45 protein-coding genes and 2 tRNA genes (1 of these 47 only partly in view) are annotated in these 57,671 nt (G+C 60.9%); 44 read left to right on the forward strand and 3 right to left on the reverse strand.

Annotated elements, in window-relative coordinates; all coding sequences use genetic code 11:
• Window positions 1–149 precede the first annotated feature (149 nt).
• The 6 genes from HMPREF2712_RS01495 (at window position 150) to HMPREF2712_RS01520 (ending at window position 7,082) form a co-directional block, all read left to right on the forward strand.
• Window positions 150–222: transfer RNA gene (locus HMPREF2712_RS01495), tRNA-Asn, on the forward strand.
• A gap of 693 nt (window positions 223–915) precedes the next feature.
• The gene (locus tag HMPREF2712_RS01500) at window positions 916–1,788 is read left to right on the forward strand and encodes a phage holin family protein (protein WP_070507758.1); all 873 of its coding nucleotides are present in this window, start codon (window positions 916–918) and stop codon (window positions 1,786–1,788) included.
• Window positions 1,789–2,097: 309 nt separating this feature from the next.
• Window positions 2,098–3,303, forward strand: a complete 1,206-nt coding sequence (locus HMPREF2712_RS01505) for a glycosyltransferase (RefSeq protein ID WP_070819083.1) — start codon at window positions 2,098–2,100, stop codon at window positions 3,301–3,303.
• 129 nt (window positions 3,304–3,432) lie between these two features.
• Window positions 3,433–3,506: transfer RNA gene (locus HMPREF2712_RS01510), tRNA-Ile, on the forward strand.
• 272 nt (window positions 3,507–3,778) lie between these two features.
• Complete coding sequence (locus HMPREF2712_RS01515; protein ID WP_070819084.1) at window positions 3,779–4,837, forward strand: hypothetical protein; 1,059 nt, start codon at window positions 3,779–3,781, stop codon at window positions 4,835–4,837.
• A gap of 10 nt (window positions 4,838–4,847) precedes the next feature.
• Window positions 4,848–7,082, forward strand: a complete 2,235-nt coding sequence (locus HMPREF2712_RS01520) for a flagellar motor protein (RefSeq protein WP_246828650.1) — start codon at window positions 4,848–4,850, stop codon at window positions 7,080–7,082.
• Window positions 7,083–7,208: 126 nt separating this feature from the next.
• On the opposite strand, the gene HMPREF2712_RS01525 is transcribed toward HMPREF2712_RS01520, so the two are convergent.
• Window positions 7,209–7,649 carry a M23 family metallopeptidase gene (locus tag HMPREF2712_RS01525; RefSeq protein WP_049353289.1) on the reverse strand — a complete coding sequence of 147 codons (441 nt, stop codon included), beginning with the start codon at window positions 7,647–7,649 and terminating at the stop codon, window positions 7,209–7,211.
• A gap of 745 nt (window positions 7,650–8,394) precedes the next feature.
• Between HMPREF2712_RS01525 and rpsB the strand changes: the two genes are divergently transcribed.
• From rpsB to HMPREF2712_RS01660, 27 genes are all read left to right on the forward strand, one after another.
• Window positions 8,395–9,192, forward strand: a complete 798-nt coding sequence (gene rpsB / locus HMPREF2712_RS01530; protein WP_005508818.1) for a 30S ribosomal protein S2 — start codon at window positions 8,395–8,397, stop codon at window positions 9,190–9,192.
• A 153-nt stretch (window positions 9,193–9,345) separates the two neighbouring features.
• Window positions 9,346–10,176 carry a translation elongation factor Ts gene (tsf, locus tag HMPREF2712_RS01535; RefSeq protein WP_005508816.1) on the forward strand — a complete coding sequence of 277 codons (831 nt, stop codon included), beginning with the start codon at window positions 9,346–9,348 and terminating at the stop codon, window positions 10,174–10,176.
• 195 nt (window positions 10,177–10,371) lie between these two features.
• Window positions 10,372–11,115 (forward strand): UMP kinase, encoded by a 744-nt coding sequence (pyrH, locus tag HMPREF2712_RS01540; RefSeq protein WP_005507067.1) that lies wholly within the window; start codon window positions 10,372–10,374, stop codon window positions 11,113–11,115.
• A gap of 295 nt (window positions 11,116–11,410) precedes the next feature.
• Entirely contained in the window at window positions 11,411–11,968 is a 558-nt protein-coding gene (frr, locus tag HMPREF2712_RS01545) for a ribosome recycling factor (RefSeq protein WP_049350195.1), read from the forward strand.
• Between the two features lie 87 nt (window positions 11,969–12,055).
• Window positions 12,056–12,883, forward strand: a complete 828-nt coding sequence (locus tag HMPREF2712_RS01550) for a phosphatidate cytidylyltransferase (protein WP_239662362.1) — start codon at window positions 12,056–12,058, stop codon at window positions 12,881–12,883.
• A 203-nt stretch (window positions 12,884–13,086) separates the two neighbouring features.
• Complete coding sequence (locus HMPREF2712_RS01555) at window positions 13,087–13,674, forward strand: cell division protein DivIVA (RefSeq protein WP_012903944.1); 588 nt, start codon at window positions 13,087–13,089, stop codon at window positions 13,672–13,674.
• Window positions 13,675–13,795: 121 nt separating this feature from the next.
• On the forward strand, window positions 13,796–15,121 hold the full coding sequence (dxr, locus tag HMPREF2712_RS01560; protein ID WP_070819086.1) for a 1-deoxy-D-xylulose-5-phosphate reductoisomerase: 1,326 nt from the start codon (window positions 13,796–13,798) through the stop codon (window positions 15,119–15,121).
• A 296-nt stretch (window positions 15,122–15,417) separates the two neighbouring features.
• Window positions 15,418–16,293, forward strand: a complete 876-nt coding sequence (locus HMPREF2712_RS01565; RefSeq protein WP_197524206.1) for a chromosome partitioning protein ParA — start codon at window positions 15,418–15,420, stop codon at window positions 16,291–16,293.
• A 419-nt stretch (window positions 16,294–16,712) separates the two neighbouring features.
• Window positions 16,713–18,068 carry a M50 family metallopeptidase gene (locus tag HMPREF2712_RS01570; RefSeq protein WP_070819087.1) on the forward strand — a complete coding sequence of 452 codons (1,356 nt, stop codon included), beginning with the start codon at window positions 16,713–16,715 and terminating at the stop codon, window positions 18,066–18,068.
• 139 nt (window positions 18,069–18,207) lie between these two features.
• On the forward strand, window positions 18,208–19,350 hold the full coding sequence (gene ispG, locus HMPREF2712_RS01575; RefSeq protein WP_044142245.1) for a flavodoxin-dependent (E)-4-hydroxy-3-methylbut-2-enyl-diphosphate synthase: 1,143 nt from the start codon (window positions 18,208–18,210) through the stop codon (window positions 19,348–19,350).
• Between the two features lie 267 nt (window positions 19,351–19,617).
• The gene (locus HMPREF2712_RS01580; protein ID WP_246828651.1) at window positions 19,618–20,793 is read left to right on the forward strand and encodes a GNAT family N-acetyltransferase; all 1,176 of its coding nucleotides are present in this window, start codon (window positions 19,618–19,620) and stop codon (window positions 20,791–20,793) included.
• A gap of 111 nt (window positions 20,794–20,904) precedes the next feature.
• Complete coding sequence (locus tag HMPREF2712_RS01585) at window positions 20,905–22,737, forward strand: proline--tRNA ligase (RefSeq protein ID WP_070692020.1); 1,833 nt, start codon at window positions 20,905–20,907, stop codon at window positions 22,735–22,737.
• 99 nt (window positions 22,738–22,836) lie between these two features.
• Window positions 22,837–23,508 (forward strand): ribosome maturation factor RimP, encoded by a 672-nt coding sequence (rimP, locus tag HMPREF2712_RS01590; protein ID WP_070819089.1) that lies wholly within the window; start codon window positions 22,837–22,839, stop codon window positions 23,506–23,508.
• A 109-nt stretch (window positions 23,509–23,617) separates the two neighbouring features.
• Window positions 23,618–24,703 carry a transcription termination factor NusA gene (nusA, locus tag HMPREF2712_RS01595; protein ID WP_070819090.1) on the forward strand — a complete coding sequence of 362 codons (1,086 nt, stop codon included), beginning with the start codon at window positions 23,618–23,620 and terminating at the stop codon, window positions 24,701–24,703.
• A gap of 253 nt (window positions 24,704–24,956) precedes the next feature.
• The gene (locus tag HMPREF2712_RS01600) at window positions 24,957–25,298 is read left to right on the forward strand and encodes a YlxR family protein (protein ID WP_070629115.1); all 342 of its coding nucleotides are present in this window, start codon (window positions 24,957–24,959) and stop codon (window positions 25,296–25,298) included.
• A 219-nt stretch (window positions 25,299–25,517) separates the two neighbouring features.
• The gene (infB, locus tag HMPREF2712_RS01605) at window positions 25,518–28,193 is read left to right on the forward strand and encodes a translation initiation factor IF-2 (RefSeq protein ID WP_070819091.1); all 2,676 of its coding nucleotides are present in this window, start codon (window positions 25,518–25,520) and stop codon (window positions 28,191–28,193) included.
• A 173-nt stretch (window positions 28,194–28,366) separates the two neighbouring features.
• Window positions 28,367–28,807, forward strand: coding sequence for a 30S ribosome-binding factor RbfA (rbfA, locus tag HMPREF2712_RS01610; protein WP_005507090.1), 441 nt, complete (start codon window positions 28,367–28,369; stop codon window positions 28,805–28,807).
• A complete protein-coding gene (gene truB / locus HMPREF2712_RS01615) occupies window positions 28,808–29,905 on the forward strand; it encodes a tRNA pseudouridine(55) synthase TruB (RefSeq protein WP_070819092.1) in 1,098 nt (365 codons plus the stop codon).
• Between the two features lie 221 nt (window positions 29,906–30,126).
• A complete protein-coding gene (locus HMPREF2712_RS01620; protein ID WP_070819093.1) occupies window positions 30,127–30,864 on the forward strand; it encodes a DUF4345 family protein in 738 nt (245 codons plus the stop codon).
• A 262-nt stretch (window positions 30,865–31,126) separates the two neighbouring features.
• Window positions 31,127–32,143, forward strand: coding sequence for a bifunctional riboflavin kinase/FAD synthetase (locus tag HMPREF2712_RS01625; RefSeq protein WP_005507093.1), 1,017 nt, complete (start codon window positions 31,127–31,129; stop codon window positions 32,141–32,143).
• A 169-nt stretch (window positions 32,144–32,312) separates the two neighbouring features.
• Window positions 32,313–32,771 (forward strand): S-ribosylhomocysteine lyase, encoded by a 459-nt coding sequence (locus HMPREF2712_RS01630; protein ID WP_005507094.1) that lies wholly within the window; start codon window positions 32,313–32,315, stop codon window positions 32,769–32,771.
• A complete protein-coding gene (gene mtnN / locus HMPREF2712_RS01635; RefSeq protein WP_005507095.1) occupies window positions 32,771–33,664 on the forward strand; it encodes a 5'-methylthioadenosine/S-adenosylhomocysteine nucleosidase in 894 nt (297 codons plus the stop codon). Before HMPREF2712_RS01630 ends, mtnN begins: the two co-directional genes overlap by 1 nt.
• A 233-nt stretch (window positions 33,665–33,897) precedes the next feature.
• Window positions 33,898–34,236 (forward strand): hypothetical protein, encoded by a 339-nt coding sequence (locus HMPREF2712_RS01640; protein WP_049328014.1) that lies wholly within the window; start codon window positions 33,898–33,900, stop codon window positions 34,234–34,236.
• A gap of 252 nt (window positions 34,237–34,488) precedes the next feature.
• Window positions 34,489–35,904, forward strand: coding sequence for an amino acid permease (locus tag HMPREF2712_RS01645; RefSeq protein WP_070819094.1), 1,416 nt, complete (start codon window positions 34,489–34,491; stop codon window positions 35,902–35,904).
• Between the two features lie 270 nt (window positions 35,905–36,174).
• The gene (gene rpsO / locus HMPREF2712_RS01650; protein WP_005507098.1) at window positions 36,175–36,444 is read left to right on the forward strand and encodes a 30S ribosomal protein S15; all 270 of its coding nucleotides are present in this window, start codon (window positions 36,175–36,177) and stop codon (window positions 36,442–36,444) included.
• Between the two features lie 419 nt (window positions 36,445–36,863).
• On the forward strand, window positions 36,864–39,083 hold the full coding sequence (locus tag HMPREF2712_RS01655; protein ID WP_005507901.1) for a polyribonucleotide nucleotidyltransferase: 2,220 nt from the start codon (window positions 36,864–36,866) through the stop codon (window positions 39,081–39,083).
• Between the two features lie 200 nt (window positions 39,084–39,283).
• Entirely contained in the window at window positions 39,284–40,615 is a 1,332-nt protein-coding gene (locus tag HMPREF2712_RS01660) for a M16 family metallopeptidase (protein WP_005507100.1), read from the forward strand.
• 240 nt (window positions 40,616–40,855) lie between these two features.
• Here HMPREF2712_RS01660 and HMPREF2712_RS01665 read toward each other — a convergent pair whose 3' ends face one another.
• Complete coding sequence (locus tag HMPREF2712_RS01665; RefSeq protein WP_070819095.1) at window positions 40,856–42,802, reverse strand: acyltransferase family protein; 1,947 nt, start codon at window positions 42,800–42,802, stop codon at window positions 40,856–40,858.
• A 253-nt stretch (window positions 42,803–43,055) separates the two neighbouring features.
• Between HMPREF2712_RS01665 and dapB the strand changes: the two genes are divergently transcribed.
• The 11 genes from dapB to HMPREF2712_RS01720 all read left to right on the forward strand — a co-directional run bounded on the left by dapB (window position 43,056) and on the right by HMPREF2712_RS01720 (window position 57,404).
• Entirely contained in the window at window positions 43,056–43,826 is a 771-nt protein-coding gene (dapB, locus tag HMPREF2712_RS01670; RefSeq protein WP_070507712.1) for a 4-hydroxy-tetrahydrodipicolinate reductase, read from the forward strand.
• A gap of 9 nt (window positions 43,827–43,835) precedes the next feature.
• A complete protein-coding gene (locus tag HMPREF2712_RS01675; RefSeq protein ID WP_049348889.1) occupies window positions 43,836–44,498 on the forward strand; it encodes a tetratricopeptide repeat protein in 663 nt (220 codons plus the stop codon).
• Between the two features lie 193 nt (window positions 44,499–44,691).
• A complete protein-coding gene (gene dapA, locus HMPREF2712_RS01680) occupies window positions 44,692–45,627 on the forward strand; it encodes a 4-hydroxy-tetrahydrodipicolinate synthase (RefSeq protein ID WP_070819096.1) in 936 nt (311 codons plus the stop codon).
• A gap of 393 nt (window positions 45,628–46,020) precedes the next feature.
• The gene (locus HMPREF2712_RS01685; protein WP_070819097.1) at window positions 46,021–47,736 is read left to right on the forward strand and encodes a ribonuclease J; all 1,716 of its coding nucleotides are present in this window, start codon (window positions 46,021–46,023) and stop codon (window positions 47,734–47,736) included.
• A 256-nt stretch (window positions 47,737–47,992) separates the two neighbouring features.
• Window positions 47,993–51,142 carry an FtsK/SpoIIIE family DNA translocase gene (locus HMPREF2712_RS01690; protein ID WP_070819098.1) on the forward strand — a complete coding sequence of 1,050 codons (3,150 nt, stop codon included), beginning with the start codon at window positions 47,993–47,995 and terminating at the stop codon, window positions 51,140–51,142.
• Between the two features lie 200 nt (window positions 51,143–51,342).
• Window positions 51,343–51,990: a CDP-diacylglycerol--glycerol-3-phosphate 3-phosphatidyltransferase gene (pgsA, locus tag HMPREF2712_RS01695; protein WP_012903912.1), complete on the forward strand. Its 648-nt coding sequence runs from the start codon at window positions 51,343–51,345 to the stop codon at window positions 51,988–51,990.
• Between the two features lie 103 nt (window positions 51,991–52,093).
• Window positions 52,094–52,684 (forward strand): CinA family protein, encoded by a 591-nt coding sequence (locus tag HMPREF2712_RS01700; protein ID WP_070819099.1) that lies wholly within the window; start codon window positions 52,094–52,096, stop codon window positions 52,682–52,684.
• A gap of 251 nt (window positions 52,685–52,935) precedes the next feature.
• Window positions 52,936–53,343, forward strand: a complete 408-nt coding sequence (locus tag HMPREF2712_RS01705; RefSeq protein WP_012903910.1) for a helix-turn-helix domain-containing protein — start codon at window positions 52,936–52,938, stop codon at window positions 53,341–53,343.
• A gap of 145 nt (window positions 53,344–53,488) precedes the next feature.
• Window positions 53,489–53,710, forward strand: a complete 222-nt coding sequence (locus tag HMPREF2712_RS01710; protein WP_005507110.1) for a DUF3046 domain-containing protein — start codon at window positions 53,489–53,491, stop codon at window positions 53,708–53,710.
• A gap of 404 nt (window positions 53,711–54,114) precedes the next feature.
• On the forward strand, window positions 54,115–55,218 hold the full coding sequence (gene recA / locus HMPREF2712_RS01715; protein WP_005507111.1) for a recombinase RecA: 1,104 nt from the start codon (window positions 54,115–54,117) through the stop codon (window positions 55,216–55,218).
• A gap of 224 nt (window positions 55,219–55,442) precedes the next feature.
• Window positions 55,443–57,404 (forward strand): regulatory protein RecX, encoded by a 1,962-nt coding sequence (locus HMPREF2712_RS01720; protein WP_070819100.1) that lies wholly within the window; start codon window positions 55,443–55,445, stop codon window positions 57,402–57,404.
• 175 nt (window positions 57,405–57,579) lie between these two features.
• On the opposite strand, the gene HMPREF2712_RS01725 is transcribed toward HMPREF2712_RS01720, so the two are convergent.
• On the reverse strand, window positions 57,580–57,671 hold the 3' portion of the coding sequence (locus tag HMPREF2712_RS01725) for a hemin ABC transporter substrate-binding protein (protein WP_070819101.1). It continues 1,291 nt past the right edge of the window; the window shows 92 of its 1,383 coding nt (coding positions 1,292–1,383); its start codon lies beyond the right edge, outside the window — the gene reads right to left on this strand; it ends in the stop codon at window positions 57,580–57,582.

A 57,671-nucleotide genomic window follows, 5' to 3' on the forward strand; every position in this document is an offset into this window, starting at 1 on the left:
GGGGGGGGGGAGTAGCGCGGGTTAACCGGAGCCCAAGCTCCCAATCTAAAGAGTGATACACTTCACGCTATTTCGAGTTGCGGAGCCCAAACAGCCCCGGTATAGTTATTACTCGTTGCAAGGGAAACCAAACAACAAAAACAAAATAATCCCCCGTAGCTCAATTGGCAGAGCATTCGACTGTTAATCGAAGGGTTACTGGTTCGAGTCCAGTCGGGGGAGCAGATATAGCAAGAACCCCGGAACGAAGTTCCGGGGTTCTTGCTATATACGTTACTCTGGCTCGAACCAGTAACCACTCCACCCTTCGTGAGCGCTGGGGCGCTCCCTTCGGGCCCTCGGGCTTACGCCCTCGGCGGGGTAACGGTTTTTACTTCCTCGCGCGCTCGGAAAATCTTCGCCTCGCTAGTTCGAGTCCAGTCGGAACGTTCTCTCCAAGTCATGAATCAGTAACCACTCCGCCATACGCAGGCGCTGGGGCGCTCCCTCCAGGTCCTCGGGCTTACGCCCTCGGCGGGATAACGGTTTTTACTTCCTCGCGCGCTCGGAAAATCTTCGCCTCGCTAGTTCGAGTCCAGTCGGAGCCTTCCCCTCCACCCTCGCAAACCAGTTTATGAAGCCCACCCCTCAAGAAAAGTTCACCCCGTCCACACGCGCCGCACCCGCCTCCCAGACACAGCGGGGGAGCGCCCCTCCGGCATCCTCTTGCACCTACTCCAGAGCAAATCCACAGACGCAACCAAGCCCAGAATGCTACGCCCGCAGCTCAATACAAACCTCAGAAAGTCGAAAATACCTGAAGAGATAGCGCAAACCCCCGTTCAAACGGTCACGCAGGGGTACCATAAGGGGCTAAACTATAGGAGGTGGAGTGCGAAAAAGAAGCCTCCAAAAACACGTCACGGAGAGGTGGTCATGACCACTACTACTAATCCCAAGGCACCCAAGGGTTTCTTTGCTGGCATCAGCGGGATTAAGTCCGGCGTCGCGAACATCATCGACGCTGGCAAAACCTTCAAGACCCTCGGACCCAGCCAGGTCAAGGACGAAATCCAGATTGCAAAGCACGAACTGAAGGCCAAGGGCATCGCCGTTGGTAAGGGCGCAGCCTTCTTCGGCGTCGCAGCAGTCTTCGGTCTGTTCCTGATCATCGCGCTGGTCGCCGCAGCAATCCTCGGCCTCGGCACCGTCATGCCCTACTGGGCATCCGCGCTGGTCTTCGCCCTCATCTTCCTCATCGTCCTGGCAATCTGCGCCCTGGTCGGCCTGAAGAAGGTCAAGGCACAGCTGCCGTTCAAGCCCGAATCCGCAATCTTTGGTCTGCTCTTCGACCTCGGCGTACTCAAGGAAGGTACCGCCATGTCCGCTGAGCGCCTGAAGAAGGAGCAGGCAGAGCGTGCAGAGCAGAAGGCTAAGGAAGCTGAAGAAGCAGCAGAACGCGCACGTCAGGAAGCTGAAGAGCGCAAGGCACGCGGTGAGGAAGAGCCCAAGCCGCCGACCTTCGAAGAGCTCAAGCAGCGCACCGCAGAGCGTCGCCAGCACCTGGCAGCCCTGCGCGACGACCTGCAGTCCTACACCGGCGACGTTCAGAACAACACCCAGCAGGCTCTGGACGCTCTCAAGGCAGTGCCCTCCGAGGTTGCTGCAGGTGCAGCAGCTACCGGCCGCGGCCTGGCAGAGAACGTGCGCAAGCCCGAGGTTCTGCAGGCACGCTGGAAGTCCTTCGCAGCACTGGGCGCATCCATTGCAACCGTCCTGCACTTCCTGAACCGCCTGGTTCGCCGCTAAACACTGTTCGCCGCTAAAACCGGTACAGGTTTAACGTCGGCGTCCAAACGCCCCGATATTCGTATCGGGGCGTTTGTGCGTCTACGGGTAGGTTACCGGCTTCTGCCTAAACGTGAGGTTTAGAGGTAACTCCCAGCCAAAGCCGCCCGCCACAAGTCGGAGAAGGACGCAGCTCACAGGTAGAATAGACAAGTGCTGTACGTACTGGACCCACCCGGTGCACGCGGCAGACAGAGGTAGAAGCGGCGCACCGTCGCACCCGAAACCCCAAAGTCACCGACACACTACACCCCGATGAGGAGCCCCGTCATGGAACAGGCAAAGACGATTCTGATTGGCGCAGAAACCTACCCGCCGGACATCAACGGTGCAGCACAATTCGGTCACCGCCTCGCCACTTCCATGCTCAAGCGCGGCCACTCCGTACACGTGGTCGCCGCCAGCCCCATCCCCGGTCCCAGCTACCGCACCGAGGTAGAGGGCGGCATCGTGGAGCACCGCCTGCGCTCGCACCTGCCCCCGACCCACGAGACGAACCGCATCTGCCTGCCCTGGGAGATTTGGTCCGAGGTCGGCGCAATCCTTGACGAGGTCCGCCCGGATGTGGTGCACGTGCAGTGCCACTACATCATTGGTCGCGCCCTGATTTTCCAGGCGAAGCGCCGCGGTATCCGCGTCATCGCAACTAACCACTTCATGCCCGCGAACCTTGATCCGTTCCTGCCCTTCCCCTCCGCTGTGAAGCGCGTGATTGAGAAGGTCACCTGGAAGGATATGCGTTTCTGCTTCTCCAAAACTGCGGTCGTTACCACCCCCACTCAGATTGGTGCGGATGCGATGCGCGACCTGGGTCATTTTGACCGCCCGGTCATGCCTGTTTCTAACGGTATTGAGATCAGCGACTACGAGCTGGCTGAGGGCGCTGACGCCGGCAAGGTGCCCGGTGAGCTGCGTATTGCCTTCGTGGGTCGCCTTGCCGAAGAGAAGAACGTGGACGTGCTCATTGAGGCGCTCTCCCTGCTGCCCGATACTCTCGAGCACGTGGTGCTGGATATCGCCGGTGGCGGTGAGCTGCGTGAGGCTCTCGAGCAGAAGGCACACGATTGCGGCGTGTCCGACCGTGTGATTTTCCGTGGCTTCGTTCCGGATGAGCATCTGCCCGAGGTGTACCAGATGGCTGACGTGTTCTGCCAGCCCGGTACCGCCGAGCTACAGTCCCTGGTTTCCCTGGAGGCGATGAGCGCCTCCACCCCCGTGGTGCTCGCGAACGCGCTGGCTCTGCCGCACCTGGTGGAGGAGGGCGTGAACGGTTACCTCTTCGAACCCAATAACGCTCAGGATTTGGCGAAGAAGCTGGAGGCTGTGCTCTCCCTGCCCGCCGCTGAGCGTGAGCAGATGGGCCGCGAGTCCCGCCGTATCGTGGGCTTCCACAGTGCCGAGAACACCTGGCGCACCTTCGAGGAACTGTACGTGAGCGATGCACCGTACCAGCGTTACCTGGATTCGCGCCGCTAAGTTTCTTTAGGCTAAGTTTCTCTAGACCCTGAGCGGTGAGTAGGAGGGAGCGTTTTTCGTTCTCAGTCGCCGTTCAGGTACTCTAGAGGATGGTGCTGGCGCCTATTGCGCGCCGTCACTGCACCGGATGGGGAGTTAGCTCAGCCGGTTAGAGCAGGGGACTCATAATCCCTTGGTCGCGGGTTCGAGCCCCGCACTCCCTACGGCCCCGCCCGTCGACTTCACCCACTTGTCGGCGGGCGGGGCTTTTTCGTGCCCTCTTTTCGTGTTCTTTTGTCGTGCACTCAGGGGGGCTATTTTCGTGCATGGAATGCATCAACGGCGATATAAATGAGTAAATGACGAACGAAGACGCATCATAGCGTTCAATACGGTAGGGTTGAAGAGTCTTGTCACGAAAGACAGTGCGATGCCGCCGGTAGATGCCGATTCAGCCGGTAGGCATTGCTTCCACACATCATACGAGAGGATCTCAATGTCGGAGAACACTCCCACCAACCCGTCGCAGGGTGCAGCCGGCGGCTACGGCTACGATGCCGGCGCACACCCCGCGCAGGATGCTTCGCTTCCGGGTCAGGCTGCTCAGCCGAGCCAGCCTGTGCAGCCGAGCCAACCGGCTAATTCTGCTCAGCCTGCCGCACCGGTAGCACCGCAGCAGCCTGTTCAGCCTCAGCAGGCGCCCCAGCCCGCTCAGGTAAACGCTAATGCACAGCCGAATGCTGAGGCTCAGGCAGTCCCCACGCAGCCCGGTCAGCCTGCCGCCGCACCCCAGCCCGGTACTGCTCAGCCTGGGGCCGCTCAGCCGGGTCAGCCCGGCCAGGCAACCTATGCGCCGAGCGCACCGCATCCGGCGGTGAAGGCGCTGGGTGCTACCTGGAACGCGTTCCTGGACGTTTTCTCCAGCAACCCGGCAACCGCGCACGCCCGCATCTCTTCCGCAGGTGCGTGGGGTTGGATTGTTCCCACGACTCTGCAGGCGCTGGTGGGTGCCTTCTTCTTCAGCCAGCTGGTAATTCTGGCGGCGGTTGTCATGATGTCCATGTTGGGCTACATGTTTGGTGGCCGAAGTGGTGCCGCCTACGGTGGCGCCTACGCCGCACAGGCTGTACCGACCGGACGCATGATTCTGGCGTACGTGCTGATGGCTCTCGCCATCTTTGGTGTGCAGGTTCTGCGCGGTGTGCAGCTGCAGCTGACCGCGCGCATTGGCAAGGCGCCGGCGTCCTTCACCGCGAGCATGCACGCGGTGTCGGTGTCTTCGCTGGCGCTGATTCCTTCGTTCCTGGTGCTGAACCTGCTCATCTTCTTCTTGACCCTCACCCGTAGCGGTGGCGGGGCGTTCTTCCTGACCATGCTCATGGGCCTGGTGCTTGCTTTCGCCGTGTTCTCGGGGGAGGCTCTGACCTACCTTGGTCTGAATCGTCTGGGTCGCTTCGCGAAGTCCCCGATTATCATGCATGCGGCGCTGAGCACCGCGTGGGTTCTGGCATCCATGATTGTTTACTACGTGGCTATTCGCCTGATGGGAGCCTAGTATGCACGCGATGACTCACGCCCCGAGCGCGCCGACTCGTCAGCGCTGGATGTTCCTGGCGGTTCTGCTGACCATTGCCGCCCTGATTCTGAGCGCCTGCAGTGCAAAGATTGAGACTCAGCTGGGCCTTGAGAGTGCTGAGAAGGGTACCCGCACCATTCTGGTTTCCTTTAACCTCAAGGACAACAAGGACAAGATTAAGGGTGGCTCGGAGGCTCTGGATGCGTCCGTGCGTAAGCACCTGCCCGAGGGCCTGGAATACGAAGGTATTCAGTCTGAGGGTGACAAGGCTCGTGCGACTTTCAAGGTATCCTTCTCCTCCGTGGACGAGTACCACTCCAAGGTGACCTCTCTGCTGAAGGCTTCGGGTTCCGACATCAAGCCGCAGATTAGCATCGTCAACTCTGACCAGGGTCTGGTGCAGGGTATTCAGGTGAAGGAAAACTTCAGCTCGGGCGATCTGCTGGGCTGGCTTCCTGAAGCTCTGGTAGTGGACGGTGTTGTGTCTGCTTCCAATAAGAACAGCGTTCTCAGCAGCAGCGATGAAACCACTGTGAAGTTTGGCGAGAAGGAAGTGAAGAACTCCGGTGGTTCTAAGATTTCCGCAAAGGATGTTCAGGACCGCGGTTTCCGTAACGTCATTCTTGACGTAAAGGAGAAGGACGGCGGTTACTCCGTGATGGTTTCCTTCGTCGCGAAGGAAATCATGAACACCGAGACCGCTTCTGCGGTCGACGCCTACCTGAACCAGGTCAAGCCTGAGGGCTCCGAGCTGAAGAAGGGCCTGGAGTCCTCGCAGGCGAAGGCATACGCTCCTTCCGCATCGACCGCCAGTGCGAAGGAAGAAGTGGGTCGTACCCTGACCTTTAGCGCTTCTTCGATTGAGGACCTGGGCAGTGGTCTCAAGAAGCTGTTTGGCGCAAGCAGCACCGATTTCTCCGCCAGCCGTGAGGTAGTGGCGAAGGATAATAACTTCACCGTTCAGAAGAAGATTTCGGGTCTGCTGGACTGCTCTCTGCTGTGCTCCCCGAACGGTGATGGCCTGACCCTGACCATCGTGGACAGCAACGATAAGTCCTACATGGTTGACCCCGAGGGTCGCGCTAGCTCCTCCCGTTCGGGCGGTAGCAGTACTCTCATCGCGGTTGACCGTGTTTCTTCACGTCAGATTGAGATGAAGAGCATGAAGGTCGCTACCTCCCTGGGTCTGGACGGTTCCATGGAAGCGCGTTTCCTCTACGCATTCCCGACCGAGGATGTTGCGGGTGCTGAGCAGAAGCTCAAGGACGTTTTCGCAGGCGGCAGCAATGACGAGACTGAGGTCCGTCAGGACGGCGACTCCACCATTGTGAGCGTGAAGGTTCGCGGTAAGGATCAGAACGAGTTCAACCAGCGTCTGAACGAATACCTGCCCGATTCGAAGGTGACCGTTACCCGCCCCGGTGGCTACCACCCCTTCGGCTCCGACTACACGGTGACCCCTGAAATCAAGCTCTCTTCGAAGCTGGGTAACTACTACTCGGCTCCCTTCGAGTTCACTTTCAAGGCTCCGACCTTCTCCTCGCTGGATCAGCAGAAGGTTGATGCTGCGAACAGCCTCGCGAAGAACTCTCAGCACGTGCAGCTCACCGTCAACGGTGGCGAGCTGAGCGTCAAGACTGACCGCGGTGTCAGCACCACCTCCGGTCTGACTGTTCCGGTGTCCGGTCTGAGCATGACTGACGTGATTGTGGATGCAATCATCGTGGGTCTGTTGCTGCTCATCCTGGTTCTGCTCTTCGTCTTCCGCAAGAAGATCGCGGCGGCTCGTGCGAAGGGCCGTGAACGTCGTGCCGCTTCGGCTGCGGCACTGGGTGCTGCGGCGGGTGTTGCGACCGGTTACGGTGCAACCCAGGCTGACGTACAGAATGGCTACCCGGCACAGGGCGGATACGCGGCACAGAACGGCTACCCGGTACAGAACGGTTATGCTGCTCAGCCCGGTTACCCGGCACAGAACACCGCCTACACCGCCGGTGATGATTCGCCGACTCAGGTGTTCACCCCGCAGCACGGCCTGAACTATGGTGAGAATGAACCGACCAAGGCAATGCCCGCGTACGATGCACAGGCCGCGCAGACCGTACAGCCTGCACAGCCGGTTCAGCCTACTCAGCCCGGTCAGCAGGTTCAGCCCGGTCAGACTGCTCAGCAGCCTGTACAGCCGAACCAGTTCGGTGCTGATGACGGTGACGTCCTCCAGTAAGTAGCTGCCTCTAGCACCTACGCTAGTGAGCACAACCTAGACTGGCTCCTGTGGCCCGTTGCCTCCTTTTGGGGAGGTGACGGGCCACAGCCGTACCCAATGACTGCCAGCGCGAGTACTCGCCACCTAATATCCGCCCGGCACGGGTAGCAGAATGCTTGGTTCCTTCGAGCCCAGCAGGCTCATGGGGTTGATGTACTCGGCGTCCTTGCCGCTGCCGTCCCCACGGGTGCCTCCCTGTCGTACGCCCCAGTACAGGCAGGGGGTGGAGCATCGCCGGTAGGGGCGCTCGCTGTTGCCGCCCGCCGCGCCTGCGACGGTGCCGATGACCTCACCGGCTGTAACGGTGGTGCCGACCGGGAGCGTTTCATCCATGGGTTCGAAGGTGCTGCGCCGCCCATCCGGATGCGCAATGACCAACACTTTGCGGTTGACGACCGTGCCGCTGAAAACCACTTTTCCCGGTGCCGGTGCGTAGACGTGCCGGTCGTTCTCGGGTACGGCAAGGTCTACGCCGCGGTGCCCGGCGCTCCAGCGTTGGGCGGGCTTCTCAAAGGGGTGGATCACCCGCGGTCTGGATTCGGCGGTGGGGGAGCGGTAGCGTAGTCGGCTCGCGGTGAGCTCAACGGTGTGGGGAACGTGTGCGCTGCTGGGAGCTTGTGCACTTGAGATGGCACCGTCAGTAAACCCTGCCCCGCCTGTAAAACTGAGCCAGCCCGAATAACCCTGACTGCCCAAATAACCCTGACTGCCCGCGTAGCTCTGCCCACCCGTGTAGCCCTGCCCGCCCGCGCTCACAAGTGCACCCAGCAGGCAGCACGCCATCAGCATTGCGCGCCGTAGCGTTGTCGCTAATGTCTTCATGTTCTTCTTCATCTTCTGAGCACATCACGAATCGCCCCGCCCCGCAGGGCCTCGCGAAAAATTGTGGATAACTCCGCCCTTTGCGCCTTAAAATCCGTTATCCACAGTGCCCCCGCACACACCCGAACCGCCCGCGCAGGTTTTAACCCCGATCCGGCGGATTAATCGCGGAATATACGGTACAATGTCGTATTGCAGTGTGCCTGCGCGGGTATTCTCCCTCTTCGAGGGGGTTCCGCACAGTATCACTGACGACGCGCGGCGTGAGCGGCATCCTCACACGGGGAGCCGATAAGGGACCTTCGGTCCACCCACACGGGGTGGTTAGGGCCTGAGCTGAACGGGCAACCGTGAACGCTAACCGCCGCCAGGAAAAACTGATAACTACTATGCGCGCGTTGGGCTAGCCCGAATGGGAGGTCCGCGCGGCACCACAAAAGGAGACGACATGCCCGTCGTAACTATGCGTGAAATGCTGGACTCCGGCGTTCACTTCGGTCACCAGACCCGCCGTTGGAACCCCAAGATGAAGCGTTTCATCCTGACCGAGCGCAACGGCATCTACATCATCGACCTGCAGCAGTCCCTCGCCTTCATCGACAAGGCATACGAGGCTGTTAAGTCGACCGTCGCACACGGTGGCAACATCCTGTTCGTGGGTACCAAGAAGCAGGCTCAGGAAGTTATCGCTGAGCAGGCAACCCGCGTGAACATGCCCTACGTGAACCACCGCTGGCTCGGTGGTATGCTGACCAACTTCAGCACCATCTCCAAGAGCATCGAGCGCATGAAGGAACTCGAGCAGATTGACTTCGACGATGTAGCAGGTTCTCGCTACACCAAGAAGGAACTGCTCCTCATGCGTCGCGAGTTCGAGAAGCTCGAGAAGACCCTCGGCGGTATCCGCAACCTGTCCAAGGTTCCCTCCCTCCTGTGGGTTGTTGACACCAAGAAGGAGCACCTGGCAGTTAACGAGGCTCAGAAGCTGGGCATCCCCGTTGTTGCTATCCTCGACACCAACTGCGACCCCGACGAGGTTGCTTTCCCGATCCCCGGTAACGACGACGCTATCCGCTCCGTCAACCTGCTCACCCGCGTGATTGCTGACGCAGTGGCAGCCGGCCTGATCGAGCGCAACGCTAAGAAGAACGGCAAGGCTGAAGCAGCTGAGGAGCCCATGGCAGCTTGGGAGCGCGAGCTCCTGGAGCAGCACGAGGCTGCACAGGCTGAAGAGGCTGCTAAGTAAGCTTTCTTAGCCCACTAAGCTTTATGCTTTGTGGCCCCCGCCTGCGGGGACCACGTTCGGACGGCGCCCGCCCTGACCTGGGCGCGGCGCCGTCCGCCATTTGTACCACCGGGATGTCATCCCGATTTATTACAGCAACACAAGGAGTTCACAATGGCGAACTACACCGCAGCAGACATCAAGGCACTGCGCGAGAAGACCGGCGCAGGTATGCTCGACGTCAAGAAGGCTCTGGACGAGGCTAACGGCGACCAGCAGAAGGCTGCTGAGATCATCCGCGTTAAGGGTCTGAAGGGCATCACCAAGCGCGAGGGTCGCGCAACCGCTGAGGGCCTGGTAGCTGCACGCGTTGAGAACGGCGTTGGCTACATGATCGAGGTCAACTCTGAGACCGACTTCGTGGCAAAGTCCGACCCCTTCATCGCTTTCGGCCAGAACGTGCTCGAGGCTGCTATTGCTGCTAACGCTTCCACCCTGGAAGAGCTGCAGGCTGCATCCTACGAGGGCAAGACCGTTGAGGAGCTGACCACCGACGCTGGTGCACTGCTCGGCGAGAAGATCGTTGTCCGCCGCGTTGCACGCGTTGAGGGCGAGAACGTTGCAGTTTACCTGCACAAGACCTCCAAGGACCTGCCGGCACAGGTTGGCGTTCTGCTGGCTGTCTCCGGTGAGAACACCGACGAGATCGCACACGACGTTGCAGTGCACATTGCTGCAATGAGCCCCAAGTACCTGGATTCCGAGTCCATCCCCGCAGACCAGATTGAGACCGAGAAGCGCGTTGCTCGCGAGACCGCAATCGCTGAGGGCAAGCCCGAGAAGATTCTGGACAAGATCGTTGAGGGTCGCCTGAAGGGCTTCTTCAAGGAGAACACCCTGCTCGATCAGGACTTCGCGAAGGACTCCAAGAAGTCTGTCGCACAGGTTCTGTCCGAGGCTGGCGCAACCGCTACCGCATTCGCACGTTTCCGCGTGGGCGCATAAGGACTCGCTGCAGTTCTGCCCTCCCGTATTGCGGGTTCCCGGTAAGGGAAATCGTATGAGGTTGGGATTATAGCCTGAAGCCGGGTAGTCACCACTGGTGGCTACCCGGCTTTGCTGTATCCTTGATAAGGACTAGGCGGCAGGAGCCCGCCCCGATCACCTATAACAATCCCTAGGTAAGCCACTGGAGGAACCATGACTGAAGCGAATCCCCGCCCGATGCACCGTGACGAAACCGGCCGCCGCCGCGTTTTGCTCAAGCTTTCCGGTGAGGTTTTTGGTGGCGGTGAAGTCGGTATTTCTACCGAGGTCGTGCGCAGCATCGCTAAGCAGATCGCCGCAACTGTTGGCGAGGTTGAGACCTCCATCGTGATTGGTGGCGGCAACTTCTTCCGCGGCGCTGAACTCTCTCAGGCGGGTATGGACCGCTCCCGTGCAGACTACATGGGTATGCTCGGCACCGTGATGAACTCCCTGGCTCTGCAGGATTTCCTGGAGCAGGAGGGTATTGACACCCGCGTTCAGTCGGCTATCACCATGCCGCAGGTTGCTGAGACTTACATTCCTCGCCGCGCGATTCGCCACATGCAGAAGGACCGCGTCGTGATTTTCGGTGCTGGTGCGGGTCTGCCCTACTTCTCCACCGACACTGTGGCTGCTCAGCGCGCCCTGGAAATCCACGCAGATGAGGTTCTGGTGGCTAAGAACGGCGTGGACGGCATCTACACTGCTGACCCGAACAAGGACCCCAACGCTGAGCGCCTGTACAACCTCACCTACGATGAGGCAATGCAGCGCAACATCCGCGTGCTGGATCAGACCGCGTTCTCCCTGTGCCGTGACAACAACGTGACCATGCGCGTGTTCGGCATGCAGGGTGAGGGTAACGTGACCCGCGCGATTCTGGGCGAGAAGATGGGTACCCTCGTTACTCGCTAACGCCTAATTTTCTAGGCCGGGGCATGTTTGATGCCCCTCTGATTGTGACCGTGCTCGATAGCGCGGACTTATTCTGGACGGTACCGCGCGGGTAAGCGCTAAAACTCGCTTATGCCCGCCGGTACCGTCTAGACTTATATCAAATACGACGTTCTGCCTCTTTCCCATCGACTTCGCGGTATCCGTAAGGTTTTCGCCTCGGATGCGCCGCGAACCGGTAGGGAAATCATGAAGGCTGAACGCGCACCCACCGACAATTCTGGTACCCCAGAATACCGACAAAGGAGATCCTTTCGTGATCGAAGAAATCCTTGCCGAAGCCGGCGAGAAGATGGAAAAGACCATCGAAGCAACCAAAACTGAGTTCGCTAAGGTCCGCACCGGTCGTGTGAACCCCGCAATCTTCAGCGGCCTGACCGCCGACTACTACGGTGCACCGACCCCGCTGCAGCAGCTGGTGTCCTTCAACGTTGAGGACGCACGTACCGTCAAGATCGTTCCCTTCGACGTGACCGCACTGGCAGCTATCGAGAAGGCTCTGCGTGACTCCGACCTGGGTGTTAACCCCAGCAACGACGGTGCAGCTATCCGCGTTGTCATGCCCGAAATGACCGCTGAGCGCCGTAAGGAATACACCAAGCTCGTCAACCACAAGGCTGAAGAGGCTCGTATCTCCATCCGTAACGTTCGCCGCCACGCTAAGACCGCTATTGACAAGCTGGTCAAGGACAGCGAAATCGGTGAAGACGAAGGCGCACGTGCTGAGAAGGAACTGGACGCACAGACCAAGAAGCACATCGACCAGGTCGACGCACTGTACAAGCACAAGGAAGCTGAACTGCTCGAGGTCTAAACCCTAATGAGTACACGCAAAGAAGCGAAAGAAGAGAGAGGCGCGCCGCCTGCTCCACAGCCGAGCCCGCAGACCGCTGCAACGCCGGTGAAGTCGCGCAGCGCCAAAGCTGGCCGTAACCTGCCCGCCGCCATTAGTGTGGGCGTTGGTTTCGGCGTGCTATTGGTGCTGGGCCTGATTTACCAGCCGGTTTTTGTTGCGATCGCTACCGGCGCGGCAGCTTTGGGCGCCTGGGAAATTGGGCACGTGCTCAACACCCGCCGCGGCTACGGCATCCCGGAATACCTGCTGGGTGCCCTGTCTGGCGCAATTGTGGTGGTGTCCTACCTGTTCGGTTTTACCGGGCTGGGCATCGCCCTGGCGGTGAGCCTGCTGGCGCTGCTGCTCTCTTCTGCTCTCGTGCGTGCTGACCGTCAGGTCTCACTGGGTAAGTCTTTGAGCGGTAGCGCCCTGGCTCTGCTGTGGGTGCCGCTGATGCTGGGTATTGCCATGGTCTACTTCCAGACGGACCACGGCGAGCGCGGCATCCTCATGATTCTGCTGATGGCAATCTGCAATGACACGTTCGGCTTTATTGCCGGTGTGAATTGGGGTAAGCACCCGATGGCGCCGAAGATCTCCCCGAAGAAAAGCTGGGAGGGTCTGGCTGGTTCCTTCGTCGGCTCGGCAGTTGTTGGCGCTATCGCCTTGGCGGTCATGGGTTCGCCCTGGTATTGGGCTATTCCGCTGGCGGCGGTCATGGTGGTCGCTTCGACTGCCGGTGACCTGGTCGAGTCCGTGTTCAAACGCCGTATGGGTGTGAAGGACATGTCGAATATTCTGCCCGGTCACGGCGGCATGATGGATCGCCTGGACTCGATCCTTTTCGCTGCGGCGGCTGGCTGCCTGATTTTCCGGTTTATTATGCCGCTCTAAAGCTTCAAGCTTTATCGCTTATGGAGGCGGGGCGTTTCTTCCCACGAATGGGGGAGGGGCGCCCCGCCTTTGCTGTGCCCGCTTTCGCTGTACCCGGTGAATAGAGGCGTAAAAGGCTATATCTAAGACGCCGCCCGCCCACCTTGCACCAGGTAGCCTGCGCATTGGTATTCTTAAAGTTCAATCGTCGAGAGGAGCCCACCTTGGCAAGCACCACCCACGGAGGCGGATTTGCCCGTGCAGCAGAAACCGAACCCGGCTACAAGCGCAGTGAAGTAGACCGCCTGTTCACCCGCCTCGCCGAGGACTACGAGAAGCTCAGCGGAGCCGCCGAACTGCCCGAAGACCTCTACACCTCCCGACGAATCCGCCAGGTCGTCTTCCGCGAAGAACCCGGCGGCTACCAGCTGGACGTGGTCGACCGCGCCCTCGAAAAGATTGAGGAACGCTTCGCCAAGCTCGAACGCAGCCGCTACATTGAGGCGTACGGCCTGGACAACTGGGAACGCTCCCTCGTAGAGACCGGCGAGCTACTCGCAGGCCGCCTGGAACGCCCCGCCGGTGAGCGTTTCCGTCGCCCCAGCAAGCGCCGCCACATGGGCTACTTCGTCGGCGACGTGGATGCCATCTGCGACCGCGTGTACGCCCAGCTCAACAGCGAAGAGCCGCTGGACCCCTCCGTGGTGCGCCACGCAAAGTTCCGCCCCGCCTCGGGCACCGTCAGCTACGAGGAATCCCAGGTGGACGCTTTCCTGGACCGCTGCATTGAGCTACTGCAGGATCTGCTCTAAAACGTTACGTGTTGAATCCCCCGCCCCGTATGACAGGGTGGGGGATTCTTCTATGCCGAGGACAGCCCTAAACGCAGACGTATGCCCGAACGTACCCGCGAGCTCATGAGACACTAGAACCATGAAGTTTGGATCCTCAGCACGCGTCGGCGGCAGCCGCGACCGCCTCACCGACGCCCTCACAGAACTCACCCGCGCACCGCAGCGCGTCACTCTCCTCGGCTCGACCGGCTCCATCGGCACCCAAGCCATGGAGGTCATCGACCACCTCGCCGCGCTCAAGGGCACCAGCGCCTCCGCCGCCGACGCACCGCTGAAGGTCGTCGCCCTCTCCGCAGGCTCCCGATCCCTCGAACTGCTCGCACGCCAGGCAGTGCACGTGCGCGCCGAACTGGTCGCCACCAGCGGCACCGCAGAAGACGCACAGCGCCTCCGCGAACTCATCGAAGCGGCAGCCTCCGAAGCAGGAGCCACCGGCTACACCCCGCAGATCGCCCACGGCGCCGAAGCCTCCGTACAGGCGGCAGCGCACCCGGCAGACACCGTCCTGAACGGCATCACCGGCTCCATCGGCCTGGAACCGACCCTCACCGCCCTCAACAGCGGCTACCGCGTGGCACTCGCCAACAAGGAATCCCTCATCGCAGGCGGCCCGCTCGTACGCGCCGCCGTGGACGCATCGCCCCTGGACACCCCCATGGTGCCCGTCGACTCGGAGCACTCCGCCCTTGCGCAGGCGCTCGCCTCCGGAACCGACGCTGAAATTGACCGCCTCATCCTCACCGCATCGGGCGGCCCGTTCCGCGGCTACAAGCGCGAACAGCTGCACGACGTGACCCCCGCGCAGGCGCTCGCACACCCCACCTGGGATATGGGCCTGGTCGTCACCACCAATTCGGCAACCATGGTCAACAAGGCACTCGAAGTGCTTGAAGCGCACCACCTGTTCGGCGTGGACCTGGACCGTATTGACGTGGCGGTTCACCCGCAGTCCGTCGTGCACTCCATGGTGCAGTTCGTGGACGGCTCCACTATCGCGCAGGCGTCGCCGCCGAGTATGGTTCTGCCCATCGCGCTGGGTCTGACCTGGCCGCACCGCATCCCCGGCGCCGTGCCCGCCTGCGACTGGTCGAAGGCGGCATCCTGGACTTTCGAGCCGCTGGACGAGGAAGCATTCCCCGCCGTGCGCATGATTAAGGACGCCGGTAAGATCGGCGGCACCCACCCGGCAGTGTTCAACGCCGCCAATGAGGAAGCCGTCGCTGCATTCCATGCGGGCGCGATTCGCTTTACCGACATTGTCGATTCGGTGGCGCGCGTGCTGGAGGAGCACACCGGCAGCGCTGAGGCTGTCTCTGACGCTGATTTGACGCTGGAGGCGGTGCTGAACGCGGAGCGTTGGGCTCGTGTTCGCGCGAATGAGCTGCTGGGTATGACCGGACGCTAAATCGCTTCTGCGGTGCGGTGTTCGTCCTCACCCTGCTGGTTGGGACGGCACGCCGCATGTTTCCTCCGCGCCTACGCAGGGGCACCCGTCACCCGGACGCTCCGCCCTCTCCTCGCTCCGCATCGGAGAGCGTCCGGGCTGACACCCTGAGGGCGCTTCCGGAAGGTGCACCGGCTCGCCCTCCTCTACAGCGTGGTAGGCTAGTGTTCAAAATATGTTCTCTCAAGGGCAAACAACGAAGAGCCCCTGAACGAGCGGACAAAGATGCAGCGTATATTTCACGAGGAAGTGCCCCTATGCGTCGACAGAACACCCTACGAACCCTCGCCGGGGCTCTACTCCCGCTGACCTTGATGCTTAGCTCTTGCGCATCCGGGCAGCCCAGCGCTGACTCCTCGGCGTCCGCTAACGCTGAGAAGGCGTATAGCGCCTCCACGGCACCGCAAAGTACTTCTGCATCTGCCACTGTTGATACACAGGCTGCAGAAAAAGTAAATGCGTTGATTTCTATCTCTGATAACGTCGAACGTGCTTATCAGCGGCTTGCATCCGAATGTATGGTTTCCAAGGGCTACCCTGACAGGAAAACCTATTACATGGTTGAAACGTTTCCCGTTAGGGACCTGCTTTCTCCACTGCCTCTAAGTGTGGAATATGCCAACAAGTCTGGCTATCCCAGCCCTGTTCCTCCATCTCGTTATGCTTCTCTGGAAGACACCGTAAAACTGACTGAGCAAGAAACACATGCATATTACGGAGATAACGGAAAAGGTGGTTGTAAAGAAGAAGCTGAGTTGAAGCTGTATGGTTCTGGCACTTTGGCGGGAACACGAGAGGCAGTTACGGAGAAGCTACTATCCTACGTTCGTGCTTCTGTCATCGATGGAGCATACTCGTCTCTGGATGGTGAATGGGAACGTTGCATGGCTGAACGTGGATACACATATTCAACTTCAGACATTGCATATGATGCTGTGCATGGAAAGCCTGCTGAGCGGCAAACAGCAATTGATGATGCGACGTGTCGAGAGAAAATCAACTACGAAGAAAAAACTGAGCAGATACTAGACACCTATATGACCACGTTCCTCGAAAAAGAGCAGGACCTTATCGAGCGGGTGACCACATCTCAGAAAACTGCTGAAGAGAACGCCCAAAAGATTCTGAACTAGTCTTCTAAGCTCGGCATTTTGGTAGGTGTTGAGGGGCGGTGCTCGTCCTCACCCTGCTGGTTGGGACGGCACGCCGCATGTTTCCTCCGCGCCTACGCAGGGGCACCCGTCACCCGGACGCTCCGCCCTCTCCTCGCTCCGCATCGGAGAGCGTCCGTGTGACACCCTGAGGGCGCTTGGCGGAAAACACGGCGCGCCACCTCGGGTAGCCTAGCGTGCGTGTGGAGGGGCGGTGTCGTCCGAAGTGACATCAGGGTGCCCGAAGCGAAGCGAGGGCGGGTGCCCCTGTAGGAACGAGGACGAACACCGCCCCTCTTATCGTCCCCATCCAGCCCCTCCAGAAAGCGGGGGAGGGCGCCTTCACAGGCTAAGCGAGTATCCTAGAAGCTTCGTATCCCCGAACCGAAACGAGAAAAAGCGTGGAAATCCTGCTGTACGCTGTGGGCATTATCCTCATGGCAATCGCTATTGCCGTCTCGATTGCCCTGCACGAGGTGGGGCATCTGGTGCCCGCGAAGCTGTTCAATGTGCGCGTCCCGCAGTACATGATTGGCTTCGGTAAGACCGTGTTCTCTTTCCGCCGCGGCGAGACTGAGTACGGTTTCAAGGCGATCCCGTTGGGCGGTTACATTTCGATGATTGGCATGTACCCGCCGAGCCCTGCTGAGGTGAAGGAGCACCATGAGGAGGGCCATTCGGGCAGTACCAGCCCGTTTGCGTCCCTGGCTGAGGAAGCGCGCGCGGCGGATGCCGAGCGCATGCAGCCCGGTGATGAGGACCGCCTGTTCTATAAGTTGCCGGTGCTCAAGCGCATGGTGATTATGCTGGGTGGCCCGACCATGAACCTGCTGATTGGTGTGGTGTGTACTGCTGTGCTGATTTGTGGTTTTGGTACGGCGCAGGTGACGAATAAGGTGTCGGCGGTGTCTGAGTGCGTGCCGAGCGTGAATGTTACTCATGATTCGATTAGCTATGGCGAGTGTACGGATAAGTCCACTCCGTCGCCTGCGAAGGCTGCTGGTGTGCAGGTGGGTGACCGTGTGGTTGCTGTGAATGGCGCGTCGACGGGTTCGTGGGAGGCTGTGTCTTCGGCGATTCGTGCGGCGGGTTCTCACCCGAGCACCCTGACGGTGGAGCGTGACGGTCAGCGTCTGGATTTGTCGGTGACTCCGGTTGAGATGATTCGCCCGGTTTCTGATGGTAAGGGCCAGTATGCGCGTGCCGCTGATGGCTCGATTGCGACGACTCGCGGCGGTTTTGTGGGTGTTTCCCCGTCGAGTGAGTTGGTGCCCGGTTCTATTACTGAGGTGCCTGCGATGGTGGGCGATACGCTCTCGCGTGTGGGTTCTTCGATGCTTTCGCTGCCGCAGCGTGTGTGGGAGTTGACGGTGACCCTGGTGACCAGTGGCGAGCGTAGTGCTGAGTCGCCGGTGTCTGTGGTGGGTGTGAGCCGTATTGCCGGTGAGGTGACGGCTACTGACCGTATTGATGTGAAGTCGAAGGCCGCAATGTTGGTCTCGCTGGTGGCGAATATGAACCTGATGCTTTTTGCATTCAACCTGATTCCGCTGCTGCCGCTGGATGGTGGCCACGTGTTGGGTGCGCTCTGGGAGGGTGTGCGTCGCTTCTTTGCGCGTCTGACTGGGCGTAAGGACCCGGGCCCGTTTGATCCAGTGAAGTTGCTGCCGTTGACGTATGTGGTTGCGGGCGCGTTCATTGTGATGTCTGTCATCCTAATTGTGGCGGATATTGTTAAGCCCATCACCCTGTTTTAGTGTGTTGTTGCACGCGGTAAGGGTACCCGTATTAGTGCTTTCTTTCGCGTCAGTGGCACAATAAAAAGTTGAACGAAGGATGCGTCGTACGTCCTTCATAACCCATGTATGGAGGAAAACCTTGTCGGTCAGCCTTGGTATGCCGAAGCCCGCTCCTGCGGTTCTGTCGCCGCGTCGTAAAACCCGCCAGTTCAAGGTGGGTTCTGTCGGTGTTGGTTCTGAATCTCCGATTTCGGTGCAGTCGATGACGACCACTAAGACCCACGACATTGGTGCGACTCTGCAGCAGATTGCTGAGTTGACCGCTGCCGGTTGCGATATTGTGCGTGTGGCGTGCCCGACCGATAAGGACGCGGAGGCTCTGCCGATCATTGCGAAGCAGTCCCGCATTCCGGTGATTGCTGACATCCACTTCCAGCCGAAGTACGTGTATGCGGCTATTCAGGCTGGTTGCGGTGCTGTGCGTGTGAACCCGGGTAATATCCGTAAGTTCGACGACCAGGTGAAGGAAATCGCTCAGATGGCTTCGGACCACGGCGTTTCTCTGCGTATTGGTGTGAACGCCGGTTCGCTGGATAAGCGTCTGCTGGAGAAGTACGGTAAGGCTACTCCGGAGGCTCTGGTTGAGTCTGCTGTATGGGAGGCTTCGCTCTTTGAGGAGCACGGTTTCCGTGATTTCAAGATTTCTGTGAAGCATAACGACCCTGTGGTGATGGTGGAGGCGTACCGTCAGCTGGCTGAGCGCGGTGACTGGCCCCTGCACCTGGGTGTGACTGAGGCTGGTCCGGCGTTCCAGGGCACTATTAAGAGCTCGGTGGCGTTCGGTACTCTGCTGTCTCAGGGTATTGGCGATACTATTCGCGTGTCGCTGTCTGCTCCTCCGGTTGAGGAGGTGAAGGTGGGCACCAAGATCCTGGAGTCGCTGAACCTTCGCCCCCGCAAGCTGGACATCGTTTCGTGCCCGTCCTGTGGTCGTGCGCAGGTGAACGTGTGGGAGCTTGCCGAGAACGTGACTAAGGGCCTGGAGCACATGAAGGTTCCGCTGCGTGTTGCCGTGATGGGTTGCGTGGTGAACGGTCCGGGTGAGGCTCGTGAGGCTGACCTGGGTGTGGCGTCCGGTAACGGTAAGGGCCAGATTTTCGTGAAGGGTGAGGTCATTAAGACCGTGCCCGAGGATCAGATCGTTGAGACTCTGATTGAGGAGGCAACCCGCATTGCCGCCGAGATGGAGGCTTCGGGCGAGTACGTTCCCGAGGGTTCCCCGGCTGTTTCGGTGAGCTAGTTAGCTTTTGTGCGCGGAGGCGCCCTGCTGAGGGCGCCTCCGCGCTTTTCCGGTTATGTCCGGTTATGGTGGTGGCAGGTCCGGTGCTTGTCGCCGCCGGCTGTGGCCGCATAATTCGGCTACTTTTCGGGGCACGCCCCGTATCGTCACTCATCTGTCTATCGCTCATTCTCTATCACTCAACACAGCATGCTTAATCTTTTATCTTCTCTTCGCCCAAGTTCTTTCCGCTCTAAATCCAAGCGCGGCAGGCGGGCTGCTTCATCGATGGATTCTTCCCCTATGCCTGATCGCGTGAAGGAACACGTGTTTGCTCTGGATGCTCGGTGGTGCGATGAGCTGGAGGAGGTCCTGTTTAGCGACCCGGTCCCGAATCTGTACCCCATTGAGCATTATTTGGCGTGCCCTCTTCCGGTGAAGGCGCCGCGTATTCCGCTGCACTACTATCAGGGTTTCGTGGGGTGTGAGCGTGACGGGCAGCTGTGCTGTGTGCTGCTGCTGGGCTCGAATGTGGTGCCGGTGCGCCTGTGCGGTGCCGCGGTTGAGCATGATGTTGCCGAACATGTAGAAACCTATGACGCCACCACCCTGGATACTCCCGCTCTGGATGCTACGGCGCTCGCGCATCGTGACGCGCTGGCTCAGCTGCTACTGCAGGTGGGTTCTCGCCTGGATTCCATGTTCGGTGAGAGCACCTTCGTGATGCCCCTGTGGACGCGCATGCAAGAGCTGTGCGAGCAGACTCGCGGTGGTAAGAGCCCGCTGTTGCAGATGCTGCAGCCGAGCCTGGGTGACGGTTGCGATCACCGTGCGCGGGTTCTGTCGGAGCGTCCCAATCAGCCGCTGCTGTATCTGCCGCCGGAGAAGGACCTCGCCCGCTTCTACGCCGTGGAGCTTCCTGAGCTGCCGGCGCACCTGCCCGCGCCTCTCAAACCCGTGCCCATCAAACCCAGGCCCCTCACACCGGGGGAGAGTCCCGCCGGTGCTGTCCAACTCAGCGGTGAGCCTGCCGGGTATGCGCGCCTTGCCACCTCCGCGGACCTGGGGGAGCTTCTGCCCGCCGCGGCCGCCATGTTCACCGAGGAGGTCGGCTTCGACCCGGTTGCTCGCTACGGTGACGGCTATGCGGCGCGCCTGCGCACGCTCATTGCCGGTCAGCGCAGCGCCATTGTCACCGATGTGAATGGGCGGGTTATCTTCAAGGCGGATGCGGGCATCGTGAACCTGGACGCCGCGCAGGTGCAGGGCGTGTGGCTGCACCCGGACTACCGCGGCTACGGTCTGGCTAAGCCGTTCTTTGCCGCCGCCGCGCAGGTTCTGCAGCGCCGCTACCCGCACTTGAGCCTGTACGTGAACGACTACAATGCCCGTGCTCTTGCCATGTACCGGGGGACCGGTTGGGAGCAGATTGGGCAGTTCTCGACCATCATTTTTGAGCGCTAAACACGCCGAACCCTAAAACGCTATAAAATTAAAGACGACTGTGCCTATTTACGGCTCACCCGGTGAGCCTCGGGCACCCTACCTAAACCTATCGACCTTTCAAGGAGAATCGTGGTACTTCGCCTTTCCAACCTCTTCGTGCGCACTCTGCGCGAGGACCCCGTAGACGCTGAGGTCGCCAGCCACAAGCTGCTGGTTCGCGCCGGTTACATCCGCCGCGCAGCCCCCGGCGTGTACACCTGGCTGCCCCTGGGCCTGAAGGTACTGCGCAAGGTCGAGAACATCATCCGTGAAGAGATGGACGCCATCGGTGCGCAGGAAGTTCACTTCCCCGCACTGCTGCCCCGCGAACCCTACGAGGCAACCAACCGCTGGGACGAGTACGGCGATAACCTCTTCCGCCTCAAGGATCGTAAGGGTGCAGACATGCTGCTGGCACCCACCCACGAGGAAATGTTCACCCTGCTGGTGAAGGACCTGTACTCCTCCTACAAGGATTTGCCGGTTTACCTGTACCAGATTCAGACCAAGTACCGCGATGAGGCACGCCCCCGCGCGGGCCTGCTGCGCGGCCGCGAGTTCGTCATGAAGGACTCCTACTCCTTCAACATTGACGATGAGGGCCTGAACGAGGCGTACATGGCGCACCGTGCCGCCTACCAGCGCATTTTCGAGCGCCTGGGCCTGGAGATTGTCATTGTGACCGCACAGTCCGGCGCGATGGGTGGCTCCCGCAGCGAAGAGTTCCTGCACCCGACCCCCATCGGTGAGGACACCTTCGTGCGTTCCGCGGGCGGCTACGCGGCAAACGTTGAGGCCGTCACCACCGTGGTTCCCGAGGAAATCGAAATCACCGAGGACACCCCGGCGGCAATCGTCGTGGACACCCCCGACTCCGCCACCATTGAGACCCTGGTGGAGCGCATGAACGAGCTGCACTCCGAGGTTACCGGCGGCGCCCTGGAAGCTTCGCAGACCCTCAAGTGCTTCCTGGGCACCGTCATCACGCCCTCCGGCGAGCGGAAGGTCTTCGCCGTGGGCGTTCCCGGCGACCGTGCCGTGGACCTGGGCCGCGTTGAGGTCAACATCGGCGCCCTGCTGGGCATCGGCGGCGAGGTCGAGGTCGAGGCAGCCAGCGAAGAGGATCTGAAGGCATACCCGCAGCTGGTCAAGGGCTACATTGGCCCCGGCCTGAGCCTGGATGCGCCCCTGTTCGGTGCGCACACCGAGGACGAGGATGCGGTAGCTTCCGCAACCGGCATTCCCTTCTTCGTTGACCCCCGCGTGGTGCGCGGTACCCGCTGGGTGACCGGCGCAAACGAAGAGGGCAAGCACGTGGCGAACCTGGTCTTCGGCCGCGACTTCACCGCCGACGGCGTGATCGAGGCGTGCGAGGTGCGCGAAGGCGACCCGGCACCGGACGGCTCCGGCGAACTGGTCGCAGCCCGCGGCATCGAGATGGGCCACATCTTCGCCCTGGGTCGCAAGTACGCTGAGGCACTGGGCCTGAAGGTCTTGGACCAGAACGGCAAGCTGCAGACCGTGACCATGGGCTCCTACGGCGTGGGCGTGACCCGCGCACTGGCTGCTATCGCCGAGGGCAACCACGACGAGAAGGGCCTGATCTGGCCGCGTAACCTGGCACCGGCAGACGTGCACATCGTCATCACCGGCAAGGATGCAGCATCCCACGAGTACGCTGAAGAGCTCAGCGCATCCCTGGAATCCGCCGGTCTGCAGGTCATGCTGGATGACCGCCCGAAGACCAGCCCCGGCGTGAAGTTCGGCGACGCTGAGCTGCTGGGCGTGCCCACCATCCTGGTGATTGGTCGCGGCTTCAAGGACGGCGTGCTGGAACTGAAGGACCGCCGCAGCGGTGAGGCTCGCGAGGTGTCCGTCGAGAACGCGGTGGCTGAGGTCATCGCTGAGGTGCGCGGCGCCTAAGGCACGCCACTAGTCCGCAAAGACGTAAAACCGTAGCCACCTGCCCCGCCTCCCAGGAAGTGGGGCAGGGTAGCGGCGGAAGAATGAAAGAAGAGAACTATGGCATACAAGCCGAAGCGTTCTGGCTCTAAGAAGAGCGCCCCGAATGCGCGCGCTCGCCGTGCCGCATCCCGCGTGGCGAATGGTGTGAACACTCCCCGCACTCGCGTTGAGAGTGAGCCCGTGGTGGAGGCACCGGATCGCGTGGGTACCCGCGCGATCCGTGAGGAAGAAGTTGCCGAGGCGATTGCCCCGGTTATCTCCGAGTTCTCGCTGGTGCTGGAGGGCCTGAAGATTTCGGGCCCGGCGGCGAACCGCACCGTGAAGATTACTGTGGACTACACCGCTGAGCGTACCGATTCGCTGTCGCTGGATTCCCTCGCGGAGATTTCCGGTGCGATTTCGAGCGCCCTGGATCGTGCGGATGAAAACGACGAGTTCTTCCCCTACGAGCTGGAGGTGTCCTCGCCCGGCGCTACCCGCGCCCTGACCGAGCGCCGCCACTGGGAGCGTGCCCGCACCCGCCTGATTGCGGTCACCGCACCCGACGGCACCGAGTACCTGGCGCGTCTGCACGAGGTGCAGGATGAGGGTCCGGTGCTGGCTCGTAAGAAGAACACGAAGAAGGGTCAGAAGGAGTCGTACCACGAGCCGTCTTTGCTTCCGTGGGAAAATATTGCTTCTGCTCACGTCGAGATTGACTTCAATTCGCCTGCTGAGCCGGTAGAATAGAGTTATTAAAGCTTCAGGCACGGGGTGCTCCGTGCCAGGTATATACCGTTCGGGAGCCGGGGCGCATTAAGCGTCCCGGCGCCGTGCTAACTGGGAAAGGCTGAAAAGCGTGGAGGATATTAAAACTATTGACCTGGGCGCACTGCGCGCATTGGCGAAGCAGCGCTCTCTCGTCATGGAGGAGCTCTTCACCCTGGTTGAGAACGCCCTGCTGCTCGCGTACATGAAGCAGCCCGGCGCTATTAAGGGCTCTCGTGCCGTCATCGACCGCACCACCGGCGAGTTCGTCATTCTGGCTCCTGAGCTTGATGAGGACAACCAGAAGATTGACGAGTTCGACGATACCCCGAACAACTTTGGCCGTATCGCTGCCGCAACCGTCCGTCAGGTTCTGTCGCAGCGTCTGCGTGACGCTGAGGACGCATCCGTTCTGGGTGAGTTCAAGGACCGTGAGGGCACCCTGGTGTCCGGCGTGATTCAGCAGGGCAACAACCCGCGTATGGTTCAGGTTGACCTGGGCACCGTTGAGGCTGTTCTGCCCAGCAACGAGCAGGTTCCGGGCGAGAAGTACCCGCACGGTACCCGCCTGCGCGCCTACCTGGTTGAGGCTCGCCGCGGCCCGAAGGGTCCCTCGATTGTGGTTTCTCGTTCGCACCCGAACCTGGTTCTGCGCCTGTTCGAGCACGAGGTTCCCGAGATTTCTGAGGGCCTGGTTTCCATTAACTCCATCGCACGTGAAGCTGGCCACCGCTCCAAGATTGCTGTGTCCGCGAAGAACCCGACCATTAACGCTAAGGGTGCGTGCATCGGCGATATGGGTGCCCGCGTGCGTGCGGTTACTGCCGAGCTGAACGACGAGAAGATTGACATTGTCGACTACTCGACCGATCCGGCAACCTTCATCGCTGCGGCGCTGTCCCCGGCGAAGGTCACCGAGGTCATTATCGCGAACCCGCGTGAGTACTCCGCTCGTGCCGTGGTTCCGGACGATCAGCTGTCCCTGGCTATCGGCCGTGAGGGTCAGAATGCGCGTCTGGCAGCGAAGCTGACCGGCTGGCGTATCGATATTCTCTCCGAGTCCAAGTACGCTCAGGTTCGTGCCGAGGAAGAGGTTGCAGCTCGCGTGGCTCGTAGCCTGGCTGAAGAAGCTGCAGTTGAAGAGGCAGCAGAAGAGTCCGCACAGGACGCTGAATAAGCATTAGCCCCGGTGAGGGGCGTATCCCGCGGCATATCCTTTTGATGCAGGCGCAAGATATCGGGCAGCAACGTGCCCGGTGTTCTTGCGCCTGCGTCACAGTTTTGCCCATGATTCTTAAAAACGGGATACACTATTAAGATGTGCCGGTGTGTAACCGGGCGCTTTAACGCGCCCTCGCACACACCGGATAGAACATCACGAATGTACTGCGAACGCGGTTCTGCACACACGCTAGAGAGGGGAGAGGACCATGAGCAATCACGACCTCACCGCAACCTCCGAAGCGTTTGAAGGACCGGTCCGCACCTGCATCGGATGCCGTGCCCGCGATGAACAGCGCAACCTGCTGCGCATCGCCCGCACACCCGTCACGTCTGCTACCGAGCAGGCGGAAACCCCGCCCTATCAGCCCGATACGGCGGGAACTATGCCCGGACGAGGCGCTTGGATCCATCCGAGCGAAAAGTGCGTAGCCGCTCTGCAGAAAAAGAACGGTCTGGCGCGCGCCTTCAAAAAAGCGGTCCCTGCAGCCCAGCTGCAGGCGTGCTGCGAGCAGATTCGAGCCGTGATTGCGGACTCGACCCCCTCGTAGACGCTTTTCGGGTATATGCCCTCTGTAAGTCAACGAGTTTGACGACTTCTTATCTGAAAGCGAGTCAGAAAACTGATGGATATCTAATGAGTGCCGCGAAATGAGTACCCTTTCGTGCTCACCCACCGGCAATTTCACGAATTGGCGCGCCTTCGGGCGTGCACCCCGTAAACATTAGTGTCCGCACCATTCCCGGTGCGGACCGGGAATGGAGAAAATTTGGCTCAGCCTCGAGTACACGAGTTTGCTAAAGAAGTAGGCGTACCTTCCAAGGAAGTTATCGCCAAGCTCAAGGATATGGGCGAGTTCGTTAAGAGCTCCTCTTCCACCCTGAACCCCATGGTTCTGAAGAAGCTGCGCGCGGAATTCCCCGCCGCAGCCGTTAAGCCTGCCGCAAAGGCAGGTCCCGCAGAGTCGGCCGCTAAGCCGGCTCCCAAGCCCGCAGCGGCTAAGCCTGCCGCTAAGCCGGCACCCAAGCCCGCAGCTGAGAGCGCAGCTCCCAAGCCTGCAGCAGCTAAGCCCGCCGCAAAGCCGGCAGCAGCACCCAAGCCCGGCGGCCCCCGCCCGGGTAACAACCCCTTCGCATCCCAGCAGGGCATGAAGCGTGGCGGCGGCGACTCCCAGCGTTCCGGCGGTCCCCGTCCGGCACGTAACGGTCGTCCCGGTGGCAACGGTGGCGCACGTCCCGGTGGTAACGGTGGTCCTCGCCCCGCGGGTGGCGCACGTCCCGGTGGTAACGGCGGTCCTCGCCCGGCAGGTGGCGCACGTCCCGGTGCACCCCGTCCGGCTGGTGGCGGCGGCGCACGCCCGAACCCCTCGATGATGCCCAAGGTTTCCAACGTTGGTGGCGGCGCGTCCGGTTCCAACAACGGTGGCGGTAACGGCGGCGGCGCACGTCGCGGCGGCGGTTCCGGCGGCTTCAACCGCGGTCCGGGTCGTCCCGGCCCCGGCGGTCGCGGTAATGCACAGGGTGCATTCGGTCGCGGCGGCTCCAAGCGTAAGGGCCGCAAGTCCAAGGCAGCTCGCCGCCATGAGCAGGAGCAGCTGAACGCACCGGCACCCGGTGGCGTGGTTGTTCCTCGCGGCGACGGCTCGACCGAGATTCGTCTGCGCCGCGGCGCGTCCATCATGGACTTCGCTGAGAAGATTGGTGCAAACCCGGCATCGCTGATTACGGTTCTCTTCCACCTGGGTGAGATGGCTACCCAGACTCAGTCCCTGGACGAGGAGACCTTCGAGCTGCTGGGTGCCGAACTGGGTTACGTCATCAAGATCGTTTCCCCGGAGGATGAGGAGCGCGAGCTGCTCGAATCCTTCGACATCAACCTCGAAGCCGAAGCAGAAGCTGAGGGCGAGGACGTCCTGGAGGTTCGTCCCCCGGTTGTTACCGTCATGGGTCACGTTGACCACGGTAAGACCCGCCTGCTGGACGCTATCCGTAACACCAACGTCATTGAGGGTGAGGCCGGCGGCATTACCCAGCACATTGGTGCATACCAGGTCCACACCACCGTTGAGGGTGAAGACCGCGCGATTACCTTCATCGATACCCCCGGTCACGAGGCGTTCACCGCTATGCGTGCCCGTGGTGCGAAGGTCACCGACGTGGCAATCCTCGTGGTCGCAGCTGATGACGGCGTTATGCCCCAGACCGTTGAGGCACTGAACCACGCACAGGCAGCTAACGTGCCGATCGTGGTTGCTGTGAACAAGATCGATAAGGAAGGCGCGTCCCCGGAGAAGATCCGTGGCCAGCTCACCGAGTACGGTCTGATCCCCGAAGAGTACGGTGGCGACACCATGTTCGTGGACGTCTCCGCTCGCAACGGCACCAACATCGACGAGCTGCTTGAGGCTGTCACCCTGACCGCTGACGTGCTCGAACTGACCGCTAACCCGAACAAGGAAGCACGCGGCGTTGCTATTGAAGCAAACCTGGACAAGGGCCGCGGTGCGGTTTCCACCGTCCTGGTTCAGTCCGGTACCCTGCACGTCGGTGACGCTATCGTTGCCGGTGTTGCTCACGGTCGCGTTCGTGCAATGTTCGATGAGAACGGTCAGGCTGTGAAGGAAGCTGGCCCGTCCCGCCCCGTTCAGGTGCTGGGTCTGTCCACCGTTCCTCGTGCAGGCGACACCTTCCTCTCCACCGAGGAAGAGCGCACCGCTCGTCAGATCGCTGAGAAGCGTGAGGCTGCTGATCGTAACGCTCAGCTGGCTAAGCGTCGTAAGCGCGTGACCCTCGAGTCCTTCGACGCCGCTGTGGCTGAGGGCAAGATGGACACCCTGAACCTGATCATTAAGGGTGACGTCTCCGGTGCTGTGGAAGCGCTGGAAGAGTCCCTGATGAAGATCGACGCCGGTGGCGACGAGGTTCAGCTGCGCGTCATCCACCGCGGTGTGGGTGCTATTACCCAGAACGACGTGAACCTGGCTACCGTGGACAACGCGGTCATCATCGGCTTCAACGTCCGCCCGGCAGAGCGCGTTGCAGAACTTGCCGACCGCGAAGGCGTCGAGATGAAGTTCTACTCGGTCATCTACCGTGCGATTGAGGAAATTGAGCAGGCCGTCAAGGGTATGCTCAAGCCCGAGTACGAGGAAGTGGAGCTCGGCTCCGCAGAGATCCGCGAGGTCTTCCGCTCCTCCAAGTGGGGCAACATCGCAGGTTCGATCGTCAAGAACGGCATCATCAAGCGCAACGCCAAGGCACGCCTGGTGCGCGACGGTTCTGTGGTGGCAGACAACCTCACCATCGAGTCGCTGCGTCGTTTCAAGGACGACGCTACCGAGGTTCGCGAAGGTTTCGAGTGTGGTATTGGCCTCGGCTCCTTCAACGACATCAAGGAAGGCGACATTATCGAGACTTGGGAGATGCGCGAAAAGCCGCGTGTCTAAGACTCACACGCTGATGCGCCCGTCACCCGCTAGTGTTCCCGCACCCGCAGGCTTCTAGAGAATAGAGCCTGAGGGGCGGATGCTGGCGGGGCGGGCGCTTCCGCATTACCTGGAACGCCTCCGCAACACCCCGAGTGTTCACGGACGCACCACGAGATTTCAAGGAGAAACACATGGCTGATGCAGCCCGCGCGGCACGACTTGCCGACCGCATCAAGGTAATTGTGGCGAAGGCGCTGGAGCGTCGTGTTAAGGATCCCCGCCTCGGTTTTGTGACCATTACCGATGCCCGCGTGACCAACGACCTGCAGCACGCAACCCTGTACTACACCGTGTTCGGCTCCGAAGAGGACGCCGCAAACACCAAGAAGGCGCTGGAATCCGCTAAGGGCATTCTGCGCGCCGAGGTGGGTAAGAACATCACTGCCCGCCTGACCCCCACCCTGACTTTCGTCGCTGACGAGGTTCCCGAGAACGCCTTCCACATTGAGGCGCTTCTGCGTGAGACTCGCGAGCGCGACGCCGCCCTGGCTGCTGCAGCTGAGGGCGCCGAGTACGCTGGTGAGGCTGACCCCTACAAGAAGGACGAGCCTGCCGAGGGTGAGGACGCCTAAGTGGCGAAGAAGCAACCTCAGGGCCCGTCCGGCCTAATGGTCATTGATAAGCCCGCCGGGATGAGCAGCCACGACGCGGTCTCTCAGATGCGTCGTATTGCTGGCACCCGGCGGGTCGGTCACGCCGGTACGCTGGATCCCGCCGCGACCGGCGTGCTGATTTTGGGCATCAATAAGGCGACGAAGCTGCTGACCTACTTGGTCGGTCAGGATAAAACCTATGACGCGACGGTTCGTCTGGGCATTGAGACGCTGACTGAGGACGCCGAGGGTGAGCACACCGCCGCGCATCCGGATGCCGTTGAGGCGCTGACCGGTCTGGACGCTGAGCAGATGCGTGCGCGCATCCTGGAGGCTGTGGCGCAGCTGAGCGGCGGCATTCTGCAGGTTCCTTCTGCGGTGTCCGCTATTAAGATCAACGGTGTTCGTTCGTATGCGCGTGTGCGTAGCGGTGAGCAGGTTGAGTTGGCGGCGCGTCCGGTGACGATTAGCAAGTTCACGGTACATTCCATCAACCCCGGCTTTGCCGAGTACGTGATTGATGACCCCGAGAACGAGGGCGAATACGCGGCAACTTCGGTTCCCATGATTGACTGCAAGGTGACGGTTTCGTGTTCTTCGGGCACCTATATTCGTGCCCTGGCGCGTGATCTGGGCAAAATTCTGGGCACCGGTGGCCACCTGACGGCTCTTCGCCGTACCCGTGTGGGTGCGGTGGTGCTTGAGGATGCAGCCGATTTGGCGCAGTTGAAGCAGCGCCGTGAAGAGTCGGATGCACCGCTGGAGGATTTGCCGCTGCTTCCCCTGGAGGAGGCGGCACGCCGCATCTTTGGTGCGCGTGAGCTCTCTGCCGCGGAGGCGAGCGATATTTCTTACGGTCGTCGTATTAGCCCCAGCGGTGACGGTTCCGTGGTGAAGCGTTCCGTGCACGCGAGCGCGGATGAGTCCGGTGCGGTGCAGCATGCCAGCGTTGAGGGTATTGTGGCGGGCTTCGCCCCGGATGGTACCTTGGTTGCCCTCCTGGAGAATAAGAAGCAACGCGGGAAGGTGCAGGCCGCCCCGGTGCTGGTTTTTGAGGCGAATCGTTCCTTCAACTAGGCGTTGAGGGCTTATGATGGGCGAAGAGGGTTCGGCGTTTGCGCCTGCCCACACCTGATTCCTTCAAGCCTGATTCCTCAAGCCTGATTGATCCAGTGCCTATTGAATATGCGCCCTACCGAATGTGCGCCCCCTATTCATTCAACACGCTAACGTAAACAACCCCTGAACACACATGACTACTCGTGCGGGTGCCGCCCGGCCCTGCTGAAGGAGAGAAGATGAGCGAGAACCAGAGCTCTGCTAAGAAGGCGAGTGAGCCTCGTACCGCGCCGGTGCCCCGCGTGGAGTCTGCACAGGCTGAAGCTACCGTAACCGGGGCTGCTGCTCAGAGCGGTACCGCGAAGACTGCCGGTGCTAAGAGTGCTGAGCCCATTTCTGCGGCGAAGGCACCCGAGGGTGTTCGTGTAGCCTCACCGGCGTCCGGCGATAAGGCGTCGCAGAAGGCCGATAAGAAGGCTGAGAAGAAGGCAACCCGCGAGGCGTTTGCCCGCCCCAAGAGCATTGAGGAGGCGGCTAAGCCTCAGAACCGTGCGGCGTTCCGTGCGGCGGTGGCGCTGTACGGTCTGTTCATGATTGCGTACGGTGTGTGGCAGGTTCTGGGCGGTATCCGCGTTATTCCGGATGCGCCTCAGGACTTTGCGAACCCCTCGGTGCAGTCGAACTATGTGTTCTTCGCGGCAACCTATGTGGGTGTGGGCCTGTCCTTCGTGTTCATTGCCGTGAAGTTCAAGTGGGTGAACATGCTTGCGTTCTCCTGCCTGGTGGTTTTCCTGGGTGGCGTGGGTCGTATCCTGTCGTGGGCGTTCTTCGGCACCCCGCACTGGTCGCTGATTGTGCTGATGGTGACTGAGCTTGTGATTCCTCCGTGCCTGCTGGTGTGGTACGGCTGGATTAACAAGTCCAATAAGATTCGCGAGGAGATGCTGAAGGCTTCTCGTAACCAGGCTCGTAAGTAGTCGTAACGCCCGGGAAGGTTCCTGCCGCACGGTGGGGTGCCTGCCCGGGCTTTCTTATGGGCGGGTGCTGCGCATGGATTTTCCAGGTGCGGAGGCTGCACAGTTGCGTGTCAGATACCCCGCCGCATCCGCAAAGGTAGGGGAGAAGGCACCGCCTGCGAGGGGTGCCGTTCCATTCCCTGTTGATTCCCGTTTTGAATTCTGCATCCTGCCGCCTGTGGTCTAGGATGGTTAGGTACATTTATCTTTTTCAGGAGAGCCCGTGACCCTCTACACCGCTTTGAGCGAGGTCCCCGCCGGCTACGGCCCCTCGGTCGTGACCATCGGCAATTTTGACGGCGTGCACCGTGGACATGCCCGCGTGATTTCGCGCGTGGTCTCCCTTGCTGAAGAGCACGGTTTGAGCTCTATCGCGGTCTCTTTTGACCCGCACCCGATGCAGGTGCACCGTCCCGAGGCGGCCCACCACGACATTATGGGTCAGGGTTCGCGACGCTACTTCATGTGCCTGCTGGGTCTGAACGACTACCTGCTGCTGAACTACAACCTGGAGTTCGCTGCACAGACCCCCGAGGAGTTCGTGAAGTCCACCTTCGTGGATGCGCTGAACGCGCGTTTCGTGGTCATCGGTGACGACGTGCGCTTTGGTAAGAACAACTCCGGCGACCTGAACACCATGCGTGAGCTGGGGGAGAAGTACGGCTTTGAGGTGGTTGTCGTTGAGGATTTGATGGTGGATGAGAATACCCGCTGCTCCTCGACCCGCATCCGCCAGCTGTTGCTGGAGGGCGATATGCCCGCGGCAACCGAGCTACTGGGCCGCCACCACATGATGGCTGGTGAGGTCGTGCACGGTCTGGCGCGCGGCCGCGAGTTGGGCTTCCCGACCGCGAACCTTGAGCTTGAGGCGCGCGGCCTGATTCCCGCCGACGGTGTGTACGCCGGCTGGCTCGTGGACGAGTCCGGTAACCGTCACCCCTCCGCTATTTCGGTGGGTACGAACCCGACCTTTGACGGTATTGAGCACCGCCAGGTTGAGGCGCACGTGATTGACCGCCCGGAAGAGCGCGTGGAGGATTTCAACCTGTACGGTCAGCGTGTGCTGATTGAGTTCGTGAAGCGTCTGCGCCCCATGGTGGCGTACACCGGTGTTGAGGCGCTGATTGAGCAGATTAACGATGACGTGGTGCAGACCCGAGAGGTGCTGGCTGAGGACGCGAAGAACTACTGCCCGCCGGAGTGCCCGGTGCAGGCGGAAGTGAAGCATCCCCACTTCTAAGAGCAGCATCCTGCGCTTATAGCTTTTGCCTTTAACGGCTTTGAATCCCCGGCGGTAAGATTTTCGGATCTGCCGCCGGGGCTTTTGCGTGCCCGCCTGCCTATACGTCCAGCGTCGATAGCAAGGCACCCCTGTTTTAGTCGCCCCCGTTTTAAGAGAAGATAGAGTCATGGAAAAAATGAACGTCGAATCCTTCAACCTCGACCACCGCGCCGTAGCAGCACCCTACGTGCGTATCGCAGACCGCAAGGTCCTGCCCGGTGGCGACACCCTCATCAAGTACGATATCCGCTTCACCCAGCCGAACACCGCGCACCTGGAAATGCCGACCGTGCACTCCATCGAGCACCTGAGCGCCGAGCACATGCGCAACCACACCGACCGTCTGATTGACTTCTCCCCGATGGGCTGCCAGACCGGTTTCTACGCGCTGACCCTGGGCCTGGAGCCCGAGGAGTTCTTCCCCATCTTGGAAGCAACCCTCAACGATATCCTCAACGCGACCGAGGTTCCGGCAGCGAACGAGGTGCAGTGCGGTTGGGGCGCCAACCACACCCTCGAAGGCGCGCAGGCTGCGGCTCGCGAGTTCCTCGCGGCACGCGATGAGTGGGCGCAGGTGATGGCGTAATGAGCGCACAGATTCCTGACGCTTTCGCATCCGCCTTCAACCCGGTGGACTTTGACCCGAACGCTTTCGACCCGGCTGAGGCGTTCAACAGCATGTTTGAGCTGATGGACGGGATGTCCAACGCCATCATCATTCAGGTGGCTATGGATGAGGAGCTTGCACCCTTCCTGAAGGTCACCGAGGAGCTGCAGCCGTCCTTCACCGAGGGCGCCGCAGTATTCCACCCGCGCTACCTGCAGGTGGGTGAGGACCAGGTTCCGCTGCTGCTGGTTCGCTCCAAGATTGGTCTGGTGAACGCGGCGAGTGCCGTTACCGAGGCGATCAGCTACTCCTCGAACTGCTTGGGCGTCATCAGCGCAGGTACCGCCGGCGGTTTGGCTCGCGGCATTAACGTGGGCGACGTGCTGATTGGCGAGAACTACACTTACACTGACGCCGACGCGACCGCGTTCGGTTACGCGCGCGGCCAGGTTCCGGGCATGCCCGAAAGCTACGACGGCCAGGCGGATGAGTGGCAGGATGCTCTGGAGCATGCGCTTGCCGCACTGGAGCCGGTGCGTGAGCAGGCTGAGAGCCCGTGGGAGGTGCGCCGCGGCCAGATGCTGGCGGGTAACTCCTTCGTAACCGCCCACAACGTGAAGGACACCCGCGAGGCGTTCGAGGGCGCCATCAGCACCGACATGGAGACCACCGCGATTGCACAGGTCTGCCACAACTACGAGATTCCGTTTATCGGAGTGCGTTGCGTGTCTGATCTGTGCGGCCCGGAGGCCGACCAGGACTTCCACCTCTCCGTGGATGTGGTGGCTCCTCGTTCGGCTCGTTACGCGCTGCAGCTGGCTGCTGAGCTGTGGACCGAAGCGCAGCTGGAGGCGCTGGAGCTGGCTCTCTAAAGCTCTAGAGCATGCGGCACGAAGTGAGCTCGCATGCGGCAAGTGCCGGGGCGTGAACCTGACGGGTTTGCGCCCCGCTCTTTGCGCCCCGGTCCTTTTGTGCCGGTCTTTTTGTACTGGTTTTTGTACCCCAGTCTTTTTCTGATCAGGCACTTTGATGTACCCGGTCCGTAAGAAACGCAGAAATATTAACCGTGGTGAATATACATTCTGTGTGTCGTGGAGTACTATGAATGTGGAAACTGTCCGATCTCACAGAGGAGTACGTCGTGAAGTTCTGCCCGACTCTCGCCTCCGTCACCGGTCTGCTCGGTGGCTACAAGGTTGCATCTAGCACCGGCATCCGCCCGCTCGGTGGCGCTATCCTGGCACTGTGCGGTGCCGTGGCTTACAAGAATTGGAAGCGTAAGGCTGGCGCAGGCCGTGCCACCTTCCTCACCGCTGTCTACCTCGGCGCGTTCGGCGCCGCTCATCCGCTCGCCAAGAAGCTTGGCGCGTGGCCTGCAGTCTACACTGTGACTGCTGCAACCGCTCTGTGCTCTATCGTCATTGGACGTAAGCGACAGAAGTAGTCTTTGACGAAAAGACGGCGGAAAGGCAACGTTGCCTTCCCGCCGTCTTTTGCGTTCCCTCCCACCGTACCGGTTGGGTGGGGATGCGCCGGGGCGACGCGCGAAGGCAACATCTTCCGCGCAACGCCCCATCACTCGATGGGGAGTGAATCAACCGGTACCGCTCTCAGTCACCTGCTGAGCTGCGGCACCGCTCGATAAGTTTCCCCGCCACCGGCGGGTACACCCCACGAGGTAAAGGAAAAGAAGAAGATGAATACCACTCCGGACTCATCCCCGGTACAGCAGGGCGTAGCTGAGGCTACCTCCGAGAGCCCGCAGCTAGCGCGTGGACTCTCCCTGCGTCACATCATGTTCATCGCCCTCGGCTCCGCCATCGGCACCGGCCTGTTCTACGGCTCTGCATCCGCCATTCAGCTGGCGGGCCCCTCCGTGTTGCTTGCCTACGTTATTGGCGGCGCGGCAGTGTTCATGGTGATGCGCGCAATGGGCGAACTCGCCCTGGCGCACCCGGTCTCCGGAGCGTTCTCCGAATACGCGACCCGCTACCTCGGACGCTGGGCTGGCTTCGTGACCGGCTGGACCTACGCCCTGGAGATGGCGCTGGTCGCCATTGCGGACGTCACCGCCTTTGCCGTGTACATGAAGTTCTGGTTCCCGAACAGCCCCTCCTGGATCTGGATTGTCTCGGTTCTGCTGATTCTGCTCGCCATTAACCTGGCGAAGGTCAAGGCGTTTGGTGAGACCGAATTCTGGTTCACGCTCGTGAAGGTCAGCGCCATTGTCGCCATGATTGTTGGCGGTATCGCCCTGCTCTTCGTGGGTGTGCAGGCGCACGACTCCGTAGCGCCCTCCGTCACGAACCTCTGGGCGCTTGAAGGCGGATTCTTCGCGAACGGATTTACCGGCTTCCTCGCCTGCTTTACCGTGGTGATGTTTGCGTTCGGCGGTATCGAGAACATCGGTATTGCCGCCGGTGAGGCGAAGGACCCTCGCACCTCAATTCCCAAGGCGATTCGCACGGTGCCGTTCCGCATCCTCATCTTCTACATTCTGACCCTGTCGGTCATCATGTCCCTGTACCCCTGGTACTCGGTGACGAAGGCAAACTCGCCGTTCGTGCAGATCTTTGAAGGCCTGGGCATTCCGGCTGCCGCTTCGATTCTGAACGTGGTCATCATTACCGCCGCCATCTCTGCGCTGAACGCGGACGTGTACGGTGCCGGCCGCATGATGTACGGCCTGGCGAAGCAGAACCTGGCACCGGCTTCCTTTGCGAGGGTTACGAAGAACGGTGCGCCCTGGATGACCACCCTCATCATGGTGCTGGTTATGGCGGTCGGCGTGATCGTGAACGTGCTCTTCGAGAACGCGTTCGAGGTGGTCGCCTCCCTGGCAACCTTCGCGACCGTATTCGTGTGGGTCATGATTCTGCTGGCGCACATCGCGTTCAAGCGCAGTGGCGCCGATACCGAGGCGCAGCCGGTACGCCAGCCCCTGTGGCTGAGCTACCTGGCGTTGGCGTTCATGATCTTTATCGTGGTGCTCTTCGGCTGCTTCGCCGACACCCAGCTGGCGCTGGTGATGGGCGCACTCTGGTGCCTGTTCCTGCTGGGCTACTACCGCCTCGTGGTGGTGCGCGCTCGCACTGAAGCAGCAGAAGCGTAGGGAGCAGAAGCACAGACACCGAATAAACGTAGAGCCCGGTGTGAGAACCCGGCTGTGAAACCCGACGGTGAAGCCCGGCGACCGGTAGTGTGATGAGCTACCTGTCGCCGGGCTTCTGCTCACCCTTCCACGAAAGCGCCCCGGTAGCGTAGAATGGGAAGAACGCGTCTGCAGTCCGCAGTAGACGACGTGTATTACAGGGCGTAAGCCCACCACCCGGCGGCAACCGTCCGTACGGGACGTATGCGGTACTAACTCTAGGAGTTAAAAGTGGCACTGGATCCCGCTGTCAAGCAGGCAATCATCAAGGAATACGCAACCCACGAGGGTGACACCGGTTCGCCCGAGGTTCAGATTGCAGTTCTGTCTCGTCGTATCGCCGACCTGACCGAGCACCTGAAGTTCCACAAGCACGATCACCACTCCCGTCGTGGCCTGATGATCCTCGTTGGTCGTCGCCGCAACATGCTCGGCTACCTGAAGAGCGTCGACATCGAGCGTTACCGTTCGCTGATCGAGCGCCTGGGTCTGCGCCGATAAAACAGGAGCGTCTTGACGCTTTTGTGGTGATTAATCGCCTTTAGGCGGTGTGTGCGGACGTGCTGTCAGCACTACCAACCCTCCATCACGGAGGCGGGTAGCGCCAGCGCGTCCGTACTGCCGCGTTGAGGGGCGCATCTTCCGCTCGCTAGAATCCAGCACTAGATTCCAAGGCTAGAATCCAGCGCTAGATTCACAGCGAGAAATCGGTAGAAGATGCCGCCCCACCTGAAAGAAAGAACAGAAGGCCGTACCGGCACACACGCCGCGGTCCTCGGTAGCGAATTACGGAATAACACCACTCCCACAACCGTGCCGACACACGTCGAGTACACGAAAAGGCGGGGGAGAGGTGCCGTGGTTTCCTATCGAAGGCCGACTCGTGCGCCGTACGGCCTGCCAAGAAGAAAGAAGGAACCGTGGAAGGTCCCGAAATCAAGTTTGCTGAAGTCGAAATCGACAACGGCATTCACGGTAAGCGCCACGTGCGCTTTGAAACCGGCCGCCTCGCAAAGCAGGCTGCTGGCTCCGTCCTCGTCACCATCGATGACGAGACCACCCTGCTCTCCGCAACCGCAATCGGCAAGTCTCCCCGTGAGGGCTTCGACTTCTTCCCGCTGACCGTGGACGTGGAAGAGCGCATGTACGCAGGCGGCAAGATCCCCGCATCGTACTTCCGCCGCGAAGGCCGCCCCAGCACCGAAGCAATCCTGGCTGCACGCCTGATTGACCGCCCGCTGCGCCCCGCCTTCACCAAGGGCATCCGCAACGAGGTTCAGGTCGTTGTGACCGTCCTGACCTACGAGCCGGACGAAATCTACAACACCTTCGCAATCAACGCTGCATCCGCATCGACCTCCCTGTCCGGTGCGCCGTTCAACGGCCCCATCGGTGGCGTGCGCATGGCACTGATTGACGGCCAGTGGGTCTGCTTCCCCAAGTACTCCCAGTTGGAAAACGCTGTGTTCGACATGGCTGTTGCAGGTCGTATCGTCACCAAGGCTGACGGTACCGAAGACGTCGCCATCATGATGGTTGAGGCAGAAGCAACCGACAACTCCTGGAAGCTCATTAAGGAAGACGGCCAGACCGCTCCCACCGAAGAGATCGTCGCAGAGGGCCTGGAAGCAGCTAAGCCCTTCATCGCAGCACTGTGCAAGGCGCAGGCTGACCTGGTGGCTCGCGCAGGCAAGCCCGCCCTGGAACTGCCCTTCTTCGGCGGCCACGGCGAAGACGTCGACGCAGCAGTTGAAGCATTCGCAGCAGACCGCCTGGCAGAGGTGTACTCCATCGCTGGCAAGCAGGAACGCGAAGCAGCAGCAGCCGAGCTGCAGGAAGAGCTCATGGAAGCTCTCACCGGCGAAGGTAAGGAATTCGAAGAGCGCTCCAACGAGGTCTCCGTAGCATTTGCTGCCCTGACCAAGCACGTGGTTCGCCAGCGCATCCTCACCGAGCAGGTCCGTATCGACGGCCGCGGCCTGACCGACATCCGCCAGCTCACCGCTGAGGTTGAAATCCTGCCCCGCGTTCACGGTTCCGCTCTCTTCGAGCGCGGCGAAACCCAGATCATGGGTATCACCACCCTGAACATGCTCAAGATGGAGCAGCAGCTGGACTCCCTGCACCCGGTCAAGTCCAAGCGCTACATCCACCACTACAACTTCCCGCCGTACTCCACCGGTGAGACCGGCCGCGTGGGTTCGCCCAAGCGCCGCGAAATCGGCCACGGTGCACTCGCAGAACGCGCAATCACCCCGGTGCTGCCCTCCCGCGAAGAGTTCCCCTACGCAATCCGTCAGGTCTCTGAGGCTCTGGGCTCCAACGGCTCGACCTCCATGGGTTCGGTCTGCGCATCGACCCTGTCCCTGCTGAACGCCGGTGTGCCGCTGCGCGCACCCGTTGCAGGTATCGCAATGGGCCTGGTCTCTGACGAGGTTGACGGCGAGACCCGCTACGCAGCCCTGACTGACATCCTCGGCGCGGAAGACGCACTGGGCGATATGGACTTCAAGGTTGCAGGTACCTCCGAGTTCGTGACCGCTATCCAGCTGGACACCAAGCTCGACGGTATCCCCGCATCCGTGCTCGCTGGCGCACTGACCCAGGCACGTGAGGCTCGCCTGCACATCCTCGAGGTGCTCGTTAGCGCGATTGACGCACCGGACGAGATGAGCGAGTTCGCACCGCGCATTATTTCCGTGAAGATCCCGGTTGCCAAGATCGGTGAGGTCATCGGCCCCAAGGGTAAGATGATCAACCAGATCCAGGAAGACACCGGCGCAGACATCTCCATTGAGGACGACGGCACCGTATACATCGGTGCAGCTGACGGTCCCTCCGCCGAGGCTGCCCGTGCGGCAGTGAACGCTATCGCTAACCCGCAGGTTCCCGAGGTGGGCGAACGCTACCTGGGTACCGTGGTGAAGGTGACCGACTTCGGTGCGTTCATCTCCCTGACCCCCGGTAAGGACGGCCTGCTGCACATCTCCGAGATGCGTAAGCTCAACGGCGGCAAGCGCGTTGTTGACGCTGAGGACGTTGTCTCCGTGGGCCAGAAGGTCCAGGTGGAGATCACCAAAATTGATGACCGCGGCAAGCTCTCGCTGGCACCGGTCGTTGAGGGTGGCGACGACGAGTAGTCGTAACCCCCGCTAAGCGATGAGGGGCGTTCGGCGCACCCGGTGCGGTTCACTCCCCGCCGGGTGTGCCGGGCGCCCCTTCGCTGTGCTTGCCCTGCATCTTTTGATGCTCACCCGCCCCACCAACTGTGGGACTGCCTACAGGTAGTGGGGCGGGAATGCTTACCTTCAGACGTACCTGTTGAAAGGTTCTTCTCTCTATGTCTATTTCCCTGCCCGTCGAGCTTGAGGCCATCGCCGAAGAGCTCAACTACGAGCACGGCCGCCTCATCTACGAGGGTGTAGGCGGTAACGAGGTGCGCCGCTCCATCCTGCCCGGAGGCGTACGCGTGATTACCGAAAAAATGCCCGGTACCCGCGGCGTATCCATCGGATTCTGGGTGGGAGTCGGCTCGCGCGACGAAGCCCCCGGCATGCTCGGCTCCACCCACTTCCTGGAGCACCTGCTGTTCAAGGGCACCGGCACCCGCACCGCCCTGGACATCGCATCCTCCTTCGACGCGGTAGGCGGCGAATCCAACGCCCTGACCGCTAAGGAGCACACCTGCTACTACGCGCGCGTGCTCGACGATGACGCGCCCATGGCGGTGGACGTCATCACCGACATGGTTACCAACGCCCTGCTGGATCCGGCTCACCTGGAGCAGGAACGCGGCGTAATCCTCGAAGAGATCGCCATGGACCAGGACGACCCGACCGACGTTGCTTTCGAGAACTTCGTGGAGCAGCTCATGGGTGAGAACCCGCTGGGCCGCCCCATCGGCGGTACCCCGCAGGAGATTACCGAGGTGCCGCGTGACGCCGTGTGGGAGCACTACAAGCGCTACTACACCCCGGACCGCCTGGTCATTTCTGCCGCCGGTTCGCTGGAGCACAGCACCATGGTCCGCCTCGTGCTGGAGGCGCTGACCCGCTACGGCTGGAACCTGCAGGAGGGCGTGGCACCGGCACCGCGTCGCGTACGCACCGACAGCGGCATTGTTCCGCTGAGCGAGCTGCGTGAGGTGGAGAAGGGCTTCGAACAGACCAACATTGTGATGGGCTGCCCGAGCATTATCGCCGGTGACGACCGCCGCTACGCGATGAGCGTGCTGACCAGTGCATTCGGTGCGGGTATGTCCTCGCGCCTGTTCCAGGAGATTCGCGAGAAGCGGGGCCTGGCCTACAGCACGTTCGCGTTCTCCGGCGCGTACTCGGATGCCGGCTACTTCGGCATGTACGCGGGCTGCCTGCCCGCTAAGACCGAGCAGGTGCGCGAGGTCATGGGCTACGAGTTCGATAAGCTCGCCACCGCCGGTATTACCGAGGAGGAGCTGACGAAGGTCCGCGGCCAGCTGGCTGGCTCCACCGTGCTCGGTAGCGAGGATTCGGGCTCGCGCATGTCCCGCCTGGGCCGCGCCGAGCTGGATTCGGGACTGTTCACCAGCACCGATGAGCTGCTGGAGAAGATCCGCGCGGTCTCCCTGGAGGAGGTTCGCGACCTGGCGGCGTACCTGGGGCAGCAGCAGATGATTACCACCATCGTGCGCTAACCCCTGAACATCCCTAACGCACAACGCTGATAAGGCATAAAAACGCCCGTTCCCACACCCCACCAAATCGGGGGAGGGAACGGGCATTTTGTATGTATCGGCACCTATCGAAGAGATGCCTCCAAGTCAAAGAGATGCCTCCAAGAAGTGCTTCCGGGGGCTCTGCCGCCCATACTCTTGACGCTCAGCATGAGCGGCAGCACCCGAAAAGCTACCTTTGAGAGCTACTGCTGAGAGCTACTACTTCTGTGCCTTGGCAATAGCTTCCATCAGCACCTGGGCGTAGAGTTCCTGACCGGCAGCCTCCGGGTGAACGCCGTCAGAGGCCAGCAGACCGCTCTGAGTTTGCAGAGCCTGGCGGATCGCAGAGTTCCAATCCGCAATAATCACGCGATCAGAATGCTGAGCCGCAAACTCACGAATCTTACCGTTCGAGTAGTCAATCCAAGTCAGGTTGCGCGGGCCGTAACCGGTGACCAGCACCAGCTTAGAATCGGCAGGCATAGCCGCCAGAACCTCGTCGAGCTGACCGTCCAGAATGGTCGAGTTAGCGGTCACCGATAGCACGAAGGTCTTACGAATCTGACCGTTGGCACCCATGGATTTAATAATCGGCAGGGCCTTAGCGATGGTGCGTGCTTCCTGCGCGTCAATAGTTGCTTCGGGCATCTTGTCGTACAGCTCGGGGGATACCGCCACCACAATGGAGTCACCCACAATGGTCACCTGCGAAGAGTCAACCGAACCGGTTGCAGCCTTCGATGCCGAGGGGCTTGCCGAAGCCTTCGCGTCCTTACCCGCAGCGCTCGGGCTTGCCGATGCGCTCGCAGCCTGCGCCTCCTGACGAGCCTTCAGGCGTTCAGCGGCGGCACGCTTGCCGTCCTCAACGGACTGCTGCGCGGTAGTCATCGCCGGAGCGGTGTGCACCGCCAGACCGGTCGAAGCAGCCGCCACAACAACGGCAAGAGCCACCGAAACCGGCAGGAACTTAGTGCGTGAAGACTGGAAAGCCGCCACCACGCGATTAGCGCTACCGCGGAAACCGTAGCGGCGAATCGGGGTCTCAACCCAGCGGTACGACATCTCCGCAATGGCGAAGGTCGCCACCAGAACACCCACGTTCACCAGCGGGGAACGGTCCGCACCCAGCAGGTAGTGCATGACCACGGCGAGCGGCCAGTGCCACAGGTACAGGCCATAGGAACGTTCGCCCACCCAGCGCAGGGGAGCGAAGTTCAGCAGGCGGCGCAGCATCTCGGAGGCACCAGCGAGCATATCGGGGAGCATACCCTGAATCACGCCCAGCGCCAGCAGGGAGGCGCCGAACAGACCCCAGGGAATCGCGCCGGGTGCCGACTCGGGAACCAGAATCGCGTAGGGAATCAGCGCGAACAGGGACAACCAGCTAATCATGACGCGGGCGAACGCGACCAGACCGAAGGGCTGGGCTACGCGGTACAGTACGGACTGCTGCAGCGGCGGGTACAGCGACCAGGGGCGCGCGAACGCCAGCAAGGCGCCGAGGAGCAGGCCGTAGAGGTGCGTGTCGGTGCCGTAGTAGACGCGGCTGATGGGCGCGCCGGACATCAGAAGAGCGGTAGCAACGCTCAGTGACGCAATAATGCCCAGCACCATGACCACGCTAAAACGACGCCAGCGGCGGCGCAGCAGCAGGCCAGCAGCAACAATGAGCAGCGGCCACACCACGTAGAACTGTTCTTCCACTGCCAGGGACCAGAAGTTTGTGAAGAGCTCCGGGGAGGTCTGCGCGAAGTAGTCATTACCGGCAAAAATGGAAATCCAGTTGGACGAGAAGGTCGCCGCACCGGCGAGCTGTCGGCCGAGGTTCACCTGAATATCGCCGCCAATGAGCAGGCTGACCGGTCCCATGACCAGAATCAGCAGGGTAATGGCGGGAAGCAATCGGCGGGCACGGCGAATCCAGAAGTTGCCCAGGGCAATTTTGCCGGTGAGAGCACCTTCACGCAGAAGCAGGGAGGTAATCAGGAAACCGGAGATGACGAAGAAAATATCCACGCCGATCATGCCGCCGGGTAGTACGGTGGGCCAGAAATGGTACACCATCACGAGGAGCACAGCGATTGCTCGCAGACCGTCCAGACCCGGCAGAATATAACGCCGGTTAGCCTCATCTGGACGCACGGAGGAGGTAAAGAGGGACTTCATACTGTCAAAGCACTCCGTAGGATGGAAATTATAGAAATACTTCCTAATTATATGGTTGCTAACTTTAGATAGCGTATTAAACGGCTTGTATGACGGTTAGATTACTTCGCTTTTTAGACCGCTGAGGTTCCGCGGGGTATCTCACCCAGCGTGTGCGATGGCGTGCACCGCGCCCACACGGGGGATAATAGAGGCTGTACGTCACAGCGTCTGCCCCATAGTCGGGGTGCACAAAAGCTACGGAGGAGAGAAGATGGCCCACGAGGGCGACGAAAAAATCTGGAAGGTAGCGGTACTCGGTGCCGCAGGCCGCATGGGCTCTGAGGCGGTGCGCGCCGTCAACACCTCCGCAGACATGGACCTGGTGGCGGCACTGGGCCGTGGCGATGACCTGCAGGAGCTGGTCGATGCCGGCGCAGAGATTGTTATTGACCTGACAGTTCCCGAATCCAGCGAGGCGAATGTGCGTTTCGCGGTGGAGCACGGTATGCACGCGGTGGTTGGTACGACCGGTTGGACCCCCGAACGCCTGGACTCCCTGCGCGAGCTGCTGGTAGAGCACCCCGAGGTGGGTGTGCTCATCGCCCCGAACTTCGCGATTGGTTCGATTCTCGCCACCGAGTTCGCGGCGAAGGCGGCACGCTACTTCGAGTCTGTAGAGATTATTGAAATTCACCACCCGAATAAGGTAGATGCCCCCTCCGGTACCGCTGTGCACACCGCCCGCAAGGTGGCTGCCGCCCGCGCGGAGGCTGGTGTGGGTGCAAGCCCGGACGCCACCACCTCCGATCCTTTGGGCTCGCGCGGTGCCGTGGTCGACGATATTCACGTACACGCGGTGCGTCTGCGCGGCATGGTGGCGCATCAGGAGATTCTGCTGGGCGATCCCGGTCAGCAGCTCGTGATTCGTCACGATTCCTTTGACCGTGTCTCCTTCATGCCCGGCGTGCTGTTGGGTGTGCGTGAGGTGGCGGCGCATCCGGGTTTGAGCGTGGGCTTGGACGCCTACATGGATTTGTCCTAGGAGAGAATATTGTCTGAACAGACTTCACCCGACACCTCGCCGGTATCTTCCGAGGCTCGTAGCCCCTGGTGGACTTCGCTACGTTTGTGGACTGTCTGCGCCTGCGTGCTGATGGTGCTGACCGTGCTGATTCTGCCGCTGCCTCTGGCGGCGCGTGCCTCTATCCTGGGCGTGCTGATTTTTAGTGCCGTCTTTGTGACGGTGGATGCCGGCGGCTGGGGTAAGACCTTCGCGGCACTGACTTGCGCGCTGCTGACCCTGTACCTGGTACACATTGCGCAGCAGGGGTTCGTGATGCTCACCTCCGGTTCGGTGGCTGGCATTGTGCTTGGCGCGGGTATGATTTTGCTGCCGATTCTGGGTGCGTGGGCGCTGGTGCGTGAGGTGCTTTTCGGTGCTCGTATTCAGCGTATGGCTCAGGAGTTGGCTGCTTCGGGTGAGCTGGCGGAGGATACCCTGCCGCGCACCCCCTCCGGTCGTGTGGACCGTGAGGCGGCGGCGGTGGAGTTTGAAGGCTTTGCGGCGGCGGTTGAGCAGGACCCCGAGAACTGGAAGGCGTGGTTCAACCTGGCGTGCATGTACGATGCCGGTGGTGAACGCAAGCGTGCCCGTGCGGCGATGCGCAACGCGTGGGCGTTGCGTTCGGGCGGTCAGGCGAAGGGCATGCGTTAGGCTCTGACCCTGCGATCCCTAGTCAATGCCACATTTATTTTCGGTATGAGACTGATAACGCCGAGGCTATGTGCCCGGTTTCATAGGCTCTCGTGGAAGTACCGCGGGTTTGAAAGAGTCCGAATAGTAGAACACGCATGAAAACTTATGCGTTCTAACGGAAAAATCTGCATTTCGGGCGTACTCTAGACATATGTCTGAGAACCTTTCGAACCCCGGTACTTTTGTTGAACCCGTCTTCGGTCGCCTCCTGACCGCAATGGTGACCCCCTTCGCGAAGGACGGCTCCGTTGATGAAAAGCAGGTCGCAGACCTGGCGAACTACCTTGTGGAGAACGGCCACGATGGTCTGGTGGTCTGCGGTACCACCGGTGAATACTCCACCATGACCGATGACGAGAACGAGCGCGTCTTCCAGATTGTGAAGGATACCGTCGGTTCTCGCGCGAAGATTATTGCCGGTGTTGGTTCGAACGATACGGCGCATACTATTGAGCTGGCGCACCGTGCCGAAAAGATTGGTGTGGACGGCCTGCTGGTTGTGACCCCCTATTACAACAAGCCGACTCAGCCGGGTGTCTACGCCCATTTTGCGACCGTTGCGCAGGCAACTGAGACCCCCGTCATGCTTTACGATATTCCGGGTCGTGCGGGCATCCCCATCGCACCCGAAACCTACCGTCGTCTTGCAGAAATTGATAGTATTGTAGCGGTGAAAGACGCCAAGGCAGACTTCGGTGCCGCAACCGAAGTCATGGCAACCACCGACCTGCACTACTACAGCGGCGACGACGGACTGACCCTTCCCTGGATGGCAATGGGCGCCGTCGGCCTCGTTTCGGTGACCGCACACGTGGCACCCGCACTCTTCCGTGCCCTGATTGATGCTGTCGTTGCACAGGACCTGGTGGAGGCTCAGCGTCTTCACCTGGAACTGACTCCGATTGTCCGAGCAACCATGGGCCGTGCCCCCGGTTGCGTTGCCGCCAAGGAAATTCTTTCCTGGCAGGGTGTGCTGGATCAGCCCGTCGTTCGCCTGCCGCACGTACTCTCCGAGCCGGAGGTTGCCCAGGCTATGCGAGCTGACCTGCTCTCCTCGAGCATCGCTCACACCCTGAAGAACGCCTAAACTTTAACGCAGAACCTGCACAACTTATCGTGCAGAGCGCGTATATATAGAGGACTTCGGCTACCGTTACACCCCGACTTCGGGGCGCATGATGTAGCCAACGGATGCGGACTCCACACCTAACACTAGGTGAGGGGTCCGCTCTGGCGTATTGCCGCGGTTTACCGTCGATGATTCGACCACCCACTCAGACAGGGGCCCAGCTTAGGTAGAGGCACCCGAGCACTACGCCCCCCCCAATACTTTTGAATACTTTCGGTGATTTGGACGCACCGGCAGCACCCCACCTCCTCGGCATGTGAGAGCCGAACCGGCTGGAGTGCTTGCGGTACGAAGCGTCGCCTACGAATCACAGACATCACAAGAAAACATAGAAGAAAGAGGAGACACACGATGAGCGTCTTTGAAGCGAATCTTCCCCTCCCGCCCCGCCTGAAGAAGGACACCCTGCGCGTGGTGCCCCTGGGCGGCCTGGGCGAAGTCGGTCGTAACATGACCGTGTACGAAATCAACGGCAAGCTGCTGATTGTTGACTGCGGCGTGCTCTTCCCCGAAGAGTCCCAGCCCGGCGTGGACCTGATCCTGCCCGACTTCAGCTACATTGTCGAGCGTCTGGACGACGTGGTTGCCATGGTGCTGACCCACGGCCACGAGGACCACATCGGCGCTGTTCCCTACCTGCTGCGCCGCCGCCCCGACATCCCCCTGGTCGGTTCCGAACTGACCCTGGCACTGGTTGAGGCGAAGCTCGCCGAGCACCGCATCAAGCCCTACACCCTCGCGGTGAAGGAGCACCAGGTGGAGCGTTTTGGTCCGTTCGAGTGCGAGTTCGTTGCTGTGAACCACTCGATTCCGGATGCGCTGGCTGTCTACATCCGCACCAAGGCGGGTAAGGTTCTGCACACCGGTGACTTCAAGATGGACCAGCTGCCGCTGGATGGCCGCATCACCGACCTGCGCCACTTTGCTCGCCTGGGCGAGGAGGGCGTGGACCTGTTCCTGCCGGACTCCACCAACGCTGAGGTTCCCGGCTTCACCCCGACCGAGAAGCACATCGGTCCGGTGCTGTCGAACGTTTTCCGTGACGCAAGCGGCCGCATCATTGTGGCGTCCTTCTCCTCGCACGTTCACCGCGTGCAGCAGGTGCTGGACGCAGCCGCTGAGCGTGGCCGCAAGGTCGTGCTCGTGGGCCGCTCCATGGTGCGTAACATGACCATTGCCGAGAAGCTGGGCTACCTGAAGGTCCCCGCTAACGTGCTGGTGGACCTGAAGAAGGTTGACGACTACCGCCCCGACCAGATCGTGATGATGTGCACCGGTTCGCAGGGTGAGCCGATGGCGGCACTGTCGCGCATGGCGAACGGTGACCACAAGATTCAGATTGAGCCCGGCGACACCGTGGTGCTCGCCTCCTCGCTGATTCCCGGTAACGAGACCAGCGTCTTCCGCATCATTAACGCCCTCATGAAGCTGGGCGCTAACGTGGTGCACAAGGGCAACGCGAAGGTTCACGTTTCCGGTCACGCTGCCGCGGGTGAGCTGCTGTACTGCTACAACATTCTCAAGCCGAAGAACGTTATGCCGGTTCACGGCGAGGTTCGCCACCTGATCGCTAGCGGTGACCTGGCGATGGAGACCGGCGTTCCGAAGAAGAACGTGCTGCTCTGCGAGTCCGGCACCGTCGTGGATCTGCGCGATGGCGTGGCGTCCGTGGTGGGCGAGGTTCCCTGCGAGTACCTGTACGTTGACGGCCGCTCCGTCGGTGAGGTCACCGAGAGCGACCTGAAGGACCGCCGCATCCTGGGCGAAGAGGGCTTCGTGTCCATCGTGACCGTCGTGGACCGCGCAACCAAGCGCGTGGTGACCGGCCCGGATATTCACGCTCGCGGTATCGCGGAGGACGACGCGGTATTCGACGAGATTGTTCCGAAGATTACCGCCGCCCTGGAGGATGCTCTGCACCGCGCACCCGAGAAGGTGCACACCGTGCAGCAGCTGCAGCAGATTGTGCGCCGCACCATCGGTGCCTGGATTTCTCGCCGTCTGCGCCGCAAGCCCATGATTGTTCCCGTGGTTGTTGAGAACACCTCGAAGGCTGCGAAGAACTAATACTCTGCGCGAGGCTAGTCGCCTGTCATAGCGAAAAGGCGGGGTCGATCCGTTGTGTCGGCCCCGCCTGCTGTGTATCTGCCGAACGTCTGCGCGAAAGCTGGGCGAAAGCTGCGCGAATGCGAACGCGGTAGGGGAGAAGCGCCTCATCAGCGCCCTATCAATGCCCTCACAGACACAGGGCGGGGCACACTTTTTAGCTCACTGATAACGAAAGAATCGGTACATTAACGGGAAGGTTGATACCCTAAAAGGTATGGCTCCACGGACCACGAAGGGTCGTAACACGACCTCTACTAAAGCAAACACTAAGAAGACCACCCGCAAGCGCACCACCTCCCGAGGCGGTGCCCAGCGCGGTGCCAACGCGGCGAACCCTGTAGCGGGCGCTATCTCCTCCGTCTGGCTGAGCATCGCTCACGCTATCGGTGGGCTCTTCCGCTCCATTGGCGCGATGCGCACCGACCTTGCGTCCGAAGACCGCCGTGACGGCGGCGCGCTCACCATCCTGCTGTTCGGCCTGATTAGCGCCGGGGTGGAGTGGTACAACTGGCGTGCCCACACCTCCCTCGGTTTGTTGCGTGCGCCCCTGGACGCCTGGCACACCATGCTGGGCGGTATTTTCGGTCAGGGCGCCCTGCTAGTCCCGGTGCTCTGCCTCATTATGGCGTGGTGTGTTTTCCGTGGGCCCGACCTGATTAAACGTAATAACCGCGTGGCGTTGGGCTCCTTCATCATCCTGGTGGCGACCTCCCTGTTCTTTGCTCGCCATGCGGGTCACCCGACGTTCGCGGATGGTTTTGACGCCGTCTGGGCTGGTGGTGGCGTGGCTGGCGTGCTGCTGGGCACCCCCATCGTGCGGGTGAGCGGCCATATTGCGTTCGTTGAGATTCTGATTCACCTGCTACTGGGTATTGCCGGTCTGATGGTTCTGACGAACACCCCGATTCGTCAGGTGGTGCCGCGTACTTTGCACCTGGTCGGTCTGGCTCTGGGGGAGAAGCCGAACGGCACGACTCGAACCTCCGCGAAGGATAGCCCTTCGGATGCGACTCAGACCGTGGACCTGAACGCTGAGGAGCATGACCGCAGCTACCTGTACGAGGATGAGAAGCCGGCACGTACGGCTCAGAAGTCTGGTGGCCTGTTCGCTCGTCTGCGCGGCTGGTTGGGTATTGCTCCCGCTGCGTCGACCGATTCTTCCCTGGATGAGTACGCCGGTGATGAAGCATTCGTGAGCGCCGTGGTGGATGAGACCCACCCGGAGACCACGCAGATGCCGGTACAGCCGGAGGACTCTGCACAGGATTCTGCGCAGGGATCCGCTCAGCAGACGCGCCCGGCGGCTAAGCCGAACCGCCTGTCCCGCCTGCCCGGTCGCCTTAACCAGGCGCCGGCCGCGCAGGGTGCTGCTGCTCAGGGTAGTGCTTATTCGAGCAGCCCGGACCTCTTCGACGTTGAGGCGTCGGATGCACCCGCCGCCCGCCTGGACCAGGTGCAGCGCGCCGCCGTGGCGAACGGCCGCGTGAACCGCATCCCGGGTGAAGAGCCCCTCTTTGACGTTGAGGCGTACGACGGCTTCGGCGCCGCTGAGGAAGCTGCACCGCAGACCAAGCCTCACCAGGTGGTGAACTCTGCGCAGTCTGCCGCACCCGCGGCTCAGCCTCCGATTCCGACCCGCATGCACTCGCCCGGTGCTCACCCGAAGAACGCGGCTCCCGCGGCTTCGCGAGTGCCCGAGGCTGGCGTATCCCGCCCGCTACAGAACAATACTCAGGTGGCGACCACCGAGCAGGCGCGCGGCGAGCAGGTTGTGCAATCCTCCCGTGGCGCGTACGTGCTGCCCTCTGAGGAGATGCTGGTTTCTGGCCCGCCCGCTAAGGAATCCTCCGAGGTCAACGAGCACGTGGTTGAGGCTCTGACGAACGTGCTGGAGCAGTTCAAGGTGGATGCGCAGGTCACCGGCTTCTCGCGCGGCCCGACCGTGACCCGCTACGAGATTGAGCTGGGCCCCGCCACGAAGGTGGAGCGTGTGACCGCGCTGAGCAAGAACATTGCGTACGCTGTGGCAAGCCCGGACGTTCGTATTCTGTCCCCGATTCCGGGTAAGTCCGCGATCGGTATTGAGATTCCGAATACGGACCGTGAGACCGTTGCCCTGGGTGACGTGCTGCGTTCCCCGCAGGCTCACGCAAACCAGCACCCGATGGTCATGGGTGTGGGTAAGGACGTTGAGGGCGGCTTCGTGCTGGCGAACCTCGCGAAGATGCCGCATATGCTGGTCGCGGGTGCGACCGGTGCCGGTAAGTCTTCGTTCGTGAACTCGATGATCACCTCGATTCTGATGCGTGCAACTCCCGACCAGGTGCGCCTGGTGATGGTTGACCCGAAGCGTGTGGAGCTGACCGCCTATGAGGGTATTCCGCACCTGATTACGCCCATCATTACGAACCCGAAGAAGGCCGCTGAGGCCCTGCAGTGGGTAGTTCGTGAGATGGACGCCCGCTACGATGACCTCGCCCACTACGGCTACAAGCACGTGGACGACTTCAACAAGGCGGTGCGTGAGGGTAAGATTCAGCCCGATCCCGGTAGCAAGCGCACGGTGCACGAGTACCCGTACCTGCTGGTGATTGTTGACGAGCTTGCCGACCTGATGATGGTCGCCCCGCGTGACGTGGAAGAGGCGATTGTTCGTATTACCCAGCTGGCACGTGCGGCGGGTATTCACCTGGTGCTGGCAACCCAGCGTCCTTCGGTGGATGTGGTGACCGGTCTGATTAAGGCGAACGTTCCGTCTCGTATGGCGTTTGCGACCTCCTCGGTCACTGATTCTCGCGTGGTGCTGGATCAGCCCGGCGCTGAGAAGCTGATTGGTCAGGGTGATGCGCTCTTCCTGCCGATGGGTGCTTCGAAGCCGATGCGTGTTCAGGGTGCGTGGGTGTCTGAGTCTGAGATTCACGCCGTGGTTGAGCACGTGAAGAAGCAGGCGCCGACCATCTACCGTGAGGACGTGATGGTCTCTGCCGCGAAGAAGCAGATTGATGAGGAAATCGGCGATGACCTCGACGATTTGCTGCAGGCGGCGGAGATTGTGATTACGACCCAGTTCGGTTCGACCTCGATGCTGCAGCGTAAGCTGCGCATGGGCTTCGCGAAGGCTGGCCGCATCATGGACCTGCTGGAGTCGCAGGGTGTGGTGGGCCCCTCGGAGGGCTCGAAGGCACGTGAGGTACTCATCCGCCCGGATGACCTGCAGGCGACCCTGGCTCGTATTCGCGGTGAGGAGCCTCCGGCTGTCGACCCGTACGCGAACGCGGTGGACCCGGGCGAGCCGGTCACCGACTATTTCGATGAGCCCGATGATGAGGGCTCGGAGGACGCCTGGCAGCTGACCGGCCGCTAGCCTTTCAGCGCCCTATCCATTCGGCTGAGTCCACTCGGCTGAGTGAGTGCGCGACATACACCCCGTATCGTCCCTGTGATGTCTGCTACGGCACACGTATAATGGACGGTACGGGGTGTTTGCGTATCCCCGATACGTTTAGGTGTCGGTGCGTACGCGGTCTCTCACCGTCGAAAGCCATCTACCCGTAAGGAGCCGTTATGAGTGAAGCTCGCAATTCCGCATCCGCCGGTGCGGTCAGCACAGCGAAGCCTTCGAACTGGAACGTGCCGAATGTGTTGACGGTTCTGCGTATTATTGCGGTTCCTTTCTTTATCGTTGCCCTGGTTGCGGGCGGTACTTTTGGTGCCGCTGATCCGACGCACCGCTGGCTCGCGTGGATTATTTTCATTCTTGCCATGCTCACGGACTGGGCGGACGGCTACCTGGCACGCTCGCGTAACCTGATTACGAGCTTCGGTAAGATTGCTGACCCGATTGCCGATAAGTTCCTCACCGGCGCGGCGTTTATTGTGCTGTCGGCGCTGGGTGAGCTGTGGTGGTGGGTCACGATTGTGATTCTGCTGCGTGAGTGGGGCATTACGATCATGCGCCTGTTCGTCATTAAGTACGGTGTGATGGCTGCTAGTAAGGGCGGCAAGATTAAGACTGTGCTGCAGACGGTTGCGCTGGTGCTGATGCTTCTGCCGCTGGGCCAGCTGGGTCTTGGCTGGCTGATTCCCGGTTGGGTTCTGATGGGCGCGGTTACCGCGATTACCGTGTGGACCGGCCTGGTGTATGTGCGTGATGCGTATATTTTGCGTCGTAACTGGTTGCAGGCTCAGGCCTCCCAGGGCGGCGGTCATTAGAGGCGAGGGGAGTGGCGTGTGCTACTCCCCTTCGCTGTACCTGCGGCGCGTTGTGTGCCGCGTGAGGTTTTGAGCGGCGGTTCGCCGCTGAAAGGAGAGAATAATGGTTGTTCCCCTCATACTTGAAGATGCTCTGTCCCTTGAGCTTTCCTCCGCTGAGGTTTTCTCCGGCACCCCGGAGGCGGCGGCGCTGTTGCTACGTGATGCGGTGCAATTGCGCGCCTCCCAGGAGGGCCCGGTGCAGGTGGCGACGGCTGAGTCGCTGACCGGCGGGGATGTTGGCGGCGCGATTTGTACGGTGCCGGGCGCATCCGCGTATTACCGTGGCGGCGTGATTTCGTACGCCTACGAGGTGAAGTCTCAGGTGCTGGGTGTGGACGCTCAGCTACTGGCGCGTGAGGGTGCGGTGCATCCTGCGGTGGCGGTGCAGATGGCGGTCGGTGCGGCGCGTGTGTGCGGTGCCGATTATGCGGTGTCGACCACGGGTGTTGCCGGTCCTGATCCTGCGGATGGTCAGCCGGTGGGTACGGTCTATATCGGTGTGTGTTCCCCTGGCGGTTCTGAGGTGTTTGAGCGCCACTATTCGGGGGATCGGGCGCAGATTCGTGCGGCGGCGAGCGCGGATGCGATTGCTTTGCTGGCGCGTGCGGTGCGCGGCGGTGCCGGTGGGGTTCTCAAGAACGAGCTGGCGTAGCGTACTGTGCTGGACTGGGTAGGGCTGTGCGGCGCCTACCTGAGAAAAATTTACGGTTCAAATATATTCACAGGGTTCTTTCAGCTCCACAGGAATAAAGGCATAGGTTCGCCTGTTTGAATAGATACAAGCCGTAAGAAGAAGACGAAAATGGCGGGGCTCCTAGCCCGCGCCTCAAAAATCAGTTAGGCTTAACTCTGGACAGTCCCGCAGGTCGGGAATACCTACTCAGGAAAGTGATATAGAAGCTCATGGCTAAGCAGCGCGTATCGATTAATGGCATTACTAAGTGGAAGGAAATCGAGGAGACCCCCCGACAGGCCGCCCCGGTCGTTGAGGAAGCTAAGGTTGTTCCCCTGCGACAGGCAATCGGTGAGGTCCTTCGCGACGTTCGCCAGCGTCAGGGTCGCACCCTGCGCGAGGTTTCCCAGCGTGCCCGTGTTTCCCTCGGTTACCTGAGCGAAGTTGAGCGCGGTCAGAAGGAAGCTTCCTCCGAACTGCTGGCATGGATTTGCCAGGCTCTGGACATTCCGATGTCCCAGATGCTGCGTGAGGTTGCCGACCGTATGGCGGTTCTCGAGGGCGTTCAGATTCCGGATACTGTTCCGGCTGAGATGTCTGAGCAGTACAAGAGCGATTACTACATTCTCTCGAAGTAACGCGAGGCGGCACATGCCGTGCTAAACGTGAAGCGATGCCGTGCATCCCCGTAAGGTGGGTGTGCGGCATCGCTTATTCTCGGTTTATTACCGGGCGATGTGACGAATTATGAAGCAAACTAGCGGTGAAGCGGAAGGAGCGCTTGTGAAGCTGAGCGAATTTTGGGCGTGCATGGAGTATGAGTTCGGCGCCGGGTATGCTCCGGTGCTGGCGCGTGATTTGGTGCTGGGTTCGTTGGGTCATGTGACCGCTGCGGAGGCGCTAGATCAGGGCGTTAACCCGAAGGACGTGTGGCTTGCGATCTGTGAGGAGCAGGAGATTCCGCAGGAGCGCCGCCTGGGTCCCGATAAAGAGCCGTTGCGCTAGGTAGTGAGCCTGGCGTGTTCTAGCACCTGTGCGGTGCCTACCGTCTATTCCCTGGCATTTGTTCGAGTGTTAGCGCCTGCGCGGGAGGTATTTTCGAATAATTAGCCGAGATTCCGGGGTTTTTCGAAAATATATGCCGAAACCCTATCCGATTTATTCGAAACTGGGTCGTAATTTTGTTCGATTCGTGCTAGACTTTTCCACATCAGGAATTTTTCGGAAAAATCTTCAAAGTTTTCCACAGATTTTAAAAAATGGCCTTATCCTGTCAGGCTGTGACCCTAGAGTAGTCTCAGAAGGAACCGGTAGGCCAAAACCTTCAAGGTCTCGATTACGAGTCCCACCGATTCCGAAGAAACATTACTCCCGTCAACCACTGACAACACAAAGAACGAGGTACTACCGTGGCTAAGAACACCAAGTCTCAGAGCGTAGCTCGCGTTCCCGAAGAGGGTCGCGCCAAGGCACTTGAAGCCGTGATGGCACAGATCGACAAGAACTACGGCAAGGGTGCAGTCATGCGCCTGGGCGATAAGGAAATCACCAAGACCGAGGTTATCTCCACCGGCGCTATCGCTCTGGACGCCGCGCTGGGTATTGGCGGTCTGCCCCGTGGCCGCGTCATCGAGATTTACGGTCCCGAGTCCTCCGGTAAGACCACCGTTGCACTGCACGCTGTAGCGAACGTTCAGAAGGCAGGCGGCGTGGCAGCGTTCATCGACGCCGAGCACGCCCTGGACCCGATCTACGCGGCTAAGCTGGGCGTGGACATCGACCAGCTGCTGGTCTCTCAGCCCGACACCGGTGAGCAGGCACTGGAAATCATGGACATGCTGGTTGGTTCCGGCGCCGTTGATATCGTGGTCGTCGACTCCGTTGCAGCGCTGGTACCCCGCGCCGAAATTGAAGGCGACATGGGTGACTCCCACGTGGGTCTGCAGGCTCGCCTCATGAGCCAGGCTCTACGTAAGATTACCGGCCGCCTCTCCGCAACCGGCACCACCGCAATCTTCATCAACCAGCTGCGTGAGAAGATTGGTGTCTTCTTCGGCTCTCCCGAAACCACCACCGGTGGTAAGGCGCTGAAGTTCTACGCTTCGGTCCGTATCGACATCCGCCGCATTGAGACCCTCAAGGACGGCGCTAACCCGATCGGTAACCGCACCCGCGCCAAGATCGTGAAGAACAAGATGGCTCCGCCCTTCAAGCAGGCTGAGTTCGACATTCTCTACGGTGAGGGCATCTCCGTTGAGGGCGGCATCCTGGACCTGGCGGTGGAGAACGACATCGTCAAGAAGTCCGGCGCATGGTTCACCTACGACGGTGAGCAGCTGGGCCAGGGCCGCGAGAACGTTCGTAAGCTGCTCAAGGACAACCCCGAGCTCACCGAGGAACTGCAGTACAAGGTTCTGGTGAAGCTGGGCATCATTGAGGAAGAAGCTGACGAGCAGGCAGCCGCTGAGTCCGAGGGCAACGACCCTCTGGACGAGCTGGCTGAGGAGTTCTAAACCGGCCCGCGTAGCTTCTTGCTAACGCCACGACTGATTGCCGTGTGCTGTGCATTCCGCACGGTGCACGGCAATCTGTCGTTAACGGAAGCGCATTAACGGGCGTGCATTAAGGGGAGTATCGGGGGCGCCGAGATAAAGCCTCGTTACAATGGGGGAGCGCCGTACAACCCCGGCGCACGGGCCATCAAGCGAGCCAACACAGGGGAGAGGAGGAACTGAACATGACGGAACAGAACGGTCATGAAGAGCACGAGCGAAACAGCGCGCGTGACGGCGACGCTGGTTTTGCGGCGCTGGATGCGACCGAACCGCACTTCGGCTCCTCAGCTCTGCAGGGGTCAGCCTTCCATGACCCTGCCTTCGAGGACTCGACTTTCTCTGCGCCTGTTTCCTTTGAAGCTACCGGTTCGTTTGAATCTACCGCCCCGCCGGTTGAGGTAGGCGGCTTCGAGGCGCTCAATTTTGAGGCGCCCGCCGCCCTGGCGGAGCCCACCCTCAACTGGGAGACACCTCCTGTTGTTGCGCCTCCTATTGTTGGAGAGCCCCCGTATGAAGATGAGCCTCCATACCCTGACGAGCCTCCCTACGAGGATGAACCTCCGTATCTGGCAGAGCCTTTGTACCCTGAAACAGAGTACGCAGGGGAATATTATGCAGGGGAATATTGGGTACCCTCGGACGAAGCGGCACCCGCAGAAGCGATAGCGGAGCAGCGTGGGGGCCAAGAAACCGCACCCCAGAAACCCAAGCCGAAAGCGCGGCAGGCTGAAAAGCCCGCGCCTCAGAAGAAGTTAGCGGCTAAGAAGAAGTCAGCGGCCACAGAAAACGCACCCAAAAAGTGGGCGCGGAACAGGACCACGGATTTGGTAGCCGCTGAGGAGTTCCCGGACTGGCACCCCGCCGCGCACGGCTTTGTTGAAGAAAGCATCGCCCGCGATAACGGCTGCGACTACGCCGGTGAGTTCCGCGTACCCAAGCTGCCCCTGCAGGCTGTGCCCGCCAGTTCTGAAGGTGGTAGCTCTGAGGAAGACGGCGAATCGCCGCGCCGCAGCCTGCTCGTTGACCCGAACCTGCCCGCCGTCTCCATTGACGAAGCGCCCGCTCGTGCCTTCACCCCCGGCGGCGCCGAGCCGCGCCCTATGGCGGCGGGGCGCATGAGTCGAGCGGGTGCCGCATCCATCGGATCGGGGCTCACTGCCGAAGAGAAGGAAGAGATCGAGAGGCAAGCCGCTCAGCGGGCTAAGCAGAAGAAACGCAAGTCTTCGCGTGCCTCCAAGAACACCGACTACAAGCGCGGGTTCCGCCGCATGAGTGCGGTGCAGCAAGAGAAAATGCGGAGCCGTTCGCCCTACGCGCCCGCCTTCGGGGCTCGAAGTGACGACGAGGAAACCCGCAAGAGTCCTGCGGGCCGCGGCTCGGGGAGCAACCTATTTAGGGAGGGAAGTAGCTTGAACGAAGAACTCACCCCCGCCGAAGAAGCGCTCATCCGCGGTATTGCCGAGGAGGAGGCGCAGGGCGTCGGTACCGGAAAGCGCCATGCCGCTTTGGCTGGATCTCCAAAGGGCGGTTCTCGAACACACGGCTCCCAACCGGGCGGCTCTCAGATGAGACATGCCTCCTCGCCGTCGGAAAGCAACGTGCCTTCCTGGAAACAGAAGGTGCGTGCCGCCCGATTCGCGGAAGAAACCGACCCCTACACGCGCGCTAAAACTATCGTGTACAACCAACTGGCGTACTCGGCAAAAACCCGAGGTCAGCTGCGTAAGAAGCTACAGGCAGAAGGCTTTGACGCGGAGCTTATTGAGCCGCTGCTCGATAAGTTCGAGGCTGCAAAACTCATTGACGATGCCGAATACGCCCAAAGCTTTGTGGCGCAGAAGAGCCGCACCAAGAAGCTCTCCCGCGCCGCGCTGCGCCGTGAGCTCGCTGAACGCGGGGTGCGCGGTGAAGAGGCGGAGAATGCACTGGCTCAGCGCACCGACGAGCAGGAACGTGAGGACGCCGCCGAGCTGGTGCGTAAGAAGCTGCGCCCGGGCATGAATCTGAGCGACCGCGCTGAAAAGGATAGGGTGACCCGCCGACTGCTGGGGATGCTGGCTCGCCGCGGGTACTCCTCCTCGGTGTCGATGTCGGTGATTCGTGAGGAACTCGCCGCCTACGGTGCGGAGGACGAGCTCTGGTAGAGGGCGAAGTAATACATTCCGCACGCACGGATAGACCCATGCCGGGGTGACCGAGAAAATAGGCACTATAAAGGGTGAGCCCGCTACAGACACACTCTGTGGCGGGTTCACCCTTATGTTTTTGAGCTTTATCAAACGCCTTGTCGAAGGCTATATTCGCTGTTTACTCTGCTGCTTATTCAGCGGCTCCCAGACGGTTCGCGAATTCGGCGAGGGTCGCATCCTGAGAACCGGCGATCTCAAGCAGCAGTCGCATCAGCTGCGCAC

The organism is Rothia sp. HMSC064F07 (genome assembly GCF_001837265.1).
GTDB classification, from domain to species: Bacteria; Actinomycetota; Actinomycetes; order Actinomycetales; family Micrococcaceae; genus Rothia; species Rothia mucilaginosa.

Coding starts and splice junctions, on each gene's coding strand:
- HMPREF2712_RS01500 (WP_070507758.1), top strand. CDS start 916: ATGACCACTACTACTAATCCCAAGGCACCCAAGGGTTTCTTTGCTGGC.
- HMPREF2712_RS01505 (WP_070819083.1), top strand. CDS start 2,098: ATGGAACAGGCAAAGACGATTCTGATTGGCGCAGAAACCTACCCGCCG.
- HMPREF2712_RS01515 (WP_070819084.1), top strand. CDS start 3,779: ATGTCGGAGAACACTCCCACCAACCCGTCGCAGGGTGCAGCCGGCGGC.
- HMPREF2712_RS01520 (WP_246828650.1), top strand. CDS start 4,848: ATGACTCACGCCCCGAGCGCGCCGACTCGTCAGCGCTGGATGTTCCTG.
- rpsB (WP_005508818.1), top strand. CDS start 8,395: ATGCCCGTCGTAACTATGCGTGAAATGCTGGACTCCGGCGTTCACTTC.
- tsf (WP_005508816.1), top strand. CDS start 9,346: ATGGCGAACTACACCGCAGCAGACATCAAGGCACTGCGCGAGAAGACC.
- pyrH (WP_005507067.1), top strand. CDS start 10,372: ATGACTGAAGCGAATCCCCGCCCGATGCACCGTGACGAAACCGGCCGC.
- dxr (WP_070819086.1), top strand. CDS start 13,796: ATGAAGTTTGGATCCTCAGCACGCGTCGGCGGCAGCCGCGACCGCCTC.
- HMPREF2712_RS01565 (WP_197524206.1), top strand. CDS start 15,418: ATGCGTCGACAGAACACCCTACGAACCCTCGCCGGGGCTCTACTCCCG.
- ispG (WP_044142245.1), top strand. CDS start 18,208: ATGCCGAAGCCCGCTCCTGCGGTTCTGTCGCCGCGTCGTAAAACCCGC.
- HMPREF2712_RS01580 (WP_246828651.1), top strand. CDS start 19,618: ATGGATTCTTCCCCTATGCCTGATCGCGTGAAGGAACACGTGTTTGCT.
- rimP (WP_070819089.1), top strand. CDS start 22,837: ATGGCATACAAGCCGAAGCGTTCTGGCTCTAAGAAGAGCGCCCCGAAT.
- HMPREF2712_RS01600 (WP_070629115.1), top strand. CDS start 24,957: ATGAGCAATCACGACCTCACCGCAACCTCCGAAGCGTTTGAAGGACCG.
- rbfA (WP_005507090.1), top strand. CDS start 28,367: ATGGCTGATGCAGCCCGCGCGGCACGACTTGCCGACCGCATCAAGGTA.
- HMPREF2712_RS01620 (WP_070819093.1), top strand. CDS start 30,127: ATGAGCGAGAACCAGAGCTCTGCTAAGAAGGCGAGTGAGCCTCGTACC.
- HMPREF2712_RS01630 (WP_005507094.1), top strand. CDS start 32,313: ATGGAAAAAATGAACGTCGAATCCTTCAACCTCGACCACCGCGCCGTA.
- mtnN (WP_005507095.1), top strand. CDS start 32,771: ATGAGCGCACAGATTCCTGACGCTTTCGCATCCGCCTTCAACCCGGTG.
- HMPREF2712_RS01640 (WP_049328014.1), top strand. CDS start 33,898: ATGTGGAAACTGTCCGATCTCACAGAGGAGTACGTCGTGAAGTTCTGC.
- HMPREF2712_RS01645 (WP_070819094.1), top strand. CDS start 34,489: ATGAATACCACTCCGGACTCATCCCCGGTACAGCAGGGCGTAGCTGAG.
- HMPREF2712_RS01660 (WP_005507100.1), top strand. CDS start 39,284: ATGTCTATTTCCCTGCCCGTCGAGCTTGAGGCCATCGCCGAAGAGCTC.
- HMPREF2712_RS01665 (WP_070819095.1), bottom strand. CDS start 42,802: ATGAAGTCCCTCTTTACCTCCTCCGTGCGTCCAGATGAGGCTAACCGG.
- dapB (WP_070507712.1), top strand. CDS start 43,056: ATGGCCCACGAGGGCGACGAAAAAATCTGGAAGGTAGCGGTACTCGGT.
- dapA (WP_070819096.1), top strand. CDS start 44,692: ATGTCTGAGAACCTTTCGAACCCCGGTACTTTTGTTGAACCCGTCTTC.
- HMPREF2712_RS01685 (WP_070819097.1), top strand. CDS start 46,021: ATGAGCGTCTTTGAAGCGAATCTTCCCCTCCCGCCCCGCCTGAAGAAG.
- HMPREF2712_RS01690 (WP_070819098.1), top strand. CDS start 47,993: ATGGCTCCACGGACCACGAAGGGTCGTAACACGACCTCTACTAAAGCA.
- pgsA (WP_012903912.1), top strand. CDS start 51,343: ATGAGTGAAGCTCGCAATTCCGCATCCGCCGGTGCGGTCAGCACAGCG.
- HMPREF2712_RS01700 (WP_070819099.1), top strand. CDS start 52,094: ATGGTTGTTCCCCTCATACTTGAAGATGCTCTGTCCCTTGAGCTTTCC.
- HMPREF2712_RS01705 (WP_012903910.1), top strand. CDS start 52,936: ATGGCTAAGCAGCGCGTATCGATTAATGGCATTACTAAGTGGAAGGAA.
- HMPREF2712_RS01720 (WP_070819100.1), top strand. CDS start 55,443: ATGACGGAACAGAACGGTCATGAAGAGCACGAGCGAAACAGCGCGCGT.